The following is a 57,671-nucleotide window of genomic DNA, read 5'->3' as shown; positions in this document are numbered from 1 at the left end:
TCAACCGTTGCTTTCAGAGCCGAAAAGTCGGTCAGACCTTCTTCACTCATCCAGGCTTCGATGGGCGTACCGCCTACGCTGGCGTTGATGATGCCAACAGGTACGTTATACTTTTCGTGAATGCGTTTGGCGAAGAAATACGCCACCGCCGAAAATGGCCTGACGGCCTCGCCCACGGCGGCTTTCCACTGTCCGGCGGGCAACTCCTGCTGCGGCCCCTGAAGGCTCGTGAGCGTGGGTACCCAGAACTGGCGAATCTGTGGGTAATTGGCCGTACGGATCGCATCCGCGTAGGTAACATCGTGAATATCGAGCTGATGCACCATGTTACTCTGCCCACTACAGAACCAGACATCGCCCACCAGAATATCCTTGATGGCAACGTGAGAGCTGCCGGCAATGTCCATCACGAAAGGCCCCCCTGCCGGCATGGATGGCATTTTCGTCTGCCACTTACCAGCCTGATCGGTTATTGCCTTGTATGTTTTGCCGTTGAAACGAACGGTAATTTTCTCGCCCGGCTTGTCCCAACCCCATATAGTCAGGGCGGCATCGCGTTGCAGCACCATGCCATCGCTAATGAGTTTGGGTAAACGTACCTGAGCCTGTGCGGCAACGCCAGCCCACAGTAGCAAAACAACGAGAATGGTCCGTTTCATATGTAGTTGATTGGTTGACTGGGTAATTGGTGAATTAGTTGATTGGGTAATTGGTGGATTAAGTAATTGGGCGCTACGCCGCAAATCGACCAATCTACCAATTACCCAATCAACTAATCCACCAATTACCCAGTCAACCAATTATCCAATCAATAGCCGGGATTCTGCGGGAACTTCGGTCCATCAACCACCCGATCGATTTGCGTCTGCGGAATTGGCCGGAGCATGTGGTAATCTTTGATGTAAGGGGCTGCTTCGGGGTTCCAGGCCTGTACACGGCGTACCAGCGACCGGGTACGAACCAGGTCGTGCCACCGTTGCCATTCACCGAATAACTCGCGGCTACGCTCGTCGAGAATGAAGTCAACTGTTACGTCGGCGGGCGTAATAGTCATAGCCGTTGCGGCGGCAGTGTTCTGCGTAGCCGTGTTGGTTTTCTTAAAGGCTGCCCGCTGTCTTACCACATTAAGTAGAGCAGCCGCCCGTGTTGCATCGCCTGCCTTCAGGTACGCTTCGGCACCCGTCAGGTAGACATCCGCGAAACGGTATAGTACGACAGGACGGGTTGATGGGTCGTTGAAGTTAGTCCCCCGGCTGGGGTCCATGAATTTCTTCAGCGCCGGGAAAATTCCGTTGTTCCACAAACTTGGTGGCACTACGATTCCTTTAAAGGGTCTTGTTCCGACAAACTGTGGCGCACCGGCCACTTCAAAGTCGGGCAACCAAACGGCGGTATCTGCTCCTATTACGGTGGTGTAACCAATGCCCCGTTTGTTATTGGCTGCGGTAGCCGCGTTGGTAATCGAGGTATTAGCGATATAAACCGTGTAAAACGAATTGGCAAATCGCGTGTCTACAGTTCGATTGGTAAATGCCTGATCGAGAAAATAATTTTTGCCGACATTGGCACCCGTTTTCTGTTTGTCGCTGTTTGGGCGCATCCGGATGAAGGGACGACCATACTGGGAATCCCGGATCATACCCGATGTTCCGCTGTTTACCAGTGTTCCGGCGGTATTTGTGAATGAGTTTACACCACTAGTATTGGGGTAATTCCAGTTAGTAAACCAGGGAGTCAGGTTTTGTGCAGCGCCACCAGCAGCGGCACCGCCGACTGTATAATAACCAAACTTCGGGTCGTTGATGTGGTCACTCACAAACATTGTCTCTTTCCCGTAGTCATTGGCGGGCACGAACGCATCGCCATAATCGGCCCACAAATCCAGCCCGTATGTTCCTTTATTGGCAATAATATCAGCGCAGATCGTAGCCGCCTGCGTAAAGTCAGCAGCGGTGTTATTGAGCCAGCCACGGGTTAGGTACGCTTTGGCTAACAGTAATTGAGCTACGGGTTTAGTAGCCGCTTTACCAAGGAAAGGGGCAGTTGGTGTGTTCGGCAAATCAGCCGCCGCTTCGGTCAAATCCTTAATGATCTGCTCATACACCTGAGCGGCTGGCTGGCGTGACGCGGCCTGTGAAGGCACCGTAATGAACGTGGTGTTCAGCGGTACGTCGCCCCAGGTTTGTACCAGATAGAAATACCAGAACCCACGCAGAAATTTAGCCTGCGCCAGGTATTGCTTACGGGTAGCCTCTGGCAAATCGATGGTAGCCCCGTACTGCAACACGCCGTTGAGGGTGTTGATGTCCTGGAAGGCTACGCCCCATGCTGAGCCGAAGTTACTCCCGTTGAGCCCGTTGTAGGTGTAAGCAGGCCCGCCACCCGAACTGGCACCCTGCAAAAAATCGTCAGTGCCGGCCTGCATTTCAACAGTAAACCCTTCGGTGCCCCACTGCCCACGAATGTCGTTGTAGACACCGGCAATGCCGCCCAGTACGCCGGCGGGGCTATTAAAGTAAGAGGGAACAATCTGTGACTGTGGATTCTCTTCCAGTATGTTTTCGCAGCCTGACCCTAAAAAGGCTACGAGGCCAATGGTCAACCAAACTTTTATCGTCCTCATGTTTGTCTCGAAAATTAGAATTTAAGATTTACGCCGAATGTGAATTGCCGAACAGGTGGGTTGTTCAGGTTTACAGAAATTTGGCGTTCCGGAGTTGCCCGGTTTCCCGACTGGTCATTGAGTGTTGACTGACCAGTAGCATACCCGTTCCCCTCAGGATCGATAGCCAGCTTTTGGCTTACCAGCGGTGAGTATAAAATGAGCGGATTGGTAGCGTTGAAGTACACCCTGGCCGAACTGGCACCAACCTTTTTGAGCAACTGGCTGGAGAACGTGTAGCCCAGATTGATACTCCTTACTTTAATGAATGATCCGTCATAGTAACCCAGCGTTGAGCCAAACTGAGCCACAGCACCACCGGCATCGGGAGCCGGGAAGGCGTTGGTCGGATTGGTATCTGTCCAGTAATCTGTTTTTACCTGGTTTACCCGGCCCTGGTTGAAGAAGGCGAACCCGCCCGAACCTGTAGAGTTACCAGTCAGGTAGGGCACAACCACTTTCATCCCCATCCGGGCGTAGGTCACAATAGACGCATCGAAGTTTTTGAATGTAAACCGGTTGGTGAAACCACCTTCCCATTTAGGTTGGAACGTACCTATTATCTGACGATCGGCAGGGTCGATCTTACCATCGTTATTTACGTCCTGCACTCTGATTTGACCAGGAAATTGCACCGGCGATGTTTGTTTAGCCAGCGTACCATCGCCCTGGTCAGCTGTTTGCCAGATGCCAATCTTGTTGTAGTCATAGATGACCGAAAGAGGCTGTCCAACAAACCACCCGGCACCAATATTCGACTGTTCAGCGGGTGTGGTCAGCTGGGTGATTTTTTCCCGGTTGAAGAAATAGATCACATCGGCACTCCAGTTAAAGCCGCCGGGCTTTCTAAAAATATCAAACGTCAGCGAAGTTTCCAGCCCCCGTCCCTCGGTTGCACCCAGGTTCTTCAGCGTTGAACCAGCACCATTGCTGGGGGGCAGAGGGACAGACAACAGAATGTCTTTTGTTTGCTGGAGATACCAGTCAACGGTACCCGTAATCCGATTATTCAGGAAACCGAAGTCGACACCGATATCAACCTGCGACGTTGACTGCCAACCCAAATTACTGGCAGGCAGGCTGGTAACGGTATAGGCCAACTGCTGACCAACAGCACCAACGCCGAAGTTGTAATAGCCCGCCGACAAGGCACCCAATGTCGAATAGGCCCCTACGTTCCGGTTACCGGAGATACCCCAGCCACCTCTTACTTTCAAGTTCGAAATCGCAGGAATGCTTTTCATGAATGGCTCATCAATGACGTTCCAGCCAGCACCAACGGCGGGGTAGTTGAAGTAACGGTTCTGCGGCGACAGCGTAGACGAACCATCCCGGCGCAGTGTCAACGTCAGCAGATAGCGGTCATTGAAGCTATAGTTGACCCGTCCCATATAGGAAAGCAGACCAGTTTCTTGAAACGAGTTACCAAAATCCGAGTTAGCTACGGGTTGGCCAGATGCCAGCGAGAAGTTAGACGTCTTGATATAATCGGCCGGCACCCCTGTTACTGTGAAGCGGCTTCCCAGCGAGTGGTTTTGCGTGACTTCATACAGCCCGGTAAAACCTACCTTATGCTTTCCGGCCGTTTTTTCATAATACAGCAAGTGCTGGAGGTTGATATCCCAAAACTCAGTATTGCTGATTTCGGCATTGGACGACGACTGAACCGTGGCCTGGTTAAAATACGTGAGCGGACCGCCATAGCCATTGTAGTTCGACTGGCTGAAGTTCAGGCCGGCGTTGAACCGATACCGCAGGCCGGGCAGGATGTTCCACTCGCCATACAAACTGTTGAATGTCCGCAGCGCCCGGGTACGTCCCAGATAGGCGTCTTTTTTCGTAATGATCGTCAGCGGACTTATACCAGCCGCATCGATCGAGCCTTCTGAAGGAAATATATTCACCGAGCCATCTGCGTTATAGGGAGATGCCAGGGGAGTCAACCGAACCAAGCCACCCGGTACCCCGCCGCCACCAGGCGTATTAGTGTAGGTAAGGGTGTTGAGGGTGTTTAAACCAATCTTGATGCTTTTTCCAATGCGCTGATCAATGGTGGCGCGTACGGTGTACCGTTCGAAGCTTTGGCTGGGAATGATACCCGTTTCATTGAAATAACCAATACCCAGTGAGTATTGCGTATTTTCAACGCCACCCTGCAGGCCCAACTGATGATTGGTGTTGAAACCAGGCTTATAAATCAAACCCTGCCAGTCTGTGGAAACACCAGCGGCCAGCGCCTCCTGCTCCTTTGTCGTAAGCGGATAGGCGGTGGTTCCGGGAGCTGTGCGATTGTATTTGGCAGCCTCCTGCTTGAACTGAGCATACTCAGAACCATTCATGACGTTGTATTTACCCATGATGTTCGTCACGCCGTGGTAGCCGTCGTAACTGAGAACAGGTTTGCCAATTTTACCCCGTTTAGTCGTAACCAGAATAACGCCACCTGCACCACGAGAGCCATAAATGGCCGTTGCAGACGCATCTTTCAGGATTTCCAGGTTAGCGATATCGTCCGGGTTGATGTCATTCAGACCGCCATAAGGAATTCCATCAACCACGACCAGCGGACCATCGAGACCATCGCCGTTGTTGTTACCACTCGTTAATGTGCGGTTACCACGGATACGGATAGACCCCTGCGAACCTGGCGTGGACCCGTTGCTCACGATTGTTACCCCAGCGGCGCGACCTTTCAACTGGTTGATCAGGTTAGGGGCAGGTACTTCTTTCAGCGTGGCTTCCGTCACAGACACTACTGATCCCGTTACGTCCCGCTTACGCTGCACACCGTAGCCCACGACCACTACTTCATTCAACGACTTAATATCGGAAGCCAGCGTCACATCTACCGTTGAACGGCCATTAGTAGCTACCTCCTGCGACGTGTACCCAATGAATGAAAAAACAAGCGTTCCTCCACCGGCAGGTACGTTGAGCGAATACTGACCATTGGGATCAGTTACATTACCGATCTGCGTTCCTTTCAGAACCACTGACACACCGGGTAATCCGGCCCCATTTTCGTCAATCACCCGGCCTCGTACCGGCGTTGCTGACTGAGCCAGCCCCATCAGGTGGGTACCAATGCCAAGTAGCATGGTGATGAACAAGTGCCTAACCCACAGCAGAGACGATACAGGCATCCACTGATTGGGCTTGTTTTTGCATAAAGATGTTGCCATCATGTTTCAAGAGATAAAGTATATATGATCGAAATAGGCAGAATGCTGGATAAGAACTGATTCTCATTACAGAGAGAATGCAAATGTTTTATGAAAAAATTAAATTAACAACCGATTGCATAAATTATATTTCATTACAACGTCAATTAATCCATTTATATCACCTTATCCTAGGGTATTCCCTAGGTAAATTGTCTTTTTCTACCTTAATTATGTATAAAATAAATATTATACCCTAGTTTTGGGGGGATCACATCCGAAATAAGGCTTCATTACCCCCCCTACTAATCATGCAAGCGATTGCATGAAAGAGGCTGATCTGAGGTAAACGGATAGGTTCTGTCGCTTAGCTAATCAGTAGTATTCAATGAGTTAGTAATGGAGAAAGAAGTAACGATATACGACATCGCCAAGCGGTTGAACTATTCGCCGGCAACAGTCAGTCGGGCACTGAACGATCATCCGGCGATCAAACTGGATACAAAAGATCTGATTACCTCGATGGCCCGCGAAATGGGCTACCGGTCAAACACATTTGCCAGCAACCTGCGTCGGCAACGGACCAATACCATTGGCGTTATTGTGCCACGCCTAAACAGCAGCTTCGTTTCCAGCGTGTTGGCGGGGATGGAGAAAGTAGCCAATGAAGCGGGTTACAACCTGATTATCAGCCAGTCGCTTGAGTCGGTAACCAAAGAAAAGGCCAATACTCAGACCATGTTCAATAGCCGGGTCGATGGGTTATTGGTGTCGGTTGCCTACGATACGGAAGACATTGAGCACTTTACCGCCTTTACCAATAAGGGTATTCCCCTGCTCTTTTTCGATCGGGTCATCGGCAATGATCAGTTTACGAGCATCGTTATCGACAACGCAAAAGCAGGTTATGAAGCCACTGCCCACCTGCTGAAACTGGGCCGCCGACGTGTCATGCACATAACCGGCAATCTGAAACGCAACGTGTATGCCGACCGATTGAAAGGCTACAAGCAGGCACTGGCGGAGTATGGCATTCCATTCGATGAGCGGCTTGTTCAGGTTACCGACCTAAGCCAGGAAGTGGGCGTAGAGGTGGCCAGGCAAATCACCCGCATGCCCATTCGGCCTGATGGTCTATTCGTTACAAATGACCTGTGTGCCGTTAGCTGCATGACCACATTGAAGCAGACAGGCCTGTCGATCCCGGACGACGTTGCCGTGGTTGGCTTCAACAACGACCCTGTTTCACAGGTAGTTAACCCGGCGTTGACCACCATCCACTACCCAGGACGTGAAATGGGCGAGATTGCCGCAAAAAGCCTGATCAATCACCTGAACGGCCTTATGGATATTCAGGCTACCAACACGATCATCCTTCGCTCTGAACTGATTATCCGCGGGTCATCGCAAAAATAAATTGGTCAGTCAGGCGAATGAATTTTAGCCGTAAATCCTTGTGATACTACACACCGGAGGAAACGCAACCGATTGCAGATTAATACTCAGCTATGCTGGTAACCGCTGCTGAAAATAGCGCAGTTACCCGATTTACCCGGTTAGCCGAATAGCCAATCACGATTGAATCAACTTCGTTTTATCCTGTATTTCAGTAGGTATGATATTCTTTTAACCACTTATTGACCAGGTATTCCATTAACTACGTATTCTTCCCTAAGCAAACGATATAAAAGCCTTTTTTTGAGCAGATAAAGGCCTTTTCAGGGCTACCGCAACGGTATAGGGTTTACCCTAAATTTTGCATAAGTTGGGTTTTCACTATTCTGTTATGCTCTCGTTAAGTCCTAATTTTGCTAAACAAAGTTCAATTTATATAGTTACCGTGGCCGCAGAGACCGCTCGCTTGCAATTAATCTTATAAACGCATCATTCACCTACTACGTGGCCACAACAGCCAGCTTCGTTTGTACAATTAATTAGTGCCCGACTACTTCTCTTTTTTACTCCGAAACGCTCAACATACATGATACGGGTACTAATCGCAGACGACCACAACGTCTTCGTTGAAGGCATCGAATCACTCATCTCAGGTTCCTCTGAAATTGAAGTGACACAACGTTGCTACACAGTGGCATCTGTACTGGAATCGTTGAAGAAAAACCCAATAGATGTTGTCCTGCTCGACATCTCTTTCCCACTGATCGACGATGGCCTTGGCCTGTGCGAACAGATTGCCAGAACGTACCCGCAAACCAAAGTGGTAGCCCTGACCATGCACGACGATGCTAGCCTGATTAAACGGGTGGTGAAAAAAGGCGCGAAAGGGTACCTGCTTAAAAACACAACCAAAAGCGAACTCCTCCAGGCTATCCGAACGGTACATAGCGAAAAGCAATATTTTAACGAATCGATCATGCATATCCTGCTGAACGATGAACCCCGGGTCAGAAAATCGATGGCAGGGGTAGGCCTGAAACCCAATTTAACGCCTCGCGAGTCAGAGGTGTTGACGCTCATTTCGCACGGACTGACCACACAGCAGATGGCTAACCAGCTGTTTGTCAGTGCTAAAGCTGTTGAGTTTCATCGCAGCAGTTTGCTCATGAAGTTCGGCGTGCCCAACACGGCGCTGCTGATCAAAACCGCCATGGAAATGCAATGCATTGATTGATGAAATGTCATTAGCTACGCGTCATTGAGTAGTCAGTCGCAGCGCGTCATCAGATGGTCATTAGCTGCCGCCGGGTAGTTAGTATGACCGTTACGCCAGAAAAGTTGCAGCGTAAGGACGATAAATGACGTGCCGCAAATGCCCCCTAAATTGTGTTTCGATAGATGAAATTTTTTGCGCTTTTACTTCTGATTCTTGGATGTAGCGGTTTGTTCCAACAAGCCAGCGCGAAAGCAGACAGCCTGACAATTGACCGGGTCAAGAAGGAGATAAAGCAGTTACAGGCCGAAAAAAAATACGGTGAAACAGCAAAAGCCTACGATCAACTGGGGCAGCTTTATCATCAGCAATACGGGTACAATAAACACACCATGGAAGCGTATTTCAATAGCATGAAATATTACAATCTGGTGGGTGATTCATTAGGTTATTACAACGTGCACATTACGATTGGCAATTATTATACCCAGGATTATTTCATGCAATCGTACGCTGAGCAATACCTCAGGCGGGCAATGAGCTTTTTTGAGCGGACAAATAACAAACCGAAAGTAATTGAGTCTCGACTGGGGATTGCCAATATTGACGAAAAGAAAGAGCCAATCTCTAAAAATCTGGTCACGCAGTTACGGGAAACCGAAGCCATGTGTGTCAAGTATGAACAACCCTATTTTCAGACCTACGCGCTCAATCTCCTGGCCGACACGTACCTGCGACTGAAACGACCCGATTCGGCGCAGTACTTTGCCACCAGAAGCCTGGCAATGGCTAAAAACCTGAAAATCAACTGGCTTATTTCGCTAAACTACTTCTACCTGGGCATTGTTGAGCAGTTCAAAAATCGGCATGCCAAGGCTATCGACTTCTACCAGAAGAGTTATGCAATTGCCGAAGCGGAGAAAAGCATTTCTACCCTCCGCGAATTGTCGAAGCATACGGCTGATAGCTACTCGTATCTGAACGATTACAAAAACGCATACCGTTCTTCGTTGAAAACACTGGACTTCACCAATCAATTTTATTATTCACAACAAACAAAAAGTATTCGCTTACAGGAACTGGATAGTCAGATAAAAACACTGGCAGTTGAAAAGCAGCTGGCTGAAGAACAAAGTCGGCATCAACGTATTATTAATTCAACATTGATTTCCATTTTACTTATCAGTGTGTTAGGCTTTGTAGCGCTGGTTTTTCTTCGTCGGCAACAGAAATTAATTGCTCATCAGCAGTCGGTTATTGCGCAGCAACAAATTCGGCAACTCGAACTTAAATCACTTCAAGCCATGATTGAAGGACAGGAAGGTGAACGCAGTCGAATTGCCCGCGATTTGCACGATGGATTAGGCATTCAACTGTCGCGCATTAAACTATTTGTTGAAGCCCATCAGGAACAGCTACCGGTATCGGTGAAAGACCCGCTCAACCAGTTCCTGGACGAAGCCTGTACTGAAACCCGATTAATTTCCAATAACCTACGGCCTTATGCGCTCTCTACGTTTGGTCTGATTCCCGCGCTTGAAGATCTTATCCAAAAACTAAATCTGGTCAATGAGACGAAGCTGACCCTTGAACACTATGGCGACATTCCTGATCTCGTCGATGAAGCGTCTGTGATGCTGTATCGGGTCGTTCAGGAACTGCTGAACAACGCCCTGAAGCATGCCCAGGCCAACCTCATTACCATTCAGATCATGGCGAATGACGAATCACTTCTGGTCAGCGTCGACGACGATGGGCAGGGCGGTGAGTTTCCCGATGATCCGTCGCAGGGAAATGGAATCGCCAATATCAAATCCCGCATTGCCTACCTCGGTGGGCAGGTCATGTGGCAGAGTGCCGCCGGAAAAGGCACCTCGGTCATGATCTCCTTACCCATGACCAGACTGGTCAAATCAGCCTCGACAATACCCGTGTAAACTAACAAGACAAACACAGCCAGTCTTTGACACCCTTTTGCTCTTTCCGTTCGATAAATCATTCTTACAATCATTACTGTCACAATTAACTCCACTCTTATGATTAAACATGTGCTTTCAGGGGCCGTACTCTTGAGCAGCTGGCTAAGCGTCAGTGCTCAGGACAGAACGGCCGCAAGACCAGCCATCGATAAAAAAACGGTCGCGCTGGCATCTGTTAAAGGCGCGCAACGTGACCTTTCCGGCCCTTCTGATACGAAGGGGCTGATCAAAGGGACAATCTCTGACGAAAAAGGCAACGGCCTTCCGGGTGCCACTGTATCGGTAAAAGGCACGCAGTTGGGTACCACCACCGATGCCAACGGTGCGTTCTCGATCAACATGCCCGCAGGCGCTAAAATACTTGTTGTCTCGTTCATCGGCATGACCACGCAGGAAGTGGAAGTAGGCACGCGCACAACGCTGAACATTACATTACAGAATACTGGTCAGGCACTCGACGAAGTGGTTGTTATCGGTTATGGTACGCAGAAGCGGTCAGACGTAACATCATCGATCACCACGGTGAAAGCGTCGGATCTGAAAGACATTCCTGCCGCCGGTATCGACCAGTTGTTGCAGGGTAAAGCAGCCGGGGTAACGGTAACCAGCAATGGCGGTCAGCCGGGTGGTGGCGTGTCAGTGAAAGTACGGGGCGTAACGTCGATCAACAGCAATGATCCGCTGTTCGTGATCGACGGTGTGCCGTTCGTAGGCGGCAACACGTCATCAAACACAGGCTACGCTGGTCTGGGTGGCGGCGATGGACAAACCGGTAACTCGGTGATGGCTATGCTGAACCCAAACGACATCGAATCGATCGACGTGTTGAAAGATGCATCATCGCAGGCTATCTACGGATCGCAGGCGGCCAACGGCGTTATTCTGATCACGACCAAGAAGGGCAAGCAGGGCGAGGGCAAGATCAACTACGAGATGTACACCGGCGTGTCGGAAGTGGCCCGCCGTCTCGACCTGATGGATTTGCGCTCGTTTGCCAAATACCAGAACGCTGTGTTACCCATTATTGGTAACCCCGTTTCTGATGAGTTCAAGAATCCTGATCTGCTCGGTTCCGGTACCGATTGGCAGGAGGCGATGTTCCAGCACGGTAAGATCAACAACCATCAGTTGAGCTTCTCGGGCGGTCAGAACAAAACGACGTACTACCTCTCCTTGAATTACTTCGATAACACGGGTATTCTGCTTGGTTCTGATTTCAAACGCTACTCGTCGCGCTTTAGCCTCGATACGCAACTGAAAAGCTGGGCCAAAGTAGGCATCAGCGCCAACGTATCGCGCAGCATCCAGAACGTATCGCTGGCCGATGCCGCCGAAGGTACGATCTGGTGGGGTGCGTCGACCAGCCCACTGACGCCGATCAAGAACATCGACGGCACCTGGGGCGGTGGCCAAACGGTTGGTGGCGTGCAGTATTACGGCTCAAACCTGGTTGGTAACAGCCAGTTCCGGGGCAATACAAAAACGACCAACAACATTTTCGGAAGCCTCTATGCCGAACTGACACTGGCAAAAGGGCTGACCCTCCGTAATGACCTGTCGTACTCGCTGGGGCAGGATAATAACATTGCCTACCAGAAAGCCGGTAACGTGGGGAGCACATCGTTCCGTAGCAAGCTGATCGACGGCCGGTCTGACAGCTACTACTGGTCGCTGACCAACTACCTGAACTACAATCTGTATCAGGGTAAGCATGGTATTCAGGCCACATTGGGTCACCAGGCGCAGAACTCGTACTACCAGAGCATTTCGGGTACGAAAGTGGATCTGCAGGCCAACATTTTTGACCTCAGCACCGGTAGCGCCGACCAGACAACCTGGGGCCTGAATGGTGGCAAGGGGCAGTGGGCTATGGAATCGTACTTTGCCCGGGCCAACTATACCTTCGATGACAAGTACTCGCTGTCGGCCAGTATCCGGACAGATGGTTCGTCGAACTTCGGCCCGAACAACCGGTGGGGTGTATTCCCCGGTGTATCGGCTGGCTGGACGATCTCGAACGAGAAGTTCATGAAAGGATCGGTGGCCAATGTGCTGAGCTACACGAAACTGCGTGTTGGCTACGGGGTTGTGGGTAACCAGAACTTCCCCGGTGGCGCACCGAACCCGGCGTATGTGGGTGCGGTAACGTTCTTCTCAGGACCCGTTGGTTTTGGTTCATCGAACATGATCAACGGTATTCCAAACCCGAACCTGAAATGGGAAACGGTGAAAACTGCCAACGTAGGTGTTGACCTGGGCTTCCTCGGCGGCCGTGTTGATGCAACGATCGACGTGTACAAGAAAGTAACGTCCGACATGATCATCTTCCTGACAGGCCCGAACCTGATCGGTGTAGGCGACCAGTGGGACGATCTGAAAGCACCGCTGGGTAACGCCGGTCAGATGACCAACACGGGGGTTGATATCGGAATCACGACGACCAACATCAAGAAAGGCAATTTCAGCTGGAAGACGAACCTCGTGTTTACCCAATTTAACAATACCTACGACAAAGCCGCTTCGGCCGCCTCGGCACTGGATGGTAAGGTATACTACAACAACTACCTGATCACACACACCACGCCGGGCCGTCCTGTTGGTTCGTTCTGGGGTCTGCAGACCGACGGCCTGTTCCGCACGCAAGCCGACCTCGACGCCAGCCTGCCCCAGTTTGGCTATAAAGTGAATCAGACAGAAACGTGGCTGGGCGATATCCGCTTCAAGGATCAGAACGGCGATAAGAAGATCGATGCTAGTGACTACACATTTATTGGTAGCCCACTGCCCAAGTTCACTTATGGCTTCACCAACACGCTGAACTACGGCGATTTCGATTTCTCGGTATTTCTGCAAGGTAGCCAGGGTGCCAAGGCATTCAACTTCCTTCGCTGGCAGCTGGAAGGCATGAGCAACGCCTATACCAACCAGATGAACACGGTGAACGACCGCTACACGGCTGAAAACCCGAACGGATCATTACCCCGCTTTACGAACACCAACAAGAACAACACGGCCATGTCGGACCGGTACGTTGAGGATGCGTCGTACATGCGGATTCAGAACATCTCGATTGGCTACCGCCTGCCTAAGGCGCTGTTGAGCCGGGTTAAAATTCAGAACCTGCGTATTTACGGTACCGTACAGAACCTGAAGACGTTCACGAAATATTCGGGCTACGATCCTGAAATCGGCGCATTCAATAACAGCATCAAGCTGATGAACGTCGACACCGGCCACTACCCGAACCCACGTACGTTCACGATCGGCGCGAATCTGCAATTCTAGAAAAAATACCCCCAACCCCCTAAAGGGGGCTCTCCGTCGCGGAGCATTAGCCCCCTTTAGGGGGTTGGGGGTAAAACTCAAAAAGACATGAAACGTAACATCATATATGCAGCTATGCTGGCTCCGGCCCTGCTCCTGACCGGCTGCAAAGAAACCTTCATTGAACGGCCTTCGCTGTCGGGTACCACCACCGGTAACTACTACAACAACGCCGAGGAAGTGCGGGCCGCTACCAGTACGCTCTACAGCGGGCTGCCCTGGCGGAACTACGAAAGCCGTGCGCAGGACGCCATCGGTGACGTAATGGCCGGCAATATGTTCACCTACACCGACACCGAATACCTGAACTTCTCGGTATCGGCCGCTTCGGAACGTATCGGGGCATCGTGGGGTGCTTTTTACAAGATCATCGGCTATGCCAACGTGATGATCAAAACGTTTGAAGAGAAGAAAGCCGCTGGTGGTGATGCCTCGTATCTGGACCCCGCCATTGCCGAATGCCACTACATCCGGGGCATGCTGTACTTCTTTATTGCCCGTACCTGGGGAGCCGCGCCGATCATTACCGATCCGGGAGCAACGGCGCTGTCGGGCAACTTCAACATTCCACGTTACCTGCAAAAAGACGTACTCCGGTTTGCGCTGGAAGAGATGCAGATTGCCGAGAAAGCCCTGCCTGAGTCGGACGTACCTGGCCGGTTGACCAAGTATGTGGCGAAAGGCATGATGGCCAAGCTGTACCTGTATCAGAAAGATTATGCCAACGCCAAAGCCAAAGCCGAAGAGGTGATTAACTCAGGTAAGTACATGCTGGTGAGCGACTATCAGGGCATGTTCACCAAGGCGAGCATGAACAATAACCCCGAAACGCTCTTCTCGATTCAGCACCAGTTTGCGGCTGATCCCTGGGGAACGGGCAACATCAAAAATCCGGACCGTGGCGCAGGTGCCCTTCGTACATCGGAGGCCGACGCCTGGGAAATGTATGTGCCATCGGTAGATATCCTGAAAGAGTACGAATTTGGTGATCTGCGTCGCAAATGGTCGGTAATGGAACAAGGCTGGACCAACCCAAGCTGGAAACCACAGCGCGCCAATGCCCCTGCCTATAACGCCTTCATGGCCAACGGGTTCAAATACGATACCCTACAGCCCGTGAACGACGGTGGTAGCCTGGCACCAACACGCTCGAACATCGTAAAATACTTTGCGGGTCCGGGCAAAACGTTCGGTGGCGATCCGGTACTGGGTCAGGGTTCGGGCAACAACGTGGTGCTGCTGCGTTACGCCGACATTCTGCTGATCTACGCCGAAGCAATTCTGGGCGGTCAGGCTTCAACATCAGATGCGAAAGCACTGGACGCCCTGAACAAAGTGCGGAGCCGCGCTGGCCTGCCTGCTAAATCGGCAATCACGAACAAAGACATCCTGCACGAACGCCGGGTCGAGTTTGCCTTCGAAGGCGACTACTGGTATGACCTTCAGCGCCAGGGGTATGCCGCTGCCAAAGCGATTATCGACAAGCAGGATCGGGGTACCAAAGCTTATTCGAGCTTCATCACTAACTTCTCGGAAGACAAGATGTTCCTGCCTATCCCCGCTGGCGAGATCGTTCAGGACCCCGAGTTGGGCAAAGACCCCGTTCCATATTATAAATGATATCGGATGTGGGATTGCGGATTTGGGATTTGCTCTGCTTGGCACAATGCTGAACCTAAGCGAAGCAAATCCCAAATCCGCAATCCCAAATCCCAAATCCTAAAAAGCACATGAAATTCAACACCTTATATAGCGTAGCGGGCCTATCTGCACTGACTCTGGCAGCCGGGTTGGTCATCAGCTCATGCCAAAAGGATACCGACGGGCGTCCCCAAATTGGACCAGGTAATCCCGTCGCCACCAAGATTATGCCCGACTCAGCGGCGGGTGGTACGTTAGTAACCCTGACCGGAACCGGTTTGGGCGATATCCGGACGATCATGTTCGAGAAACAGAACGTACCTGCTGGTTTTCAGACGACACTGAATACCGATGGTGCTATTCTGTTCCGGGTACCCACCGAAGCCGCCGGTGGTAAGCAGAACATCATGCTCACCAACAGTGCCGGTCAAACACTGACCGTACCATTCAAGGTGCTGGCGTTCCCAACCGTGACCACGATCTCGATGCTGGATTTTACGAAAGGCACTAAAGTGACCATCACCGGCAATAACCTCGACGACGTAACATCAGTAGCCGTTGCTGACTCGCTGAAGGGTATTTCGGATGCGGCAACTATCGTATCGAAGTCGAAAAAAGAGCTGGTCATCACCATGCCGGCTTCATCGCTGAACCGGGGTACGTTGGCCATCACCAACAGCACGGGCCGGATTCGTACGAAGCAGGAATTCACTAACATCGACAAAGCGTTCCCAATCTTTACCGATGCGTACGGCGCTGGTTACCAGGACAATTCATGGGGTGACGCGGGTGCTGTATCAACCAAAGAAGCCGTATTCGGCACAGCGTCAGCCTCGAAAAACTACCAGAAAGGCAACTGGCACCTGATGGCCTTCGCTAACTGGGGTGGCGTGAAGTACGATGCGTCGTATACGTACCTGACAGGCTGGATCAAAGGCGGCTCGGTCGATTATCCGTTGTTCGTGACCACCGACGCCAGTAAAGCCGGATTCGGTAACTTCGTTGATGCCAACCAGATCAACGTGAAAGCGGGTGTCTGGAACTACTTCAAAATCAAAATCGCAGATATGGATTTCTGGGCTCCCGGAAAGACCATGCAGCAACTTGGCTTCCGTATCAAAGGCCCCGACAAGCAGGATGAAGTATTTTACTTCGACAACATCATGCTGGTGAAGTAACGGCTTTAGGTACGTTGCCGCTGGCAACTTAGCTACACGTGAAAAGAGCACCGGAGCAGTTCGGTGCTCTTTTTTTGAGTGGTATACACAGGTACGTTGCTTTGGCGAGTGATGCTTCGCGAGCCTGTCGAAGGGCACGACTCGCGAAGCAATACAGTGCGAAGCCAACACACGAGCAAAAAACAAAAAGCAACGTACCCAACCCCCTTCATCCACAAATCAACGCCTCTGAAAAACCTTTTATGAAGTATACTTTATCCAATACATATCAACAGATGCTGACTGGCAAGGGCAGATTCATCCTGCTTCTTTTCTTCCTGACTTGCGCCCTTCCCACTTTCGCCGCCGATCCGATTCGGGTCGAAGCGGAAACGGGCGTGCTGACGGGCGTTACCATTGCCACCGCCACGGCAGGCTATTCAGGCACCGGGTACGTTACCGGCCTCGACCTGGACACCGACAAAATCGTGATGACCTTCTCGGCAAAGGCGGGTTTGTATGAGCTGACCATCGGGTACTCGTCACCTTCCGGCAACAAAGGCATCGACTTTCAGGTGAACGACGAAAAGGGAAACGGCACGCTTATACAAACAGCAACCGGTTTCAGAACGGCAAGCCTGGGCAAATTCATGCTGAAAGAAGGTCAGAACACCATCACCGTTTTTCGGGGCTGGGGTTACTTCGACGTCGATTATTTACTACTAACCCCGACCACCGCCGTACTACCAACTAAACCACCCAAAACGCTGGTCGATGCACAGGCAACGGCCTCGACGAAAGGCCTCTTTTCGTATCTCGTCGATCAGTACGGCAGCAAAGTGATTTCGGCGCAGCAGGACGACGTGGAATACATTCTGGAGAAAACCGGCAAAGAACCTGCCATCGGCTCATTCGACCTGATCGACTACTCCCCTACCCGGGTGCAGAACAACGCGAAGCCTGTACGCACAGCTGAAGCCATTATCGACTGGGCAAAAAAGGGCGACGGTCGGGGCATCATCAGCCTGATGTGGCACTGGAACGCCCCCACCGACCTGATCAATCTGGCCCCCGACAAGCTCTGGTGGCGCGGTTTTTACGCCGATGCCACGACCTTCGACCTGGCGGCGGTGCTGGCCGATAAAAACGGCGCGAAATACAAATTGCTCTTAAGCGATATCGACGCCATTGCGCTGCAGCTTAAAAAACTTCAGACAGCTGATGTACCTGTACTCTGGCGCCCGCTGCACGAAGCCCCCGGTGGCTGGTTTTGGTGGGGTGCTAAAGGCGCCGGCTCGTTTAAGGAGCTTTGGAGTATTCTCTATGATCGCCTGACGAACTACCACAGCCTGCACAACCTGATCTGGGTCTATACCGCCACCGACACGTTCAGCGCCGACTGGTACCCCGGTGATCAATACGTGGATGTGGTTGGACTGGACGTGTACGCTGATGCCACGTCGAACATGAGCGGCAACTGGAGCAGTGCCCTGACGCCCCTGAATGGCAAAAAACTGGTCACGCTGTCGGAAACGGGTAACCTACCCAACGCCGATAAAATTCGCGGTTTCGGCACCTGGTGGTCGTGGTTCTCGGTCTGGACCGGCACTGATTACATCAAAAAACAACCCATCGATCAGCTAAAAACGATCTTCCTCGATGCCGATGTGATCACCCGCGACGAACTGCCCGACTGGCGGTCTGTTGCTCCGGTGATCACCGCCGTAGAGCCTCCGTTTCAACTGGTTGTGCTGGGCAACCCGGTTCGCGGAAACCTGGTCAACCTGGAGATCAAAGGAGCTAAATCTATGCCCCTTACCCTCCGCCTGACCGACACGCTGGGCCGGGACGTGGCCGATGAACGGATCATCCCCACATCGGCTACGTCCCGGCATCAGCTTACCGTAGGTTCACAACCGGGGATCTATTTCCTACAAGTCAGTAGTCAGGTCGGCGCGAAGACTTTGAGGGTTGTGACGTACTGACAAGGCCAGTTTACAGTTTGCTGTTTTCTGTTGCCTCGCGCTCTACTACAAAATGCTTGTTTTTTGTCATCCCGACGGAAGGAGGGATGACAAAAAAATAAAATCAAGTTCACTGACTTTCTCCTTATCCTAAAATTCTCCAAATGAAACTAGTAAAATTAGCCCTGTTAGCCACCCTGATAGCGGCAGCCGTAACTCCCACCCAGGCGCAGAAGCTCGGCCTCTTCGACGGGCATACCGACATTGGCAACGTAGCTAAAAAGGGGTCGGCGCAGTTCGACCCGAAAACGAATGAGTATAAGATGTCGGGCGCGGGCTACAACATCTGGTTCGATCATGACGAGTTTCACTTTATGTGGAAACGCATGAAAGGCGACTTCATCCTGACAACCCGTGCCTCGCTCATTGGCAAAGGGGTTGACCCGCACCGGAAAGTGGGCTGGATGGTCCGCAGCAGCCTGGACAGCAACTCGGCGCACATCAACGCAGCCGAACACGGCGACGGACTCACCTCGCTGCAATTCCGACGCACGAAGGGAGCTAAAACGGAAGAGGTACGTTCCAAAATGACCGGAGCCGACGTGATTCAACTCGAACGGCAGGGCAACAAATACATCATGTCGGTGGCCAAATTCGGCGATACCTTCGTGACTGAAGAAGTGACCGATCTGGATCTGGGCGACGAGGTCTACGTGGGTCTGTTCATTGGCTCGCACAACAAAGACGTGGTAGAACAAGGCGTTTTCCAGGACGTGCGCATGTATGTACCTGCCCCCGCCACGCTGGTTCCGTACAAACAATACCTCGGAAGCGACCTTGAATTATTAGACGTAGCTACTGGTCACCGCGAAAAACTGTATCACTCGCCCGTATCGATTCAGGCCCCGAACTGGACGCTCGACAACAAGGCACTGATCTACAACGGCGACGGAAAAATTTACCGCTTCGATCTGAAGAAGAAAACGCCGACCTTGCTCAATACCGGTGAGGTGACAAACAACAATAACGACCATGTGATTTCATTCGATGGCAAGATGCTGGGCCTCAGCAACAGCAACACACCCACGCCCGACGGTCCCAAGTCGATCATTTACACGGTGCCCATTACCGGCGGAACGCCCAAACGGATTACGCCCATTGGTCATTCGTACCTACACGGCTGGTCACCTGATGGAAAATGGCTGGTCTTCACGGCCCAGCGCGACGGCGACTACAATATTTACAAAGTACCATCAGAAGGCGGCCCGGAGGTTCAACTCACTACGGCGAAAGGCCTGGACGACGGCCCCGAGTATTCGCCCGACGGTAAGTACATTTATTTCAACTCGACCCGCAGCGGCCTGATGCAACTCTGGCGCATGAAGGCCGATGGCAGCGAGCAGGAGCAGATCACCAACGACGAGTTCAATAACTGGTTTCCGCACATCTCACCCGATGGCAAGCAGATGGTGTTCCTCTCGTTCGGCCAAGACGTAAAACCCGACGATCACCCGTTCTACAAGCGTGTCTACCTGCGCCACCTACCCCTCGAAAACGGCAATCCGGTCAAAACCAAACCCCGGGCAATCGCCTACCTGTACGGCGGTCAGGGCACCATCAACACCCCATCCTGGTCGCCCGACAGCAAGAAGGTAGCCTTCATCAGCAATTCGGGGCCGATTGAAGGGAAATAGTTTACTGTTTGCCGTTTACAGTTTACGGTTGCGCTGCCAGACCACATTCAGGTATATTGGCAGAGCAACCGTAAACTGTAAACGGCAAACAGTAAACTATAAAATCCCCCTATTGGGCCAGTGAATCAATCTTGAGTGCAGTTATAGGATAATTACCTACCAACCTTGCTTTACGTTGAAACGGCGGGCTGTTGGTGGCTATTTCCACAGCAGTCGGCCTGCAACATGCACTCCTTATGAGAAAAAGTCCCTTTCGCTTACTTCTTCTTGCCGCTGCCCTCGCGCTAACCACTGCACAGGCACAGACACTTCGGCCACCTGCCTATCCGCTCATTACCCACGATCCGTATTTCAGCATCTGGAGTACCACCGATCGCCTCACCGACAGCCCCACCCGCCACTGGACCGGCAAACCACAATCCCTCGAAGGCATTGTGCGGGTCGATGGCCGGACCTATCAGTTTCTGGGTGGATCGCCAACCGTGTACAATGCGCTGCTGCCCACGGGCGAGGCGAAGCCCTACACGGCTCAATACACGCTGACTGACCCCGGCGAGGGCTGGGAAAAACCAGATTACAATGCGCAGGGATGGAAAACCGGCCCCGGCCCGTTCGGCGATACGCCCGAATCGCGGACACCCTGGCTCAGCAGCCGCACCGACAAAAACGGCATCCACATTCGCCGCGAGTTCACCTACGATGGCAAAACGGATCCGTCGAAATTGCTGCTGGCCATCAGTCACGATGATGATGTGTCGGTCTATCTGAACGGCGTTTTACTGGTAAGCAAACCCTGTTGCGCGGGCGAATACATCTACCTGGCGCTCCCGATTGAAGGCCAGAAAGCACTGCGTAAAGGGCGTAATGTGCTGGCAGCGCATTGTGTGAGCCCGGTAGGCGGATCGTTCATCGATATGGGTTTGGTTAGTCCCGCCACCGCGCCAACGGTATCGCAGGCAATCCAGAATAGCGTCAATGTGACCGCTACGCAGACCGACTACACGTTTACGGCTGGCCCGGTCGATCTGCGCGTTAGTTTCCTGTCACCGCTGCTGCTCGATGAGTTGGAAATAGCTGCCCGTCCAGTTAGTTACGTCACCTTCGAGGCCAAGTCGATGGATGGAAAACCACATGCGGTGCAGGTCTATTTCGGTGAAGCCGCCACGGTAGCAACCAACACCGTGGGTCAGGATGTGGTCACGAAAGCCGGGCAGGGTGCCGGGCTGGCCTACGCATCGGTCGGCACAAAAGCGCAACCGGTGCTGGGCCGCAAAGGCGACAACGTCCGCATCGACTGGGGCTACGCCTATCTGGCGGTGCCACAGGGAACGGGCAACCGGGTTGTGGCTGGTCCGGCGGCGGCACTGAAACAGGCCTTCTCGAGCAAAGGCACGCTGGCAGCTAACGCCAAAAATGCGGCTGATGTAGCCAGTAACGTCACGCTGGCCACGGTGCTGAACCTGGGTAATGTCTCAAAAGAAGGTACGGCTAAACACCTGCTGCTGGGCTACGACGACCTGTATTCGGTGCAGTATTTTGGCAAAAACCTGCGTGGCTGGTGGCACCGCGACCCCAACATGACGATGGAGAAAACCCTGCAAGCCGCCGAAACCGACTATAACCGCATCCGCCAGAAAAGCACCGATTTCGACAAGCAGCTCTACGATGAAGCCCGCAAAGCCGGCGGTAAAGAATACGCCGACCTCTGCCAGCTAGCCTACCGTCAGGCCATTGCCGCCCACAAGATCGTGGCTGGCCCGAAGGGCGAAGTGTTCTTCCTGTCAAAAGAGAACTTCTCGAATGGCTCTATCGGCACGGTCGACGTAACGTACCCATCGGCCCCCATGTTCCTGCTGTATAACAACGAGCTGGCCAAAGGTTTGCTGCGGTTCATCTTCGATTACAGCGAGTCGGGCCAGTGGAAGAAAGATTTCCCCGCGCATGACATTGGCACGTACCCACTCGCCAACGGACAGACCTATGGCGAAGACATGCCTGTGGAAGAAGCCGGGAACATGATCATCCTGACGGCCGCGTCGGTGAAGATAGACGGTAACCCCAACTTCGCCCGCGAGCACTGGCCTACGCTAACCAAGTGGGTGGGCTTCCTGAAACGCGACGGCTTCGACCCCGGCAATCAACTGTGTACCGATGATTTTGCCGGTCACCTGGCCCGTAACGCTAACCTGTCGGCCAAGGCCATTATGGGCATTGCCGCCTACGGGCAGATGGCCGGGCAACTTGGCGACCAGAAAGTGGCTGATGAATACATGACGCTGGCCCGCGACATGGCCCGCCGCTGGATGGAGATGGACAAAGACGGCGACCATTACGCCCTGACCTTCGACAAAACGCCCGGCAGCTGGAGCCAGAAATACAACATCGTGTGGGATAAGCTGCTGGGCCTAGACGTGTTCCCCAAAGAAGTGGCGAAACAGGAGATCGATTTCTACCTGAAAAACCAGAAGCCCTACGGCCTGCCCCTCGACAGCCGCAAGACCTACACCAAGTCTGACTGGATCATCTGGACCGCCACGATGACCGACTCAGACCGGGATTTCAAAGCGTTTATTGATCCCATCTGGAAGTACGCCAACGAAACCCCATCGCGCGTACCCCTCTCTGACTGGCACGAAACCACCAACGCCAAGCAAGTCGGTTTCCAGGCCCGCTCTGTGGTAGGCGGCTATTTCATCAAAATGCTCGACGAACGCCTCAAACAGAAAAAATAACTGGCTACCAAATAAGTCAGGTACGTTCCTTCACCAAAAAGCCGCGCCAGTTGATACTGAGCGCGGCTTTTTGGTGAAGGAACGTACCTGACTTATAGCTTACGCTGAACGTCAAGCACAAAATCAACAGACACGTCATTAGCATCCGCAATGTCTTCGACAGTCAGCTTTCCTTGTAAAAGTAACTTTCTGATCGTGCCTCTCTTTACATCATCAATGCGTTGCTTTTCGGCCTTAACCGCTTCGGCGTTGGCCGCTGTAACGCGCGCAAAGTACGCCCGTTCTTCAGGGGTCATTTTACGCGTATCTAACTCTTCGATAGCCCGACGTAGCCATTCTTCGTTCCAGAAGGCCGGATACTGCGTCGGTTCTGTTGTGTGAAGCGTTTTCATGGTGTAAACAAGCTTTTCTAAATCAGTCTCTATCTCAGCCACTTGCTTGGTGAATTTAGCCAGTTCTACGGTTATAAACGACAGTTGACTGTCAATGATTTCACCTTCTTCGCTCCGGAGGTTAGCAATGGTGTGAAAATGCGTTGTTGGCAGGATATTCTTCGCCAGGATAGCAATGGCATAAATCTTAGGCAGATTGGCATAGTCGAAGTTACCCCTCTCTACAACGGTGTTAAACTTGTGCAGGGCATAAAACTTCATGCGCTGAACGAAATGAGGTGCCAGCCCCAACTGCATTTCAACAATGAATTGCGTACCGTTTTCGTCCGTACAGGCCAAATCAAAAATGCCACTCCGACTGTCAATTGTCAATGCTTCAAATGCGTTCTTATCAAAATGCACCTCTCGAATAGGCGTATCCGACTTGATAAGCGCTTGTAAAGCTGTACGCAGAAAAAGGCTGTCGGCTTCATTGCCAAACGTGGCTTTGAAACCGTAATCTGAAATAATTGGAATGTATACGCTTGTCTCCATGCCTCAAATGTATTAGAAAGACTGAATCAGGTTGGTTTCCAGGCTCCGTGGTAGGCGGCTACTTCATCAAGGTGCTCGACGAACGCCTCAAGCAGAAGAAGTGATAATCAGGCACGTTGCTTCGGATTTGTCTAAGCACGTCCGAAAGAAGTGAGACAAAACCGGCCAAGCCTACTGCTTTTGCTCCAGCACGCTTCGGAAACAAATAAGGCCGTTAGGTTAAATTTGTGGTCACATCAAAAAGCCGCGCCAATCTGTATTGAGCGCGGCTTTTTGATTGAACTCATGTACTCTACTTAAATTTGAACACCTGCTTACTGACTTTCCCCTTTGCGCCTACGGCGTAGCAGGTGCCTTTGGCGCAGGCGAGTGAATGAAACCCTTCGAAGTCGAGCTTGTTCCAGGTCTGGCCCTGATCGGCGGATAAACTCGTACCCGACGGGCCAACGGCCAGCAGGTAATCACCGGGGAGTATCGCGATGGCTTCTTTTAAGCCGGGCGGGTTGGTGGCGGCAACGAGTTGCCAGGTTTGCCCACCGTCGCGGGTAATGGTGGCATTAGCCCCCGGCAGGTTCTCCTGTTTATAGTTGCCGCCAACCGCCATACCATTTTTATCGCTGAAAAACTGCATACCGAACAGACCTGTCGCTTCGCCGGCGGGCAAGGGTGTGGCGGCAACAGCCCACGTCCGACCCCGATCGCTGGACCGGAATACGCGTCCGTTCGTAGCACCGCCTGACGCGATCCAGACGTTTTGCTTGCCCTGCACGACGAGGCTGGTGCCGCTGGCCGCAAACGCCGCTTCATTCGGCTGCATGGGCGGCAGTTGATCAGGCGGTACGGGTTGCCAGGTTTGGCCGCCATCGTCGGTTGTCAGGATGAACCACTTTCCGTTGACGGGATCACCGAAGACGATGCCGTGTTGTTTGTCCCAGAAGTCAATACCGTCGAGAAACACACCGGGTTGCTGTGTCTGGTAAAGCAGCGTCCAGGACTGGCCACCGTTGGTGGTTTTGTAGATGCGGGCCTGTCCTTTTTCCGCCAGTCCGGCGCTCATGAAATAAGCCGTCTGGTCATCAACGGCCTTTACATCGCGGAAGTCGCAGTCCTGGGCATCAGGAATGGTACCGGTCTGCCACGTTTTGCCGCCATCGGCCGTGTGAACGAATGTTCCTTTAGTACCACCGATCCAGACAACATTGGGGCTAGCTACGCTGACAGAGCGAAAACTGGCCGTGGTGTTGACAGACTGCGGCTGCCATTGCGCCAGAGCAGGCACCGTACTACACAGAAAGAAGAGACTTCTGATAATGTTTTTCATCGTTTACAGAGTTGACCGCAAAATGCCGATTTTCAAACGGGAAAACTAGCTTGCTGCATCTATGCAAAAGCAAGATGCCACTTTTTAAGCGTGTGTTTCGGTGAAGCGGGTTGGGTTGGTTTGATTTGCTTTTGCCAGGAGGCTTCGCGAGCTAGGTTGCTGACGCATGGCCCTTCGACTAGGCGTCAGCAACCTAGAGCGCAAAGCAATACATACCTCTATACGTACCCATTAGCCCAGTCGTTCGATGAAGTGGGCGGTGGTTTTGGCGCGTACCTCGTCGAGGGTAGTGCCGGGCATGAGTTCGATGAGCGTCAGCTTGCCACCGGGGAACGCGAAAACGGCCAGATCGGTGATGACCAGATCAACGGCGTTCAGGGCGGTGATGGGCAGCGTACAACTCGGCACCAGTTTCGATGACCCGTCGGGGTTCGTGTGGGTGAGCGTGATGATGAGCTTTTTCGCGCCCGAGGCAAGGTCCATCGCGCCGCCAACGCCCAGCAGCGGCTTGCCCGGCACGGCCCAGTTAGCCAGATTGGCAGCTTCGTCTACTTCCAGCCCGCCCATAATGGCCACGTCGATGTGTTTGCCGCGAATCATGCCAAACGAATCGGCACTATCGAAATAGCTACTGCCGGGAATGGCTGTTACCGGAATCTTACCCGCATTGACGGGGTAGTGCATGGCCCCGCCCCCATCGGTAGGCGCTGGGCCAACGCCCAGCATCCCATTTTCGGTATGGAGCATGATCCCGTGTTCGGGCGTGATCAGGTCGGCCACCAGGGTCGGAATGCCGATACCCAGATTGACCACGTTGCCGGGTTGCAGCTCGGCCAGGGCCCGTTTCGCCATGTTCATCCGGGCATCGTCGACCTTCTTGCCCGCCGACACCGACACCGACATGCCCAGGTCGTCGGGCGTGAGGGTGGCCTGCACCAGATAATCGACGTAGCAGCCGGGCGTGTGAATGTGTTCGGGGGCAATGGACCCAACGGGCACGATCTCTTCTACCTCAGCAATGACCAGATCGGCGGCGGTGGCCATGGCTTTGTTGAAATTCTGCTCGGTCATGCGGTAGGTCAGGTTGCCAGCGGTATCGGCCCGCCACGCCCGAATGAAGGCCACGTTGCCCCGAATGCCTTTCACAAATACCTGCTCTACCCCGTCGATCACTTTGGTTTCGTGCCCGTCGGCGATCAACGTACCTACGGCGGTTGGGGTATAAAAACCGCCAATGCCCGCGCCCCCCGCCCGGATAGCTTCGGCCAGTGTACCCTGGGGCAACAGTTCATACGCCACCGCCCCCGACTGTGCCGCCCTAACCGCGTCGGGGTTGCTGGTAAAGAACGAGCCGATCATCTTTTTAAGCTGCCCGTTTCGGAGCAGCCGCCCCCCACCCAGGCCCGGTTCGCCCGTATTGTTGCCTACGAACGTGAGGTTTTTCGTGCCCAGTTCGGCCAGGGCGTGCATCAGGTGTACGGGATTACCCGTCATGCCAAAACCGCCCTGCAACAGCGTATCACCGTCTTTTACAAAGGAAGCAGCCTCAGAGGCGGTCAGTTGGGGAACGTGTTTCATAGGAAAGGAGGAAAGGTTGGAAAGGAATAAAGGAGGAAGGGAATAAAGGAGAATAGGTTGGAATGGTGAAGTTTGCTCTCCCTTTTCTCCTTTCCAACCTTTCCTCCATTACTCCCTTTCCAGCACCACCGCATAGCCCTGACCAACGCCGACGCACATGGTGACCAGAGCATATTGTTTCTGCTGAAGCTGTAACTCCAGCGCGGCCGAATGGAGGATGCGAGCACCCGACATACCCAGCGGGTGGCCAAGGGCGATGGCACCGCCGTTGGGATTGATGCGCGGGTCATTATCGGCCAGACCGAGCAGGCGGGTGCAGGCCAGACTCTGGGCGGCAAAGGCTTCGTTGAGTTCGATCACGTCCATCTGATCCAGCGTTAGTCCGGCTTTGGCCAATGCCTGTTGCGAAGCGCCAACGGGGCCAATACCCATAATGCGCGGCTCTACTCCCACCACGGCCGAGCTGACGATGCGGGCCAATGGGGTCAGGCCATAGCGGGAAACGGCTGTTTCGGACGCCATCAGCACCGCCGCCGCGCCATCATTCAGGCCCGAGGCATTACCCGCCGTGACGGTTCCGCCTGCGTCTGCTTTTTTAAACGCCGTTTTGAGCTTGGCCAGGCCGTCGGGCGTTGTCGCTGGCTTGATAAACTCATCCGTGTCGAACAGAAGCGGGTCACCTTTTTTCTGTGGAATAGCTACGCCGACGATCTCCCTTGCGAACCGACCCGCCTGCCGGGCAGCGGCCGCTTTCTGCTGCGACCAGTAGGCAAACTGATCTTGATCGGCGCGGCTGATCTGGTATATCTCGGCTAGGTTTTCAGCCGTTACGCCCATCGCATCGACGCCGTACAGGTCGCGCATGCGGGGGTTGATGAACCGCCAGCCGAAACTGCTGTCGGCCATTTCGGCGTCGTTACCAAACGGTTTCGACGTTTTGGAGATGACCCAGGGGCCGCGCGTCATGTTTTCGACGCCCCCCGCAATCAACACCTCGCCGTCGCCCGCCTGAATAGCCCGCCCCGCCTGTACCACCGCCGACATACCCGACGCACAAAGCCGATTGACGGTTTCGCCAGGAACGGTATAAGGCAGTCCGGCCAGCAGTAGCGCCATGCGCGCCACGTTCCGGTTATCGTCGCCCGCCTGATTGGCGCAGCCCAGTATCACATCAGCGTAGGCGTCGGGGGGAATGGTGGGGTTTTTCTCGACAAGCGCTTTGATGACCATAGCGGCCATATCGTCGGCGCGGGTGGTAGCCAGCGATCCGCCGAAGTTGCCAATGGGCGTTCGTACGCCGTCAATGATATATGCGTTCATGGATGTCGGATATTGGATTTCGGATTGGGGATTTCGGATATCGGATTTGTGGGTCGCTAACCGATTGATGGTTTAGCCGAAATGACTTTCGGAGACTGTTGCTTCGCGTTGATTGGCTTCGTTCTGTAGGTTGCTTTCGCGTAGCCCTTCGACTCCGCTCAGGGTGACAGGAAACTCAAGAATGTGAATAACGAACTTGGGTGGGAGTGGGACGCCACCCCGGTGTCACCCTGAGCCTGTCGAAGAGCCTAGCTCGCGAAGCTGTACGGGCGAAAGCAATACGCTAACTGTCAATAATTAAAATCACCCTGCCTATAATAGCTTTTTCATATTCACCTGATTATCAATTTTTTAAAAATCCGAAATCCTATGTTCGAAATCCCTTTACGCCCATTGTCTGGGTAATGCTCAGGGCGTGGCGGAGCGACGTACCTGCGTTGCTCATCATGCGGGGCAGGTTGTCCCATTCCAGCATCCAGGCGGTGGCGTCGCGTTCATTACCATGCACCATACTTTGCAGTTGTATGGCTGCGAACTGCGCATTCTGGCGGGCCAGCATCACCAGCGCCTCACTCAGCACGGGGTTGTTTTTATGCGGCATCGCGCTGGATTTACCTCCGCCGTTCACGTTCTCCACCACTTCGCCTACTTCGGTCTGCCCCATCAGCAGGATATCCTGCCCCAGCTTGCCCAGCGTACCGGTCAGCAGCGCCAGCCAGTTGGTGAACTCCGCCAGCCCGTCGCGCTCCGTATGCCAGGGCGTGGCGTAATTCAGATTCAGTTCGGCAGCCAATGCACGGGCTACGGCCTCTCCTTTCTCACCAAACGCCGCCAGATTTCCGACGGCTCCACCCAACTGCACCACCAGCACACGCGGCTTCAATTGATCGAGCCGTTCCAGATGCCGGACAAGGGGATTTCGCCAGCTCAGTACTTTCTGGCCAAAGGTGATCGGCTGAGCCTGTTGGGTACGTGTCCGGCCCATCATGGGTACGTTCCCGTAGTGGAGGGTCAACTGGTTCAGACTCGCCAGTACCTCGTTGATCCGATCAGCCAGCACCGGCATCACCGACCTGATGGCCAGCACCTGCGCCGTATCCAGCACGTCCTGCGACGTCGCCCCCACATGCAACTCGCCCCTAACCGATTCAGGCAAAGCTTCGCGAACCTGTGCCAGCAAGGGTAGCGTTGGCACGCCGTTTTGCAGGGTTCCCGCCGTCAGCGATTCCGGCGTGATGGTCAGGCGGGTCACTGTGTCGGCAATGGTCGAGGCGGCGGCGGACGGAATGATGCCCAGTTGCCCCTGCACCGTTGCCAACGCGCCCTCAAACGCCAGCATGTTGCGAATGATCGCTTCCGGCCCGCAATGCCGGAGGATGTCGGGATCAGCCAGGTACGTTGAAAACATAGAGGGATTTCGGATGTGGGATTTCGGATTGGGGATTTGTGGGTTGCTTACCGATTGATGGTTTAGCCGAAATGGCTTTCGGAGAATGTTGCTTACGCTTAGTCGAAGGGACCGGCGTAAGCAACACACCAACACAAAACCTATAACGCAAAGCAAGCGCGCTCACCCAACTTCACAGATCGAAAAATACGGTTTCCTGATCGCCTTGTAAATGAATATCGAGGTGGTAACCCGGTCCGGCTGCTGATTGAACGGCGGTGGCGATCAAGGTAGTTCGTCGGTCAGTAGGAATCATGGCTAGTAACGAATCCTGTTCGTTGGCGGCGGCTTCGTCGGCGAAGTAGAGTCGGGTGTACAAGGCCCGCAGCGACCCACGCATAAACAGGGTGATGTTGATGTGCGGGGCAGCACCAGGCGTTACGGAACCCGACCGAACGCGGCCCGACCGAACGCGGCCCGACCGGACGCGGCCCGGCTTTATGGTGTCGAACCGGAATACGGCACCGGGTTGCGTGCCCGTTCCAAGGCGGCCAAAGCCAATAAACTCGTGGCTATCGTGATCGGCAGCGCTGATGGGTGCGGTTCGGTAGTTCCCTTCCGAATCGGCCTGCCAGATTTCGATAATGGCGTCGGGCACGGGGTTTCCCTGTCCGTCGAGGATGCGGCCGGTGATGAAGATCCGCTCGCCCGGCGTATCAGGACCAATGAGCGTGTGGTTGGCGATGCTGTCGTAGGCATAGCCGTACTGAACGGCGGTCAGGCTGTAGGCGAAGAAAGGACCGACCGTTTGCGAGGGCGTTTGACGGAGACGTTCCATTACTCAAAGGGGGTTTGGTAGCGGCCGTTCAGCACGATATTGAATTCATAGGCAAGGGCGAATTCCGGCTCGGTCCAGTCCATGCTGAACCGGGCAATCAGTAACTCGCGGGCGTGAACGGGCGTCGACTGGAAGATCGGGTCATAGGCAAACAGCGGATCGCCGGGGAAGTACATCTGCGTCACCAAGCGCTGATCGAACTGATGGCCCAGCACCGAAAAATGGATATGGTTGGGTCGCCAGGCGTTGTAATGGTTGCCCCAGGGATAGGCCCCCGGCTTGATAGTATAAAACGCATAGCGTCCTTCGCTGTCGGTCAGCACACGACCACTGCCCAGAAAATTCGGGTCGAGCGGGGCGTCGTGGATCTCGGCTTTGTGAATGTACCGGCCCGCCGAATTGGCCTGCCAGATTTCGACCAGCACATTAGATAACGGCCGACCGGTATCGTCCATCACACGTCCCGCCACTTTGATGCGCTCGCCGATGGGTTCCCCATTGACGCGGGCATTTTTGGTCAGGTCGTTATCGAATTTACCCAGTACGGATTCACCGAACACGGGCATACGAAGGTCTTGCAGATGCTCCCGAACGATCATCAGCGGCTTCGTCGGACTACGAAAGATCGTCGATTTGTACTCGGGCGATAAGTGCGGTGGATGTACGTCGAAATTGATAGAGTTCATAAGAGGATGTCGGATTGGGGATTTCGGATTGGGGATTTGGGATTGTTGCTGACGCCAGCGTAGGCTTCGCTTGGGTTTACGCTGGCGTCAGCAACAATCCCAAATCCCCAATCTTTTTATTTAAAAACGGCTTTGGCAATTTTCATGGCTCCGTTAGTGACGGGTACACCGGCGTAGATGGCTGTGTGGAGCAGGGTCTCTTTTACGTCGTCGGGGCTGGCTCCGGTATTTCGGGTGGCGCGGAGGTGCATCGCCAGTTCATCGTCGTGCCCCAGCGTGGCCAGGAGCGCAATGGTGATCAGGCTCCGTTCACGTTTGGTCAGGCCGGGGCGCGACCAGATGCTGCCCCAGGCCGTTTCAGTAATGTATTGTTGAAAATCGGCGTCGAAGTCTGTTTTGGCAGCTTCGGCCCGGTCGACGTGCGCATCGCCCAGTACTGCCCGGCGGGTTTTCATGCCCTGTTCATACAAGCTCTGTTCAGGCGTTTCATGAATAAACTGGAGAATCAACTGCGCCACCCTATCGGGCATCTGCACACAGGGAATGTGCCCGGCCCCGTCGATGAGTTCGTAGCGGGCGTCGGGAATGGCGCTGGCCATGGCCTGAACCAGATCGGGCGGCGTGGCCAGGTCATCGGTACCACCAAGGCACAGCGTAGGTACGTTGATCTTCGCAATCTGGCCCGTCAGGTCTTCGTCACGAACAGCGCCGCAGGCAGCAACGTACCCAGCCGGTGATGTCTGCTCAAGCATTCGTTTGTATGCGGCCACCTGAGTTGGGTTCGCCTCCCGAAAGGCGGTCGGAAACCACCGCTGCATCACCCCATCGGCAATGGCCGACAGCCCCTGCTGTTGAACCGTCTGAATACGGTCATTCCAGCTGTCAGCCGTACCGATTTTAGGTCCCGTGTTGCTCAATACCAGTTTCCCAATGCGGTCGGGGTATGTCAGGGCCAGCCGCTGGCCGATCACACCACCGATCGACAAGCCCACGAATATGCATTGACCGATCTGAAGCGCGTCGAGCAGGGCAATGACATCGGCCACGTAATCGCTGATCGTCAAGGGTGTTTGGGGCACTTCAGACAGGCCGTGCCCCGGTTTGTCGAACCGCAGCATAGAGCCGTGCGGCTTCAATAGTTCCACCACATCGTCCCAGATACGGAGATCGGTGCCGAGTGAGTTGGCGAACACAAACGTTCGGCTGCCCGCACCCTGCTGGTGCTGGTAATGCAGTGTATGACCGTTGACAGAAAGAAATGGCATAGCAGGTACGTGGTAAGTCAATCGCGGAAAATCGTGGTTAGCGCAGGCCGAGCATTTTGATAGCGTTCTCCTTCATAATCAATGGCTTCACTTCATCCTTAAACCCGGCCACTTCGAAATCGCTTAGCCATCGTTCAGGCGTGATCAGCGGGAAATCAGTGCCGAACAGGACGCGGTGTTTGAGCTGGGTGTTGGCGTATTGCACCAGTTGAGGTGGAAAATACTTTGGCGACCAGCCACTCAGATCAATGTACACGTTGGGCTTGTGCATGGCCACCGAGAGGGCTTCGTCCTGCCAGGGCCACGACGGGTGCGCAATGATGATGGGCGAATCGGGGTAGTCGATGGCCACGTCGTCGAGGTGCATGGGGTTCGAGTATTCCAGCCGCAGACCGCCACCGCCCCGCACGCCCGAGCCAAAGCCCGAATGACCCGAGTGGAACAGCATAGGCAGCTTGTACTCGGCAATGACGTCGTAGAGCGGATAGGCCATGCGGTCGTTGGGGTAAAATCCCTGCACGGTCGGGTGAAATTTAAAGCCCTTCACACCAAACTCCTCGATCAGCCGCCGGGCTTCGCGCGCACCCATCCGCCCTTTGTGCGGGTCGATGCTGGCGAACGCGATCATGACGTCGGGGTTCCTGGCGGCTCCTTCGGCCACCTCTTCGTTCGGAATGCGCCGACGGCCGGTCTGGTGTTCCGAATCCACGGTGAACATCACGAAGGCCATGTTTCGCTCACGGTAATAGTCGGCCGTCTCCTGAATGGTGGGGCGCTTGTCTGACTTGAAATACTTCGCGAAAGCGGCATCGAACTCCGGCCGATAGTCGTCGTGCGGTTGCTGGCAGGAAACCTCGGCGTGGGTGTGCACGTCGATGGCAACGATTTTCTGAATGTCGATCATAGTTTTCTTAGTCGATAAACCCGGCTTTGGCTTTCACGCCCGTTTTCACCCAGGAGCGCAGGGCGTCGAAAGCCTTTCCAGTTTGCTCCGGGCTGAACGCACAGTGTCCCTGCCCGCTGGTGTACTTCACCGTAAAGAGCGCGTCTTTCCCCTGCTGGTGCACCATGTTCTCGATATTGACAACGCCGTAGGTCGGCGGAATCAGCTGATCGTAAATCGTGTGTATGAGCACCACCGGCTTACTGATGTTGCCCGTGCGGTCATACTTCTTGAATAGCCCATCCGGACTAACCGTAGCCGCGAGTCGTTCCGCTTTCTGGTTAACGATCAGGTTGTCTGGAAATCCGCTGTAGACTGTGTTGGTATTATCGAAAGGGTTACCGTGGGCTTTCTGGGCGATATCGCGCAGGACGTTCTCGTTGAAAAACAGCGAGAACGGCAGGTCATCAAGTTTCAGATCAAACCGTTTGGCGAAGGCGACCGCCAGCACCGAGTCTTTGGTCAAAATCGCTCGTTTGATCTCCATGGCGCGGGCCACCATCTGGCGGGCATCCTGCGCCTGATACGGTTTCGACAGATCAAAAATATGGGCAAGGGACTTGGCAACGCCCGGAAACAGGCCATTGAAGGTGGCGTACATGTCAAACTCTTTGCGGCACTGCAAATACGGCCGGCTCGACAGCGGGCAGAGCGGCAGGCCTCCCTGGTAATTCGTCCCGAAATTTTCGAGGGTCGCCAGCGCAACGCCCCCACCCATCGAATGCCCCACCACGAACACGGAGTCGGGCTTACCATATTTGCCGACGACGTACCTGCGCAGGGCTTCGGTATCGTCGACACCCTGCGGCAAGGCAAACCCCTGATAGACGTAGTCGGAGGCGGCCACCGCAAAACCACGTTCAAGAAACGGCTTCATCCGGGTCAGAAACTCGGGGCTCTGGCTTTGCAGCGGACGTGCGCCCATAAACTCGTAGCCGTGGGCATACATCACCAGCTTCCGGTTCCAGTTGTCGGGAAACAGAACCCGGTAGCGTGCGCCCTGAATGGTACCGGAATCTATTTTCGCGATTCCGGATTGGGCGAACAGGCCCGCCGACACGAGGAACAGAATAAGCGTTAGACCGTATACTTTCATGCTTCTCCCCAGACTTTTATGGCCGTGTTGACCACCAGTTCCATCTTGCGCCACTGATCGTCTTCGGTGAGGTCATTGCCGTGGTGCGTGCTCGAAAACCCGCATTGTGGACTGACGCACATGTTATCGAGCGGCATATACCGGGCGGCTTCGTCGATCCGTTTGGCCAGGTCGTCTATGTTTTCCAACTCGCGCACTTTCGAGGAAATGATGCCCAGTACCACCATTTTATTGTCGGGCACGAAGCGTAGGGGCGCGAAATCACCGCTGCGTTCGTCATCGTATTCCAGGAAGTAGGCATCCACGTTGATGGAGTTGAACAGAATTTCGGCCACTGGCTCGTAGCCCCCTTCGGCGAACCAGGTGCTGCGGTAATTACCCCGGCATAGGTGGATACCAACCGTCAGATCGTCGGGCCGACCGTCGATGACCGAGTTGATCAGGGCGGCGTAGGTACGTGGCAGTTCGTTGGGATCTTCGCCCCGCTCAACGGCGGCAGCCCGCATTTTAGGGTCGCAGAGGTAAGCGAGGTTCGTATCGTCGAGCTGGAGGTAACGGAGTCCGGCCTTGTACAGGTGATCGATTTCCTGCCGGTACGCGCGGGCGAGGTCATGGAAGAACTCGTCCATGTCGGGGTACGAATTAATGTCGATGGCTTTGCGGCCACCCCGGAAATGCACCATCGTCGGCGACGGAATCGAAACTTTGGGCGTTTGCGTCACCACCGATTTCAGGAAGTTGAAGTCGGCCACCTGAATGTCGTGTTGGTGGCTGAGCTTACCCGTTACGCTGAGCTTGGGCGGGGTAAACCCGTCTTCGGCGGCTTTGGCGTTTGGGTTCGCTTCGATGCCGCCCGTGACGGTCACCCCGGCCAGTTCTTTCAGGAAATCGAGGTGAAAATAATCGCGCCGGAACTCACCGTCGGTGATGGATTTCATGCCGGTCGCTTCCAGTTTCTTAACGGTTTCGGCAATACCGGCGTCTTCGATAGCCCGAAGTTCGTCGGCGGTGATGTCGCCTTTTTTCCAGCGAAGGCGATTTTCTTTAACGGCTGGCGTCCGTAATAAACTACCAACGTGGTCGGCTCTGAAGGGAGGAGTCATAGGTGTTTTTAAGAGTGAAAGGGCGAATTAGTGAAAGAGTGGTTTATGACGGATTGCTTTCGCGCTGTAGGTTGCTGTCGCCTGGCCCTTCGACTAGGCGACAGCAACCCACAGCGCGAAAGCAATCCATTACTGATCAAGTAGTTACAAGCAACACTACCCATTATTTAGGTTCAATTATTTCTATTCAGCGAAGCACATTCTATTAGTAACATTTGAAAACGAGCCAGTTAACCAGTTAACTAATCAACCAATTAACCAGCCACCCAGCCAACCACTCACCCATACAACCGATCAACCAACCCCGCCCGGTGCTGGAGGACGGCCCGTTGGTTCAGCGAGCCTTTGTCAGTAATCTCGCCCAGATCGATGGAAGGCGGTTCGAGCGCGACGATGGCTTTGGCGACGCGGTTGGCACTACCCGTGGCGTGTTGGCCCAGCCGTTCGACCAACTGGTCGACATACTGCTGCACGGTCGGGTGCGTGAATGCGTCATGGTTAGGTACGTCGTCGGGCAGGTTAGCGAGCGTTCGGCAGGCGTATGGATTTAGAAAGAGAATGGCGCTCACAAACTCCTTGTCTAAACCCGCCAGTACAACGTCCTGCACAATGGGCGATCCTTCGCGCAGCACGGTCGCTTTCAGCACGCCCACATTGACCCAGGTGCCTGTCGACAGTTTGAAGTCTTCGGCAATCCGCCCATCGAAGACCAGGCCCCGGTTATGATCGGACTCGTCCAGAAACCGTACGGCATCGCCCGTTTTATAGTAGCCTTCTTCGTCAAACGCGTTGTGGGTAGCCTCGGGGTTACGCCAGTAGCCGGGGGTGACGTTGGGGGCTTTGAAGCGAATTTCCAGCTTAGTACCGTCGGGTACTAGTTTCACGTTCATGCCTGCTACGGGCAGGCCCAGCAGGCCTGAAAAACTACCCGGCCAGTTGGCAAACAAGGCCGATGGGCCCGATTCCGTACAGCCTAGCCCGGTGATAATGGGGATAACGCGCCCGGTTGTTTCCAGCGCCAGTGCTTCGAGCCGATTCCAGATCGGCTGGGCCAGACTAGCCCCGGCGTAAAAGAAAAATTGCAGGTTTTTGAAGAAAGTGGCCCGTAGCTCGGGTTCCTTTTCCAGGTAGGGCACCAGCATTTCGAAGCCCTTGGGTACGTTGAAATAGGCCGTTGGCGAAATCTCGCGGAGGTTCTGCGCGGTGGCTTCGATGCCGCTGGGCGTTGGTTTTCCCTCGTCGATATAGAGCGTGCCTCCGTTGTAGAGCGTCAGACCCATGTTGTGGTTTCCACCAAAGGTATGATTCCAGGGTAGCCAGTCCACAAACACAGGAGGAGTTACGGCCAGACCCGGAAACGCCTGCGTGATCTGTTGCAGGTTGGTACACCACATCCGCTGCGTGTTGATCACCCCTTTCGGCATACCCGTTGAGCCTGACGTGAACAGAATCTTAGCCACGCTGTCGGCCGTTATGCGAGCGTGAGCCTCGGCAACCACTTCGGTCGGCTGGGTGGCGAGTAGTTTGTCGAAATGAACATCAACCGGGTTCTCGACCGATACGATTCGGGCTTCGGGGAACAGTTCGCGCGCTACTGCCAGCGCACGGGCATACGGCTGGCCATTCTGGGCAAAAATGAGTTTCGGCGTCAGCACCCGCAACGTATGCCGGAGCTTCCCCATATCGTCGGACAACAGCGAATACGGGGGCGAAATGGGCGCGTAGGGAATGCCCACGTGCATAGCCGCCAGGGCCAGCAACGCATGCTCAAGGCTGTTTTCCGACAGAATAGCGATTGTTTCCCCCTCGCCGAACTGCTGGTCGAGCAGGTATTGAGCGATACCTTCCACAATCCGCAGCGTATCGGCGTAAGTGAGTGTTTGCCAGTCACCCGCTTGCGCAGGGTTCCGGCGCGCTATGAACAGCGCAACGGGCGTGTGTCTGGCCCAGTATGCCAGTTTTTCCGTTAGTTTCTCAGGGCAACATCCTAACGGTTGCTCGGCCTGTAGCAGAATAGCGCCATCCGGACGGACAGTTTTTCGGGTAGTGGCGGGGCCGAAGATGTTGGTCTGTACCATGCTCATTCCCCTACTTTTTTGGCTTTACCGGCCAGAAAATCCCGTAACCGCGCTTTGGCTTCGGGGGCATCCTGGGCAATGGCGGCCGTGAGTGACTCCATCAGTAGTCCCTGTTCCTGCGGGGCATCGACAATCCGGGGCAGAATGTGCATCAGCGCGTAGTTGGTCATGCCCGCGTTGCCTGCCACTTTCCCGGCCAGTTCCAGGGCTTTTTCCAGCCCCAGCCCCTCTTCGACCCGGTATTGCGCCAGTCCGATCCGTTCACCTTCTTCGGCCTGGTACACGCGCCCGGTCAGCATCATGTCGGTCATGCGGGCCAGTCCGATGAGTTTAGGTACCCGCACCGACGCGCCACCACCCACAAAGATGCCCCGCTGACCTTCGGGTAGGGCGTAGAAGGTGCTGTTTTCGGCTACGCGGATGTGGCAGGCAGCAGCCAGTTCGAGACCACCACCTACGCAGGCCCCATGCAGCACGGCGATGACCGGCACCGTTCCGAACTGAATACGGTCCAGGGCCCGGTGCCACATCCGCGAATGGTGCAGCCCCTGCACGGCATCGCGTTCAGTGAGCGCCGAAAGGTCGAGGCCAGCGCTGAAATGGGAACCTTCGCCGTAGATCACTGCACACCGAACACCATCGGGTATGGTCGAAAAAACGGCTTCCAGGCCCAGAATCAACTCATCGTTGAGGGCGTTGCGCTTATCGGGTCGGTTGAGTTTGACGAGCAGTATCGTATTCCGTTGTTCAACGTGTAAGAGAGGTGTCATAGAATTGGTTGCGTTGCGGGTGTGGTCTGCTGACTGAGGATAGCCTGTCTGTACGGTTTGAGAGCCAGGTACGTGAGTAGCATCGTGCACACCCCACCAATAGCGAACAGCAGCACCAGCGAGTACCGAATGGCCTGTTCGTCGTGAAAGATATAGTCGGTAAACAGGGCTACCGACGTGGGGCCCAGGCCAATACCGATGAGGTTCAGAATAAACAGGAAGATCGACGAGGCCAGCGCCCGCACCTGATTCGGCATGATCTCCTGAATAGCGGCTGTGGCAGCGCCAAACGGGGCAGCCAGCGCAAAGCTGGGTACGAAAACCGCCAGCAAGGCCCATTTGGCGCGGGGCAACAGCGGCAGGCCAGCCGCCACCAGGCAGCCAATGCCGCCCAGCAGACCCACCCGCAGGCGACCGTCGACCACGCCCCGTTTTACCAGCCGGTCAGCATACCATCCGCCGAACAGCACACCCGATACCGACGAGGCCACCAGCACCAGTCCGTAAAAGGCACCGGCGCGGGGCACTTCCCAGCCGTAGGTACGTGCCACGAAGGTGGGAATCCAGGCGTTACAGCCGTAATTGACCAACGCCCCAAAAGCCGTGGCAAAGCAGATGAGGAGGTACGCGGTCCGGTGTTTGAAAATGATAACCAGCGCCTCACGCAGCGACAGATCGACCACGGCACCCGCTTTTTGGAGGGTGTTGGTACGGGCCGGTTCGCGGATGGTAAACAGAAGACCCATGATCACCAGACCGGGCAAACCGATGTAGAGGAAGATCAGCTGCCAAGGAAAAATAGCGCCCAATACCGGTACCATCACCTTCCCCTCCGTTGGGAGTTTAGCTACAATGCCCGACCCGATGAGCATAGCCAGCCCCGACCCTAGAAACACCCCCAGCGAAAAAACGCTCAGCGCCGTAGCCAGCCGGTTTTTCGGGAAGTAATCGGCAATGATGGAATAGGCCGAGGGCGACAGGGTGGCCTCCCCCACACCCACGCCCATCCGGACCATAAAGAACTGGACATACGACCGAACCCCACCGCAGAGCGTCGTCATGAGGCTCCAGATGGTAATGCCAGCGATGATGATGTTCCGGCGGCTGTATTTGTCGGCCAGTCGCCCAATCAGCACGCCGAAGAGGGTGTAGAAAATGGCAAAGCTCAGGCCCATCAACAGGCTCATTTCGGTATCGCTGAGCAGCAGATCCCGTTTGATGGGCTTCACCAGGAGGCTCAAAATCTGCCGATCGATGAACGACGAGATGTTGGCCAGCGTCAGGATAAAGACAGCATACCAGCCGTAGCGGAGGGAGGTTGTAGGTTGCATGAGCGGACTAGCGTACTTTCCAGACTTGAATGATGACCCCGTCGGGCTTGCGGATGCCTTTCGAGACGAACAGGGATTTCGTCAACCACTCATACTTGCCGGGTGGCGTTTCAAAGGTGGGTATCGCCCGGAAATAATACTCCGATGGGCTGACCGATTCACCGCGGGCAATGCGGGCAGCAACTTCGGGCGTGGCAACCCGAACGCCTTTGTTATTGACATAAATCAGAGTGCCGTCGTCTGTCTGTAGCGTGTACAGGGCATTGAGTTCGGCGGTGCCGTCTTTACGAACTAGTTGCCAATCGGCCCCGCCATTAATGATTGTGCCTTTCAGGTTAGGTCCGCTAAACGTACCGCCCGTGATCGGGATAATCCGGCGGGTACCGTGCGGGGTCTCGCCGACAGTCAGTGCTGGTGCAATGTTCACGGTTAGTTCGCAGACAAATTCCAGCTCCGGGGCTGCGGGGGCATCCTGCGCCAGTAACCGGAGCGGAAGCAACAGCAACAGAACGATAAATGGCTTGAGTGAAAATCGGAGGAAGGATGTTGACATAAGTCCTGGCATTTAAGCGTAAAAAGACAAAACAGTAAGGCTGAAAGGCTGTACAAATACCTACTCGACCGGATTGTTCTACACGTCTTTTAGCCCCACATAATTTTCGGCAATCGTGGTTGCCATGGCCGTCGACCGACTGATGTAATCGAATTTGGCCTGCTGAAGCTGATTCTCGAACGAACCGTGTTTCGCCTGCTTATGAAACAGGTACGTCATGGTATTAGAGAAGTCCTGCACCCGCCAGATCCGGCGCAGACAATCGCTGGTGTAAGCCGCCAGCCGGGTCGTCTGTCCCGTTTCGTAGTAGTCTGTCAAGGCCCCGGCCATGATTTTTACGTCGGCAACGGCCAGGTTCAGGCCTTTTCCTCCCGTAGGCGGCACAATATGGGCGGCGTCGCCCGCCAGGAACAGGCGTCCGTACTGCATGCTGTCGATCATAAAGCTGCGCATGGGCGTAATTCCTTTTTCGAAGATCTCGCCCCGGTTCAGCCGGAACCCGTTATTGTCGCCCAGCCGGAGTTCGAGTTCATCCCAGATTTGCTCGTCGGTCCAGTTGTCGATATGGTCATCGTTGGCGACCTGAATATATAGCCGGCTGACTGTTTCGGAGCGGAGGCTGTGCAGGGCAAAACCACGTTCGTGGTAAGCATAGATCAGTTCGTTGGACGATGGTTTGGCATGGGCCAGAATACCGAGCCAGCTAAATGGGTATTCAATTCGAAACTCGTTATAACTCCCTTCGGGCAGGTGTTTGCGGGCAATGCCGTGGTAACCATCGCAACCCGCTACAAAATCACAGGTCAGCGTATGTGCTTCGCCATTTTGTTCGTAGTGAATCATGGGCGAATCGGTTTCCAGGCCGTCAATACGGGTGGCGGTCGCTTCAAAGTGGATGAGTGTTCCCTGATCGAGGTTAGCCCTGATCAGGTCTTTCACCACCTCCTGTTGCCCGTAGATGGTGATGCAACGCCCGCCGGTCAGTTCGGTAAAGGGAACCCGGTTACGCACTCCGTTAAAGCTCAGGTACACGCCATGGTGTTCGAGCCCCTCGCGGTCCAGCCGGTCGGCAACGCCCAGTTCCCGAAACAGATCGACAGTATTTTGCTCTAGCAGTCCCGCCCGAACGCGCGATTCGACATAGGGCCGATCCCGGTTTTCGAGAATGACCGAATCAATGCCCCGGCATTTAAGTAACAGCGCGAGGGTTAGTCCGGCAGGACCAGCCCCGATAATACCAACCTGCGTATTCTGAGCAGTCATTGTATGAGTTTACTTCGAAAAGGTGGATGCTTTTGAATAGTACTGCTTTGCGTGGGAAGTTGCTTTGGCTTAGGCCCACAGCAGGTTTATAGGGAACGTCTGATCAGCATGCTTAGATCGGAGCACCCATGGCACCGAGCGTTTTGCCCATCAGTGCACCCATGTTAGCTCCTTCGGGTAACTGGCCCTGCCACTCCAGCTGCTCCCATTCGCCCAGCGTATTCGAGGCATCGACCACCATCTTGCAGCGACTAAACCGACGATTCATGAAGTTCTCCAGGATGGTAGGCAATGGATCGCCCGACTGTACCAGTTCGCCCAGCACCACGGCGTCTTCAATAGCCAGTCCGGCTCCCTGCCCCAGTTGCGGGATGGTCGCATGAACGGCATCACCGATGAGCAATACCCGGTTGTTGTACCAGGGCGCGGGTAGCAACAGCGTTTCGAGCGGCCGGTAAATCACGCCTTTGGGATCGGTGATCTGATCGACAACGGCGCGTACCATGGGGGCTTCATAGTCGGCAACAAGAGCCTTCAAACGGGGCACCAGTTCTGCTTCGGGGATCTTTGGATCGTTGCCCTCGGCCGATACCACGAACATGTACATGCGGTCGGCGGTCATCGGGATCAGTCCCACTTTGGTTTTCTTTCCGAAAAAGATGTAGCCCGTGTCCAGATCAGCCGCCCGGGGAAAGGCATACCGCCAGACCGACTGCCCGGTGTAGCGGGGCTTGTAATCGCCCAGCACCAGACCACGTACCTGTGAATACACGCCATCGGAGCCGACAACGAGATTATATACTCCGGTGCTGCCATCGCTAAACGTTACTGTTGCCGCATCAGGGCCGTTATCGATTGCCGAGACGGTGACGTCCATCCGGATCTTCACCTGATTGGCTATCGCTCCTTCGTGCAGCACATCGTGCAAAATCCGGCGCGAGATGCCGTTATGAACGGGTAGTCGACCCATGGGTGGGGTGCCCGTCTCCGCAAATTTGAACCCATTGGCCGCGCACATTTTCACCGGACCATAGGGCGATCCGCGTTCCATGCAGCGGTCGGCCAAGCCAAGTGAATCAAGGGCACGTAGGGCATTAGATGGCTGGATGATGCCTACGCCGTACACATTAAAGGTGGGGTGAAGCTCGATCAGGTCAACCTCGACGCCCGCCTGTCGCAAGGCAACACCAGCCGATAAGCCGCCGATTCCGCCTCCCACAACGAGGGCTTTTTTAATAGAAGACATAGGATTGGGGATTTAGGATGTCTGATTTGGGATTGGGGATCTTGGATTGGGGATTTATTGCTTCGCGCTCTAGGCCCTTCGACAGGCTCAGGGTGACAATCCCACTCAAGTTGGTCATGCACATGCTGGATGTGTTGTGTCACCCTAAGCCTGTCGAAGGGCCTAGAGCGCGAAGCAATAAATCCCCAATCCGACCGCATCGGCGGACCGATCCTCAATCAAAAATGGCTACGGCACGGCACCAGCCGGCACTGCCGCCTTTGATCTTGGCCGGGAAACAGCTCACTTTAAAGCCGAAGGGTGGTAATTGATCAAGGTTCGCCAGCTTCTCGATCTGGCAGTATTCTTTCTCGCGACCGACGTAATGGGCAGCCCAGATCACGCCTGGGCGGGGGTTGCTGAAATAGTCTTCGGCTTGAATATGCAGCGGGATGTCCCAGCCCCAGCCATCTGTCCCCATCACCTTGATGCCCTGATCGATCAGCCAGTGCGTGGCTTCGGCCGAGGCACCGACGTGGATTTTCACGAAATCGTCATCGTGCAGGCGCTTGTCGGCGTCGCAGCGGATCAGGACAATATCGAAGGGTTTGAGCGTGTAGTTGATAGCGGCCAACCTCTCCTTCAGGTCGTCGGACGAGAAGCAGTAGCCGTCGGGTTTGTCGGTAAAATCGAGCACTACGCCGTCGTGGAAAAACCAGTCGAGCGGTAGTTCTTCGATGGTACGCGACGGTTTGCCTTCGCAGGTAGGAAAGTAATGCCAGGGAGCGTCGATGTGCGTACCGGCATGGCCCGTCAGGTACAGGAACTCACCGGCGGGGCCGTTGCCCTCGAGGAACACATCGGCCGACGCACCGCCGAAGAGCTTCGAGCCCATTTTCTTCGCGCCTTCCTTGTGGTCTTCGTAGTCTATTTTGGTCTGCAGCGGCTCCTTGATCTCCGGCGAGATCGTGACGGATAAGTCAATGATTTTCATTTGGTTTCGAAGTTTAGGTCAGGGGTGAAAAATGATCAACGACGGGTGGACTGGCGAAAAACGGCCCTATGATGGCGCGCCACTGCGTGAATAGTTCCGACTGCCGGAAGCTGACGGTATGGTCTTCCAGCGTTTGCCAATGAATCAGCAGCAGGTACGTTCCGGGCGACTCGATACCCCGGCGAAGCTGAAGGTCAACAAACCCATTGGCCTGGCTGATGATGGCTTTCGCTTTCGGAAACTCGGCTTCAAACTGGGCCTCCCGGCCGGCCTGAACGGTGATAAGGGCGTGTTCCAGAATCATACGACGGTGTTTGTCAACGTGCCAATTCCCTCGATTTCCAGTTCCACCACATCGCCCGGTTCGAGAGGGCGGTGAACGCTGAAGTTGTTTTCGATCAAGCTACCCCAACCCACTGTGCCAGAGCCCAATATGTCGCCGGGCATGAGGTTCACGCCGTTTTCCGAGGCCCGCTCGATCATCTGCTCGAAATTGTAGAAGGCCGTTTTGTAATTGCCTTCGCAGACCGTTACGCCGTTGATACGGGTTTGCATTGTCAGGTCTAGCCGGTCGGTGGGGCCGGGCGGGAAGCGTAGGGGGTCGGCGAAATCGGCTTCGGTGATGGTGTATCGGTAGGCGTCCATTTCGTCGGCTGTGACAATGCAGGGGCCAATGGCATTGGCAAAATCTTTGCCTTTGTGCGGCCCCAATGGCACTTCCATCTCACGCCGTTGAATGGCCCGCGCTGTCCAGTCGTTGAAAATGGTGTAGCCAAAAATGTAGGGACGGGCCTCCCCGGCTTTGATGTCGCTGCCCTTTTTGCCAATGATACAGGCTATTTCCAGCTCAATATCCAGCCTGGTTTCTTTGGCCGGTCGCTTTATATCGTCGCCGGGTCCGTAGATAGCCTGATGGTTGGTGAAATAGAAAATAGGCATTTCGTACCAGGCTGGTCCAATGGTATGCCCAAACGATCGCGACGCATTGAGCATGTGCATCTCAAACCCAATGTAATCGCGGAAGCTGCGCGGGTTGGGCAGCGGCGCCAGCAGCTTGATCTCGCTAGTCAGGTACGTTACCCTGGCCGTTTCCCAGTTGTTTTCCCGGATCAGCGCCCGGTAGCGTTCGTGGTCGTCGATGAATGACAGCATATCTGCCGGCAACTGCCCGCCACTGATCGCGTGCATGTCAACCACGCCGGGCGACGAATCGCCGTCGGCCGTCAGCCAGCCCGCGCGGGGTTGTTGGGTAGGAGTTAGAAAGGTTACAAGCTTCATAGGATTTCGGATTTGGGATTGCGGATTTGGGATTTGCTCTGCCTGGATTCGGAACTGTACTAAGCGCAGCAAATCCCAAATCCGATATCCCAAATCCCCAATCAGTTTAGTGTTCGTCCACCGTCTACTGGAATGATGCTGCCGGTGGTGAAGGTGAGCGTGGTGGTTAGTGCCAGAATTGCATTCGCTACATCATTGGGCGTGGCTAGTCGGCCAAGGGGCGTTGCGTTTACATGTTTCTCTAAATAGGATGGATCAAAACGGCTGGCGTAGTCGCCCATGACCCAGCCCGGCGATACCGAAACGACGCGGATCAGGGGGGCCAGCGACCGGGCCAGTGAGCGGGTCATGGAATCCATCGCTGCTTTGGAGGCGCAATAGGCCACATTACTACCGATGCCCGTTTGCCCCGCCACCGACGATATATTGACGATGAGTCCGTTCCCGCTAGCCAACAACAAGGGTTTACAGGCCCTGATCATCGCAAACGCACCCCGCCAGTTGGTCTGAAAAATCTGGTCGATCCACTCATCGCTGAGTCCGTCCAGATCGTCGTGCGGTACGGGCGTGGTGATCCCCGCATTGTTGACCAGGATATCCAGCCGACCGTAGGTATCGGTCAGGTACGTACCCAGCGCGGCTACCCGCTCCGGGTCATGTACCGGGGCATGAACGATGGCGTGTCCGTGGCCGGGAAGCGTTTCGACCAGCCGCCGGGCTTTTTCGGCGTCACTGTTATACGTAATCACAACCGATGCGCCCACTTCGGCTAATGCCCGGCAAATGGCCGAACCAATGCCGCCCGCCCCGCCCGTAACAAGCGCTATTTTGTTTTGTAGTGCGATCATTTCCGGCTTAAACGAACATCGATTGTTCCTGGCTATCGATTGTCGTGGTAACCGGGGCGGTTTCCTGCAACTTCATCACGAACAGCAGTCCCAAGACCGCCATGACCGACGACACCCAGAGAAAGGCAGACGGCGTAACGGTATCGGACAGGATGCCTGAGAGGGCGGGCACAAGCACACCGCCAACGATTTCAGCAATGGCCGTAATGAGCCCGATCGCCTTTGCTTTCAGGTGATTGGGTACCGATTCAGAAGGTACTACGGCCGCCATGATCGGGATGATGCCCATCGTGAAATAGGTAAGAAACATGGCTGGCAACTGAAGGGCCATTCCAGCCAGAAAGTGGACCGCGAACGGGTAGAAAACGCCGATCAGCATGAACCCAACCAGCACTTTTTTACGGCCGATCCGATCAGACAGGCCGGGCACGATTATAGACGAAACCAGACCCGAAACGCCTAGTAGCCCCATGGTCTTCCCCATATCGTCGGCCGACATGCCCTGGGTATTGACCAGGTAATTGGCCATAAATGGCAGCGTGGCGAACCACCACCCAAACACGCAGCAGGCCGCCGGAACACCCCATCGGATGTTATTATACTGCCATAGTTCCTTCAGGCTGATGGCCGATTTGTCGGAACTAATCACACTTTCGGCGGTCGATTTTCTGACTAGCCACCACGCCAGCAAACCCAGCACCAGGCCGGGAGCCCCCGCTACGAAAAAGGCATTTCGCCAGCCCATATGTTCGGCAATCTGCACCAGCACCACGGGGGCCAGGATAGACCCGAACAGCGCCGACCCGAAGGCCTGTAGAATACCGGCGTTCAGCCCCAGCCGATTCGGTGATGACTCGCGCTCCACAAAATTCTGCGCCAGCGGAATGACCGGCCCTTCGGCAAAGCCCATCACCAGCCGGGCCAGCAGCAGGGTAACGAACGAAACGGCCAGACCCGACCCGAACGAACAGACCGAGAACGTGAAAACAGCCACGATAAAAACGAGCTTCTTCCGGTTATTCACCTCGGCCCAGGCTGTCGAGAAAAAGCTCGAAAATGCCCATGCCAACGATAGCGCCCCGGCCAACAGGCCAATTTGCGTGTTGTTCAGCTGGATGTCTTTAGCCACATAGGGCATCAGAAAGTTGAGCGCCAGGCGGTCGAAAAACAGGCAACCGAACGTAAGCGCCATAAGCAGCACGATGCCATTTTCGTAGGTAAAGAGTCTTCTTTTCACGATTCAGGTGGGTAGGTAGTTGACTGGTTAATTGGTTGGCTGGTGGCCGTAGCGCTCCACCCGCAGATCGGCTTGGGCCTGGTGGCCCGCAAAGTTTTCGATGGCGCACAGCCGCGAGCAGTATTCACCAATCATCGCGCTGGCCTCGGCCGTTCTGATCTCCTGATAGGTGCAGGTCTTCAGGAACTTGCCGACCCATAGCCCACCGGTGTACCGGGCCGCTTCTCTGGTCGGCAGGGTGTGGTTGGTACCGATTACTTTGTCGCCATAGGCTACGTTGGTTCTTTCGCCGAGGAACAGGCCGCCGTAGTTGGTCATGCGCTCGAGGAACAGGCGCGGGTTTTCGGTCATCACCTGCACGTGTTCAGACGCGATGCGGTCGGCCTCCGAAATCAGTTCATCGACCGTATCGACCAGAATCACCTGTCCATAGTCGCGCCAGGCTACACCAGCCACATCGGCGGTCGGCAGTGTTTCGAGTTGGCGCTCAATTTCAGCCTGAATACCGTGGGCAATGGCCGGGCTGTTGGTGAGCAGCACAGCGGGCGAGGTCGGGCCGTGTTCGGCTTGCCCCAGCAAGTCGGTGGCGCACACTTCTACGTCGCTGGTATCGTCGGCAATAATTAGGGTTTCGGTGGGGCCGGCAAACAGGTCGATGCCTACTTTACCGTACAGCTGCCGTTTGGCTTCGGCTACGTAGGCATTGCCCGGCCCAACCAGCATGTCAACGCCCTGCACGGTTTCAGTGCCGAGGGCCATCATCGCCACCGCCTGAACGCCCCCGAGCAGGTAAATTTCGTCGGCACCAGCCATCTGCATGGCGGCTACGGTAGCGGCCGGAATCTCGCCTTTGATGGGCGGCGTACAGGCAATGACCCGCTTTACGCCAGCCACCTTGGCCGTCAGCACGCTCATGTGTGCCGACGCCACCATGGGGTAACGCCCGCCAGGTACGTAGCAGCCTACGCTGTTGACGGGGATGTTTTTATGACCCAGGAATACGCCCGGCAGGGTCTCAACCTCTACATCCTGAATGGAAGCCCGCTGAATCTGCGCAAAATTCCGGATCTGGGTCTGCGCAAACCGGATGTCGTCGATCACCTGCTGCGGTAGCATAGCAACAATGGCCTCGATCTGCTCCGGCGACAGCCGAAAGCTCTCTGGCGACCAGTCGTCCAGCCGTCGCGACAAGGCCCGAACGGCGGCATCGCCCCCATGCTTCACGTCGGCCAGCATCTGCTCAACGGTGGCACGTACCTGCGCATCGGCCTCGCCCGACTCAGCGTAGGTAATGCCTTTTTTGATCTGTCTTATCATTGGTTGATTGGTGGGCTGGTGTCTGGTTGAGTGGTTAATTGGTTGAGTGGTTAGCTGGTTAATTGGTTAATTGGTTGACTGGTGGGTTGGTTGATTTATGTAAAAAAATAGATTAACTACCTTAATAATCAACTAGTTAACTATTTATCCAATTAACCAGTTAACCAATTAACCAGCCCCCAACCAATTAATCAGCTAACTTCTCCCCTACCCAGTCATACATATTGAAGGTCTTGGTGAAATCGTCGACGGAGCAGTGCGCCGAACCGCTGGATTCTTTCGGCACAATTTCCATGACGTGTTCGCAGGTGAGGGCGGCGTTCACTTTGTAGGCGTTCTCTACAAAATTCTGGCGGTCGTCTTCTCCATGTAGGATGTAGGTCGGGCAGGTTATTTTCTCGGCTACCCCTTCGAGCGTAAAGTCCTTAAGCCGCTCACGGGCATCGGTCATGTTATCGGCGCCAACGATGTGCTGAACAATTTCGGCCAGTGGGTGCGTATCAGGACGATTTTTCCAGATGTCGTAATACGACCAAACGGCGCCGAAAATCATACACACTTTGAAGCGAGGTTCAAAGGCAGCACAGCGCGCGGCCATATAGCCCCCCATCGATACGGCACCGATGCCCACCCGCGACGTATCGACATGCTCGCCCAGGTTTTCGATGATGTAATCCAGTACCGCTGTACCCGGCACGTTATAGTCGTAGCGGGTATGCAGGTGGTTTAGCCGAAGGGCAGCCCCCTGCCCCGGCCCGTCAACGGCCATCATGGCAATGCCCCGTTCGTTAAGGTGCTGGGCAATGCCGAAGTAGAGCTCCTCGGCCAGGCTGTCCAGGCCACCAAACATGACCACCACAGGTGGATTTTTCACACCCGCCGGTTTGAACAGGTAGGCCGGCAGAAACGACCCCTCGAACGGAATATCGACGGTTACGGGCCGCTCGTCGAACAAGTCGATGGCTTTCAGGAAGGCGTCCCGGCACTTGAGGTAATAGGGTAGCTTCCGGTCGTCGTGCAGGGTCATGAAAAACTCGGCTGTACGCAGGTAGTTGAACGCGCGTAGGTACGTCCGCCGGGCCGACACCCGTTTGTTAGCTTTCGCGTAGTTTTCAGCCAGCTCATAGACGGTATCGCCCATATTGGCCCACGCTTTATTGAAACTTTCGCGGTCGAGCGGGTCGATCTGGCTCGCCACTTCCAGGATTTCGGCAAACTCCCCGCCGCCGTAGTGCGCCTGGGTTAACGCTCTGTTTATCTGATACGAGGGCATGTACTGCCCCGGAAAATAATGCCACATGGGATTTGGGATTGGGGATTTCGGATTGGGGATTTATTGCCGGGCCGCGTTCGGCTTACGCCGGAGTGCGATTGCACCAATCCCTAATCCCATATCATTTTTGTTTTACTGATTTGATCGATGCGACTATGATTGACAATAACTCATTTCCTTCTTTCCATAATGGGCCGATCAGGGTGCGTTTTGTTTCGTCGAGGCCGACCGTGAATTCCAGCCAAAACAAGGTTTCATCCAGCTCTTCTTCGACTATTTCCAACTTGTGCTTAAAGTCAGCCGTCGACTTTCCCCGGCAGGCAGCCCGGTAATTAGCAGCACTGGAAGGCCCACTCCGAACGATCTGATTCCGTACCGTTTTAAACCCTAGCGACTCAGGCAAACCTTCTGCAAATCGGACTATGTCAATGGCAAACACCTTAAGCCTATCCTGCAAGACTTTCTGATTCATAATGATATTGGAGGTGGAATTTCGGATTGAGGGTATGGGATTAGGGATTTATTCTGGCGTAAGCTGACGCGTCAGCAACAAATCCGAAATCCCACATCCGAAATCCCAAATCATACATCCATTGGTTTCACCACGCCATCCGTCAGGCCGAGTTTCTTGCCTTTGCCCATTTCGGCGAAGGGGTTGGCCGAGCCCCAGGCGTCGTTCGGGTTGTCTTTGAGGTAGTGAATGTCGGGACCGTGATCGGGGGCGAAAATGAGGCGGGCGCAGGCGTAAAACTCAAACAGAATGCCGCTGCCGGGTTCGATGATGTAGATAAAAAACCCTTCGTCGGCTTTGTGGCGGGTGGGCGCGCCCATCACGCTTTTGTAGCCTTTTTCGAGGAAGTAATCCAGGGCGATCAGCACCTCTTCGCGGCTGTCGAAATTCCAGGCGATGTGGTTGAACGTACCCGTGCCTGGCCCTTCGATGTTGGGGTCGGTGAATACCGCTATGTCGTGCGAGAGGTTGCCGATTGTCCACAGGCCACCGATGGGCGGAATCTCGTCGCTCATCCGTACTTCGTCGGGGTTTTTAAGGCCCATGCCCTTCCAGAATTCCTTTTCTTTCTGGTACTGGAATTTGGCGACCATATACGTGATGTGGTCGAACCGGCGGGGGTTAACACCAATCCGGCGGTTGCTGGCGTAGCGGTCGGCGTAGATGCTACCCCGCTCGCCGGTTTCGCGCAGCCAGACCACATCCCAGAACACCTCATGCACGTGTCCGTCGGGCGACTGAAACCGGTAGGCCCGGCCATGCCCCAGATCCCCGTCGACCCAACCCAGGCCAGCCCCGATCGATTCCAGGTAGACCACGCATTCCTCCAGCGCTTCGGGACTGTCGGCCCGCCAGCCGAGGTGGCCCAGGCCGTTGGTTTCGCGGTGCGTTACTTTCAGGGTATGATGGAAATAATCGCCCCAGGCCCGGAAGTAGACCGAGGTTTCGTCGCGGCCGGTTTCGTCGAGCCCGACCACGTCGCGCAGGAAGTGAACGGACTTTTCTACGTCGGGCGAATAAATCTCAATATGAGCAAGTTGCGATAGGTAATGCGGATTCTTAGCCATTGGATTTGGGATATAGGATGTCGGATTGGGGATATCGGATTTGGGATTTGTTGCTGACGCACGTCCCTTCGACAGGCTCAGGGTGACAACTCACTCAAGCAGGTGCATGACGACCTTGAGTGAGTTGTCACCCTGAGCCTGTCGAAGGCGGTCCGACGTTTCGGCCGCACGCGAAGCGATAAATCCACACTCATTTCTTTAGAAATCCAGTAAAACTGAGCCAGTCGCCGAAGCGGTCGATCCAGGTGTCGGTGGGGAGGTTTTGTTTGCGCATGCCGAAGCCGTGCCCGCCTTTCAGGTAGATGTGCAGTTCGGCTGATTTTTTAGCGGTCAGCCAGTCGGTATACAGTTTGGTGCTATGCGGAGCGAGGCCCAGCTGATCGTCGGAGGCAGCACAGACGAACAGGGGCGGCGCATCGGCGGGGACCACCTGTTTCGCAATGGCCATCTCGCCGAGGTACGGATAGATGGGGGCCAGAAAGTCGGGGCGGTTGGCGGCGGTGTAATCGAAGCCAACGCCCATCGTGACGGTGCCGCCCGCCGAAAAGCCCATCAGCCCGATGCGGTTAGGCGTAATCCCGAACTCTTTGGCGTGCTGCCTGACGTATTCGATGGCGCGTTTTCCGTCGGCAATGGCCAGCGGGATAACGGGCGCATTCTCTTCGTCAAGCTCCTTGAAATCCGCCATTTTCGGCATCAGCTCGGCCACAGGATCATTCGTCAGGCTATGCACGACGCGGTACTTCAGCACAAAGGCCGCCACCCCTTTTTCATTGAGCCATTTCGCCACCTCGATACCTTCCGAATCGATCGACAGCGTATGAAAGGCACCGCCGGGTGCAACGATCACGGCAGTACCGTTGGCGCGGTCGGGACTGGGCAGATAGGCCGTGATGGTAGGGCTCGATACGTTATAGACGACCCGTTTCTTGAACATATTGGTCGTATTCTCAGCCTCGCTCCAGGTCCAGCTTTCCGAGCCGGGGGCCTTTCCTTCATAGAGACGAATAACCTGTTGCGCCTGCACTAATTGCCCGACGAGCAGAAACAGCAGTATATAGTCGACACGTAGTCTCATGATTGTAAGCTGGTTATCGGGTTATGGATAAGAGTTGCACGGGGCCCAGCAGCCCTGAGGGAAGTAGTGGTGAATCGGCTTTGTAGAAGGGCATGGTAGTGAATGTTGTTGGGAGCGCCCCTGCCTGCGCATCGCCGATGAGCCGGTTCACCCAGAGGTTGGTCACGTTTACTTCCAGCTTGTTGGCCCCGGCTTTTAGCGCGTTGGTTACGTCAATGCGGAAGGGTTTCTTCCAGACGATGCCTACGTTTTTACCATTCACGCTCACCTCCGCCATGTTCTTCACATCGCCCAGGTCGAGCACATAGGTCTGCCCTTGATTCACCGCAGGTACGTTCACGGTTTGGGTGTAAGCCGCCGTACCGGAGAAATAGGTAATGCTTTTGTCGGCGTTGTTCGTCCAGGAATCCAGTCGGCTCAGGGTAACCGTATTGGATGCACCACGCCCAGCCTGAAAAGCCACGTTCCAGGGACTCGAAACGGTCAGGATTGGCTTTTCAACGGCTTTGGGACTGGTATAGGCTGTAATTGTCGCTTTTTCCCGGAACACAATGAAGCAGGCATCCCAGGGGGCGAAGGTGAGCGGGATGATTGTCCGCCCGTTTTCGATCCGGTACGATACCTTTTCCGTTTTCCCCGTCTCAGGGTTCCAGCGCTCCGGCACTTTCCCCGTTACCCGGAAGCTTACGTCGGCCGCGTTCGAGTTTTCACTCCGGCTGTTGAGCCAGTAAATATCCAGTTCGGATTGGGGATTGGGCCGGGGCGACGTTTCGCTATCAGATTTGCGGTGAACGTAAAGCACAGGCGCACTGCTATTCTTCACGAGTACATCTTCAGGTACGTCCATCGCTTTCAGTACCTCGGCCACAGGTTTCGTCGATACCGTTGGCTGGCTCCAGATCTGGTTGGCCAGGGTAGCGAAGGTGGTGGCATCATCGCTCAGGCTGGGTGACCGCAGGGGTTTCGGCCCTACGACGTGAATACCCGCGCTGGCCAGTTCGCCAATCTTTTTCAGTACCGGCATCGTCATGTTCCGGGCCGACGAATCGAGTACGAGCAGGCGGTAGGTCATGCCGCTGGGCGTAACCAGTCGTCCGTTTTTAGCCTGAATGGCTTCGCGGAGTACCGTGGCATTGGCGAAGTCGAATTCGTAGCCGGTTGGTAGGGTCGGTAGCTTCTCGGCACAGATTTGAGTGATGTTGTTGTTCTCGCCGTAGTAATACAGGATATCGACCACGGGGTTGCCCTGCTGCAACAGGTACGAACTGCGACTCAGGTAATCGACCCAGGCTTTAGCAGGTTCGGCCCAGGTCTCCTGCCGGGTGAAATACTGCCCGAATGGCCCCAGCGAGAAACCGGGCTTTTTATTGTCCAGCGGCTGGTGTACCGACGTATGAATCACGAAGCGGTTCAAACCCGATGCCAGCTCCATATCGGCGGTTCGCTTCAGCTTTTCGGGGTGCCAGCTGAACGCATTGCCGATGGAGGTCATCGACTCAGCCGCGACCAGGTTCTGCCCGTAAATGTGGGCTACGGAAGCGGCTTCGCGGATGTCGGCCTTGCTGCGGTTCTCTTCATCGGCACCACCCGCCAGGCTACCCGGCGTCCACATGGCGGCCATCGGAATGTCGGCCCGGCGTTTGACGTCCATGCCATCGGCCAGGTAGATCCGTCCGTTTTCGTGCGATTCGGTATAGCGTTTCATACCCCGCTTGTGTAGCGCTTCGCCGATAGCTTCGTAATGATTCTCGACGATCAGTTCGCCAATGGTTTTGCGGTAATCCCAGAGGAACTTCTCGCTGGCTTCGGCGCTTTGAATCACCCGCCCGGCCAGCACCGGAAGCCACGGACGCAGGTCATACCCCCGCCGACGCGAAAACTCACCTGGCAGGTCTTTTGTCCAGGTCATATGACCCGCTTCGTAGCTGTCGAGCACCATGTACTGCAACCCCTGCGCGCCCATCTGACCGCCGGTGGCATCTTTGTACATATCCAGGTACGTTTCGATATAGCGCGATACGGCTGCTTTATCGAGCTTGTCGACTTCAAGCCCGGTTGCCTCGGGCGAAGCGGGGTGATTTTGCCGACCCGTAAGCGTGTAGCCCAGTCGCATGATGACCCAATTTCCGGCCGGAGCATCCCAGTTCAGTTTGCCATCATCCGTCATTTTGCCGGTCAAATCCACCACATCACTGGTCGGGATAGCGTCGGCGGGTACCTCGTTGATCAGCGAGTGCGTGCTTTCTTTCCAGGGGCTGAAGCCCGCTTTCTGCTCAAACAGGTCGACCCGGTCAGTGTTGTACAGCACCAGTTCGGCCACGTTCACACCTTCGGGTTTAGGCGCTTCGGCTTTCACACCGGCCATCTCTATGAATGGGTTAAAAGCGGGCGGCAGCGTGGTAAACGTGACGCGGAAGAATCGGGCGGTGGTGGGAATCAGCCGCATGGTGCTTTGCGGAACGGTGCTGCCCCGGATGGGAACCACCGTGCGGAAGGTCACGCCATCGTCGCTGACCTGTAAGGCTCGGTTTTCGGGAGCACCGTTAAATTCTTCGAGGGGTGTATGGCTGGCTCCCACGATGCTGAACGCTTTTACAGTTTGCGGTTGGTCGAACTCATACTGAATCCACATATCCTTACCCACCTCAACGGGCGGCAGAAACTGGGTCGTCGCCAGATCGCCATCGGTCAGACCAGCCAGCGTGAACGTACCCCCGCTCGACGTGATTTTCGGGTTCAGGGCCGTCAGTGACTGCTCAGTGGTGGGGAGCCGGTAAGCCACAACGGCCGCATCAGCATAGTAGGTGGGCAATGCCTTTCCCGTTTCGCTACTCATCATGCTGGCTCCCATTGCCACATTCTGGAACGTACCTGTGGTGGTTGGCGGTGGGGGCAACGTACCTGCGAAAGCTTTTCCGCCCGTCACCTGCGTTTCTGACCAGACGTATTTTTTCATACCATCGCCCGACTGCACCCAGGGGCCGCCCGTCACGCTCCAGCCCGGCGAACCGGCAATGGCCATTTCGAGGCTCAGTTTACTGGCCAGATCCGTTGTGAACTTGAACGCGTCTTTCCACTCGGGCGTCATGAACACCAGCTTCTTCGGCACCATCACCGGCGTAAACAGGCTGGCGTCGAAATTCTGAAAGCCACCGATGCCCACACGCTTCATCCACTCAAGGTCTTTCTGAATGCCTTCCTTCGTGATGTTGCCGTTCATCCAGTGCCACCAAACACGGGGACGGGCAGTGTTGGGTGGGCTTTGAAACTCCTGCTGTAGCGATGATTGCGCCTGCCCATTGGCTACACCGATGGCAATCAGCGCCAAGCAGATGAGTGAGATACGTACGTGAACGTTCATGAACTACGGAGCAGAAGCAGGCTTAGATCAAGCAAAAATACTTGCCCCGTAAGTGCAATTTTTTATCAGAATCAGGCTACCGCCAATCAGTATCAATCCATCAGTCGATACTCGGTGGGTGTTTTGCCCGTTTTAGCCCGAAAGAAGCGAGCAAAATTCCCCGGAACCTCGATACCAAACCGGTACGCAATCTCACTGATGCTTAAATCAGTGCGGGCCAGCAACACTTTTACTTCAAGTAGCAGGATATCGTCCAGCAGATTCCGGGCCGATTTGCCCGTTGCTTTTTTGACGCATTTATTCAGATGATTGGGCGATATATGCAGTAACTCGGCGTATTCGGCAACGCTCTGCTTCTCGTGAATCTGCTGGGTAAGGGCCTTCTTATACAATTGAGTAATACGAAGGGCGGCATTGTCCAGCCGGCCCGGAGGTATGTTTTCGGGTAAGCTCGTTTTTCCGTCAGACGCTAATTGCAGACTGGCTTTAAGCTCGGTGAACAGGGTCAACAGATACAGCCGGAAGAGGTCTGTCGATTCGGCGCGGCTTTTCCGAAACTCAACTTCAAGACGCTTTACCAGGGGTAATACATTAGCAAACACTTCATTATCAACCGTCACGAGTGGATTACCCAGAAATTTGAGAAACGGAAAATCCTGTTCAAGGTCCTGCTTTTGCCAGTACTTGGTAAGCAGGCTGATGTCGAAATGGCAGTAATAGCCCCGGATATCGTCGCTCATCCATTCGTCGAGGCTGATCTGATGGGCGGCCAGAAAGACGAACGTGTTGGCTGGTACTTCGTACCGATCCAGGCCCAGCCGACGAATCATGCTGCCGTGGGTGACCAGGATGAAATCGATAACCGTTTTCCGGTGCGGGGCAGTTGGGAATTTCAGCGCCTCGCGAACATCCTCAAGCCGATTGATATGGAAATTGTTGACAGCTATATTCTGGATCGACTGCCAGCCCGTTGTTTTAAATATATGGTCGCCTAGCGTGTTGGGCGTTAAGGTGGGGACGGAATCAACTTTCATGACTTCAGCACTATTTGTGGGTAAAATAGTATAAAATCTTTCTTAATTCTCGACTAATCACCAATCAAAAGCAGGCCATCAAAAATCATAATCAATCCATTCAAACGGGTTAACAAGGCGATGGTGTACTTTTATACCTATCCGTAGTAATCCATTGGCTCTATCTGATCCTGTTGCTATACATACCCGACTAATAACATCACTCTCTTCTTCTCTATGCGCAAGCTATTTATACCGGCTTTTCTCATCAGCACGCTGGCGGCTCCGTTGAGTCAGGCACAGAACTGGTCCGAATCGAAAAACGGCACTATCGTGACCGTCACCAACAAAGGTGGCCAGACACTGGGCTACGCCACCACCTCCGGCGTGAAGCTGATCATTGACAAGGGGCTGGCGTTTAAAGACCTGAACAAGAACGGCAAACTTGATGCCTACGAAGACTGGCGCTTGCCGGTTGCTGTTCGAGCCAAAGACCTCGCGTCGCAGATGAGCGTCGAGCAGATTGCCGGTCTGATGTTGTACAGCAAACACCAGCCCATTCCGTCGGCACCGGCAGGGCCGTTTGCCGGTACGTATGGCGGGAAGGTATTTGCCGAAAGCGGTGCCAAACCAACCGACCTGTCTGATCAGCAAAAGGAATTTCTAACCAAAGACAACGTGCGGCACGTGCTGGTGACGTCGGTGCAAAGTCCGGCGGTGGCGGCGGGCTGGAACAACAACGCGCAGGCGCTGGTAGAAGGGCTCGGCCTGGGAATTCCGGCCAACAACAGCTCGGATCCACGCCACGGTACCCGCGCGGATGCCGAATACAACGCCGGAGCAGGTGGCACCATTTCCATGTGGCCCGGCTCGCTGGGATTAGCTGCGACCTTCAACCCCGATGTGGTGAAGCAGTTCGGGCATATTGCCGCTACGGAATACCGCGCCCTGGGCATCGCCACGGCCCTGTCGCCCCAGATCGACCTGGCTACCGACCCACGCTGGTACCGGTTCAGCGGCACCTTTGGCGAAGACCCAAAACTGACCACCGACCTCGCCCGCGCATACATCGACGGGTTCCAGACCTCT

Annotated in this window: 42 protein-coding genes (2 of these 42 running past the window's edge); 10 read left to right on the top strand and 32 right to left on the bottom strand. The window is 54.7% G+C overall.

Going from position 1 to position 57,671, the window contains the following annotated elements:
* From J2I46_RS25435 to J2I46_RS25425, 3 genes are all read right to left on the bottom strand, one after another.
* Positions 1-659: the start of a sialate O-acetylesterase gene (locus J2I46_RS25435; RefSeq protein ID WP_207331901.1), read on the bottom strand. 1,267 nt of this gene lie to the left of the window's left edge; 659 of the gene's 1,926 nt are visible here — the first part of the coding sequence; it begins with the start codon at positions 657-659; its stop codon lies beyond the left edge, outside the window.
* A 149-nt stretch (positions 660-808) separates the two neighbouring features.
* The gene (locus J2I46_RS25430; RefSeq protein WP_207331900.1) at positions 809-2,623 is read right to left on the bottom strand and encodes a RagB/SusD family nutrient uptake outer membrane protein; all 1,815 of its coding nucleotides are present in this window, start codon (positions 2,621-2,623) and stop codon (positions 809-811) included.
* A 14-nt stretch (positions 2,624-2,637) separates the two neighbouring features.
* The gene (locus J2I46_RS25425; protein ID WP_229379946.1) at positions 2,638-5,844 is read right to left on the bottom strand and encodes a SusC/RagA family TonB-linked outer membrane protein; all 3,207 of its coding nucleotides are present in this window, start codon (positions 5,842-5,844) and stop codon (positions 2,638-2,640) included.
* Positions 5,845-6,222: 378 nt separating this feature from the next.
* Here J2I46_RS25425 and J2I46_RS25420 point away from each other — a divergent pair, with 378 nt between their 5' ends.
* The 9 genes from J2I46_RS25420 (at position 6,223) to J2I46_RS25380 (ending at position 22,922) form a co-directional block, all read left to right on the top strand.
* Positions 6,223-7,239, top strand: coding sequence for a LacI family DNA-binding transcriptional regulator (locus J2I46_RS25420; protein ID WP_207331899.1), 1,017 nt, complete (start codon positions 6,223-6,225; stop codon positions 7,237-7,239).
* Positions 7,240-7,804: 565 nt separating this feature from the next.
* Complete coding sequence (locus J2I46_RS25415) at positions 7,805-8,452, top strand: response regulator transcription factor (RefSeq protein ID WP_207331898.1); 648 nt, start codon at positions 7,805-7,807, stop codon at positions 8,450-8,452.
* 209 nt (positions 8,453-8,661) lie between these two features.
* Entirely contained in the window at positions 8,662-10,368 is a 1,707-nt protein-coding gene (locus tag J2I46_RS25410; protein WP_229379945.1) for an ATP-binding protein, read from the top strand.
* 99 nt (positions 10,369-10,467) lie between these two features.
* On the top strand, positions 10,468-13,695 hold the full coding sequence (locus J2I46_RS25405; RefSeq protein WP_207331896.1) for a SusC/RagA family TonB-linked outer membrane protein: 3,228 nt from the start codon (positions 10,468-10,470) through the stop codon (positions 13,693-13,695).
* An 87-nt stretch (positions 13,696-13,782) separates the two neighbouring features.
* Positions 13,783-15,354 (top strand): RagB/SusD family nutrient uptake outer membrane protein, encoded by a 1,572-nt coding sequence (locus J2I46_RS25400; protein ID WP_207331895.1) that lies wholly within the window; start codon positions 13,783-13,785, stop codon positions 15,352-15,354.
* A 110-nt stretch (positions 15,355-15,464) separates the two neighbouring features.
* Positions 15,465-16,553 (top strand): IPT/TIG domain-containing protein, encoded by a 1,089-nt coding sequence (locus tag J2I46_RS25395; protein ID WP_207331894.1) that lies wholly within the window; start codon positions 15,465-15,467, stop codon positions 16,551-16,553.
* A 242-nt stretch (positions 16,554-16,795) separates the two neighbouring features.
* Positions 16,796-18,517 (top strand): glycosyl hydrolase, encoded by a 1,722-nt coding sequence (locus J2I46_RS25390; RefSeq protein WP_229379944.1) that lies wholly within the window; start codon positions 16,796-16,798, stop codon positions 18,515-18,517.
* A 143-nt stretch (positions 18,518-18,660) separates the two neighbouring features.
* Positions 18,661-20,190 carry a TolB family protein gene (locus J2I46_RS25385; RefSeq protein WP_207331893.1) on the top strand — a complete coding sequence of 510 codons (1,530 nt, stop codon included), beginning with the start codon at positions 18,661-18,663 and terminating at the stop codon, positions 20,188-20,190.
* 236 nt (positions 20,191-20,426) lie between these two features.
* Positions 20,427-22,922, top strand: coding sequence for a glutaminase family protein (locus J2I46_RS25380; RefSeq protein ID WP_207331892.1), 2,496 nt, complete (start codon positions 20,427-20,429; stop codon positions 22,920-22,922).
* 92 nt (positions 22,923-23,014) lie between these two features.
* Here J2I46_RS25380 and J2I46_RS25375 read toward each other — a convergent pair whose 3' ends face one another.
* The 29 genes from J2I46_RS25375 to J2I46_RS25235 all read right to left on the bottom strand — a co-directional run bounded on the left by J2I46_RS25375 (position 23,015) and on the right by J2I46_RS25235 (position 56,603).
* Positions 23,015-23,848, bottom strand: a complete 834-nt coding sequence (locus J2I46_RS25375; RefSeq protein ID WP_207331891.1) for an Rpn family recombination-promoting nuclease/putative transposase — start codon at positions 23,846-23,848, stop codon at positions 23,015-23,017.
* A gap of 292 nt (positions 23,849-24,140) precedes the next feature.
* Complete coding sequence (locus J2I46_RS25370; protein WP_207331890.1) at positions 24,141-25,169, bottom strand: WD40/YVTN/BNR-like repeat-containing protein; 1,029 nt, start codon at positions 25,167-25,169, stop codon at positions 24,141-24,143.
* 231 nt (positions 25,170-25,400) lie between these two features.
* Complete coding sequence (locus J2I46_RS25365; protein WP_207331889.1) at positions 25,401-26,747, bottom strand: 3-oxoacid CoA-transferase; 1,347 nt, start codon at positions 26,745-26,747, stop codon at positions 25,401-25,403.
* A gap of 108 nt (positions 26,748-26,855) precedes the next feature.
* The gene (gene pcaF / locus J2I46_RS25360) at positions 26,856-28,067 is read right to left on the bottom strand and encodes a 3-oxoadipyl-CoA thiolase (RefSeq protein WP_207331888.1); all 1,212 of its coding nucleotides are present in this window, start codon (positions 28,065-28,067) and stop codon (positions 26,856-26,858) included.
* Positions 28,068-28,434: 367 nt separating this feature from the next.
* A complete protein-coding gene (locus J2I46_RS25355; protein ID WP_207331887.1) occupies positions 28,435-29,475 on the bottom strand; it encodes a lyase family protein in 1,041 nt (346 codons plus the stop codon).
* A 172-nt stretch (positions 29,476-29,647) separates the two neighbouring features.
* Positions 29,648-30,292, bottom strand: a complete 645-nt coding sequence (gene pcaG, locus J2I46_RS25350) for a protocatechuate 3,4-dioxygenase subunit alpha (RefSeq protein WP_207331886.1) — start codon at positions 30,290-30,292, stop codon at positions 29,648-29,650.
* Positions 30,292-30,978: a protocatechuate 3,4-dioxygenase subunit beta gene (gene pcaH / locus J2I46_RS25345; RefSeq protein ID WP_207331885.1), complete on the bottom strand. Its 687-nt coding sequence runs from the start codon at positions 30,976-30,978 to the stop codon at positions 30,292-30,294. Before pcaH ends, pcaG begins: the two co-directional genes overlap by 1 nt.
* Positions 30,979-31,094: 116 nt before the next feature.
* Positions 31,095-32,243 (bottom strand): bifunctional 3-oxoadipate enol-lactonase/4-carboxymuconolactone decarboxylase PcaDC, encoded by a 1,149-nt coding sequence (gene pcaDC, locus J2I46_RS25340; protein ID WP_207331884.1) that lies wholly within the window; start codon positions 32,241-32,243, stop codon positions 31,095-31,097.
* Positions 32,244-32,280: 37 nt separating this feature from the next.
* Positions 32,281-33,147 carry an amidohydrolase family protein gene (locus tag J2I46_RS25335; protein ID WP_207331883.1) on the bottom strand — a complete coding sequence of 289 codons (867 nt, stop codon included), beginning with the start codon at positions 33,145-33,147 and terminating at the stop codon, positions 32,281-32,283.
* A 7-nt stretch (positions 33,148-33,154) separates the two neighbouring features.
* Positions 33,155-34,282 (bottom strand): alpha/beta hydrolase family protein, encoded by a 1,128-nt coding sequence (locus J2I46_RS25330; RefSeq protein WP_207331882.1) that lies wholly within the window; start codon positions 34,280-34,282, stop codon positions 33,155-33,157.
* On the bottom strand, positions 34,279-35,385 hold the full coding sequence (locus J2I46_RS25325) for a 5-methyltetrahydropteroyltriglutamate--homocysteine S-methyltransferase (RefSeq protein ID WP_207331881.1): 1,107 nt from the start codon (positions 35,383-35,385) through the stop codon (positions 34,279-34,281). The genes J2I46_RS25330 and J2I46_RS25325 overlap by 4 nt, the downstream gene beginning before the upstream one ends.
* Positions 35,386-35,663: 278 nt before the next feature.
* A complete protein-coding gene (locus J2I46_RS25320) occupies positions 35,664-37,469 on the bottom strand; it encodes a feruloyl-CoA synthase (protein WP_229379943.1) in 1,806 nt (601 codons plus the stop codon).
* On the bottom strand, positions 37,466-38,233 hold the full coding sequence (locus tag J2I46_RS25315; RefSeq protein ID WP_207331880.1) for a crotonase/enoyl-CoA hydratase family protein: 768 nt from the start codon (positions 38,231-38,233) through the stop codon (positions 37,466-37,468). Before J2I46_RS25315 ends, J2I46_RS25320 begins: the two co-directional genes overlap by 4 nt.
* Complete coding sequence (locus tag J2I46_RS25310; protein WP_207331879.1) at positions 38,230-39,564, bottom strand: spinster family MFS transporter; 1,335 nt, start codon at positions 39,562-39,564, stop codon at positions 38,230-38,232. The genes J2I46_RS25315 and J2I46_RS25310 overlap by 4 nt, the downstream gene beginning before the upstream one ends.
* 7 nt (positions 39,565-39,571) lie before the next feature.
* A complete protein-coding gene (locus tag J2I46_RS25305; protein WP_207331878.1) occupies positions 39,572-40,117 on the bottom strand; it encodes a DUF3237 domain-containing protein in 546 nt (181 codons plus the stop codon).
* 78 nt (positions 40,118-40,195) lie between these two features.
* Positions 40,196-41,380, bottom strand: coding sequence for a 4-hydroxybenzoate 3-monooxygenase (locus J2I46_RS25300; protein ID WP_207331877.1), 1,185 nt, complete (start codon positions 41,378-41,380; stop codon positions 40,196-40,198).
* 112 nt (positions 41,381-41,492) lie between these two features.
* Positions 41,493-42,626, bottom strand: a complete 1,134-nt coding sequence (locus tag J2I46_RS25295) for an FAD-dependent monooxygenase (protein ID WP_207331876.1) — start codon at positions 42,624-42,626, stop codon at positions 41,493-41,495.
* 214 nt (positions 42,627-42,840) lie between these two features.
* Positions 42,841-43,599: a cyclase family protein gene (locus J2I46_RS25290; RefSeq protein ID WP_207331875.1), complete on the bottom strand. Its 759-nt coding sequence runs from the start codon at positions 43,597-43,599 to the stop codon at positions 42,841-42,843.
* A gap of 13 nt (positions 43,600-43,612) precedes the next feature.
* Positions 43,613-43,903 (bottom strand): antibiotic biosynthesis monooxygenase family protein, encoded by a 291-nt coding sequence (locus tag J2I46_RS25285; protein WP_207331874.1) that lies wholly within the window; start codon positions 43,901-43,903, stop codon positions 43,613-43,615.
* A complete protein-coding gene (locus tag J2I46_RS25280) occupies positions 43,900-44,877 on the bottom strand; it encodes a fumarylacetoacetate hydrolase family protein (protein WP_207331873.1) in 978 nt (325 codons plus the stop codon). Before J2I46_RS25280 ends, J2I46_RS25285 begins: the two co-directional genes overlap by 4 nt.
* Before the next feature lie 101 nt (positions 44,878-44,978).
* Positions 44,979-45,725 carry an SDR family NAD(P)-dependent oxidoreductase gene (locus J2I46_RS25275; protein ID WP_207331872.1) on the bottom strand — a complete coding sequence of 249 codons (747 nt, stop codon included), beginning with the start codon at positions 45,723-45,725 and terminating at the stop codon, positions 44,979-44,981.
* Between the two features lie 7 nt (positions 45,726-45,732).
* Positions 45,733-46,962: an MFS transporter gene (locus J2I46_RS25270; protein ID WP_207331871.1), complete on the bottom strand. Its 1,230-nt coding sequence runs from the start codon at positions 46,960-46,962 to the stop codon at positions 45,733-45,735.
* Positions 46,963-46,989: 27 nt separating this feature from the next.
* Positions 46,990-48,279: a histidinol dehydrogenase gene (gene hisD / locus J2I46_RS25265; protein ID WP_207331870.1), complete on the bottom strand. Its 1,290-nt coding sequence runs from the start codon at positions 48,277-48,279 to the stop codon at positions 46,990-46,992.
* Between the two features lie 187 nt (positions 48,280-48,466).
* Complete coding sequence (locus J2I46_RS25260) at positions 48,467-49,579, bottom strand: alpha/beta hydrolase family protein (protein WP_207331869.1); 1,113 nt, start codon at positions 49,577-49,579, stop codon at positions 48,467-48,469.
* 94 nt (positions 49,580-49,673) lie between these two features.
* Complete coding sequence (locus J2I46_RS25255; protein WP_207331868.1) at positions 49,674-50,024, bottom strand: four helix bundle protein; 351 nt, start codon at positions 50,022-50,024, stop codon at positions 49,674-49,676.
* A 110-nt stretch (positions 50,025-50,134) separates the two neighbouring features.
* On the bottom strand, positions 50,135-51,130 hold the full coding sequence (locus tag J2I46_RS25250; RefSeq protein WP_207331867.1) for a VOC family protein: 996 nt from the start codon (positions 51,128-51,130) through the stop codon (positions 50,135-50,137).
* A 190-nt stretch (positions 51,131-51,320) separates the two neighbouring features.
* The gene (locus J2I46_RS25245) at positions 51,321-52,208 is read right to left on the bottom strand and encodes an alpha/beta hydrolase (protein ID WP_207331866.1); all 888 of its coding nucleotides are present in this window, start codon (positions 52,206-52,208) and stop codon (positions 51,321-51,323) included.
* Positions 52,209-52,221: 13 nt separating this feature from the next.
* Positions 52,222-55,569: a glycosyl hydrolase gene (locus J2I46_RS25240; protein ID WP_207331865.1), complete on the bottom strand. Its 3,348-nt coding sequence runs from the start codon at positions 55,567-55,569 to the stop codon at positions 52,222-52,224.
* A 92-nt stretch (positions 55,570-55,661) separates the two neighbouring features.
* Entirely contained in the window at positions 55,662-56,603 is a 942-nt protein-coding gene (locus tag J2I46_RS25235; protein ID WP_207331864.1) for a helix-turn-helix domain-containing protein, read from the bottom strand.
* A 216-nt stretch (positions 56,604-56,819) separates the two neighbouring features.
* Between J2I46_RS25235 and J2I46_RS25230 the strand changes: the two genes are divergently transcribed.
* Positions 56,820-57,671, top strand: partial view of a glycoside hydrolase family 3 protein gene (locus J2I46_RS25230; RefSeq protein WP_207331863.1) — the beginning only. It continues 1,500 nt past the right edge of the window; 852 of the gene's 2,352 nt are visible here — the first part of the coding sequence; it begins with the start codon at positions 56,820-56,822; its stop codon lies off the right edge, out of view.

The organism is Fibrella forsythiae (assembly GCF_017353175.1).
GTDB lineage: Bacteria > Bacteroidota > Bacteroidia > Cytophagales > Spirosomataceae > Fibrella > Fibrella forsythiae.
Note: the sequence above shows the minus strand (reverse complement) of the source record. Positions and strands in the feature narration are given on the sequence as shown.

Excerpts from the sequence above, each read along its gene's own strand:
- pcaF (WP_207331888.1), bottom strand. The coding sequence starts at position 28,067 with ATGAACGCATATATCATTGACGGCGTACGAACGCCCATTGGCAACTTC.
- J2I46_RS25430 (WP_207331900.1), bottom strand. The coding sequence starts at position 2,623 with ATGAGGACGATAAAAGTTTGGTTGACCATTGGCCTCGTAGCCTTTTTA.
- J2I46_RS25400 (WP_207331895.1), top strand. The coding sequence starts at position 13,783 with ATGAAACGTAACATCATATATGCAGCTATGCTGGCTCCGGCCCTGCTC.
- J2I46_RS25305 (WP_207331878.1), bottom strand. The coding sequence starts at position 40,117 with ATGTCAACATCCTTCCTCCGATTTTCACTCAAGCCATTTATCGTTCTG.
- J2I46_RS25255 (WP_207331868.1), bottom strand. The coding sequence starts at position 50,024 with ATGAATCAGAAAGTCTTGCAGGATAGGCTTAAGGTGTTTGCCATTGAC.
- hisD (WP_207331870.1), bottom strand. The coding sequence starts at position 48,279 with ATGATAAGACAGATCAAAAAAGGCATTACCTACGCTGAGTCGGGCGAG.
- J2I46_RS25355 (WP_207331887.1), bottom strand. The coding sequence starts at position 29,475 with ATGTTTTCAACGTACCTGGCTGATCCCGACATCCTCCGGCATTGCGGG.
- J2I46_RS25235 (WP_207331864.1), bottom strand. The coding sequence starts at position 56,603 with ATGAAAGTTGATTCCGTCCCCACCTTAACGCCCAACACGCTAGGCGAC.
- J2I46_RS25325 (WP_207331881.1), bottom strand. The coding sequence starts at position 35,385 with ATGACTCCTCCCTTCAGAGCCGACCACGTTGGTAGTTTATTACGGACG.
- J2I46_RS25370 (WP_207331890.1), bottom strand. The coding sequence starts at position 25,169 with ATGAAAAACATTATCAGAAGTCTCTTCTTTCTGTGTAGTACGGTGCCT.
- J2I46_RS25375 (WP_207331891.1), bottom strand. The coding sequence starts at position 23,848 with ATGGAGACAAGCGTATACATTCCAATTATTTCAGATTACGGTTTCAAA.
- J2I46_RS25335 (WP_207331883.1), bottom strand. The coding sequence starts at position 33,147 with ATGATCGACATTCAGAAAATCGTTGCCATCGACGTGCACACCCACGCC.
- J2I46_RS25260 (WP_207331869.1), bottom strand. The coding sequence starts at position 49,579 with ATGTGGCATTATTTTCCGGGGCAGTACATGCCCTCGTATCAGATAAAC.
- J2I46_RS25240 (WP_207331865.1), bottom strand. The coding sequence starts at position 55,569 with ATGAACGTTCACGTACGTATCTCACTCATCTGCTTGGCGCTGATTGCC.
- J2I46_RS25425 (WP_229379946.1), bottom strand. The coding sequence starts at position 5,844 with ATGGCAACATCTTTATGCAAAAACAAGCCCAATCAGTGGATGCCTGTA.
- J2I46_RS25415 (WP_207331898.1), top strand. The coding sequence starts at position 7,805 with ATGATACGGGTACTAATCGCAGACGACCACAACGTCTTCGTTGAAGGC.
- pcaG (WP_207331886.1), bottom strand. The coding sequence starts at position 30,292 with ATGGAACGTCTCCGTCAAACGCCCTCGCAAACGGTCGGTCCTTTCTTC.
- J2I46_RS25330 (WP_207331882.1), bottom strand. The coding sequence starts at position 34,282 with ATGAAAGTATACGGTCTAACGCTTATTCTGTTCCTCGTGTCGGCGGGC.
- J2I46_RS25250 (WP_207331867.1), bottom strand. The coding sequence starts at position 51,130 with ATGGCTAAGAATCCGCATTACCTATCGCAACTTGCTCATATTGAGATT.
- J2I46_RS25295 (WP_207331876.1), bottom strand. The coding sequence starts at position 42,626 with ATGTCTTCTATTAAAAAAGCCCTCGTTGTGGGAGGCGGAATCGGCGGC.
- J2I46_RS25395 (WP_207331894.1), top strand. The coding sequence starts at position 15,465 with ATGAAATTCAACACCTTATATAGCGTAGCGGGCCTATCTGCACTGACT.
- J2I46_RS25420 (WP_207331899.1), top strand. The coding sequence starts at position 6,223 with ATGGAGAAAGAAGTAACGATATACGACATCGCCAAGCGGTTGAACTAT.
- pcaH (WP_207331885.1), bottom strand. The coding sequence starts at position 30,978 with ATGAACTCTATCAATTTCGACGTACATCCACCGCACTTATCGCCCGAG.
- J2I46_RS25275 (WP_207331872.1), bottom strand. The coding sequence starts at position 45,725 with ATGATCGCACTACAAAACAAAATAGCGCTTGTTACGGGCGGGGCGGGC.
- J2I46_RS25390 (WP_229379944.1), top strand. The coding sequence starts at position 16,796 with ATGAAGTATACTTTATCCAATACATATCAACAGATGCTGACTGGCAAG.
- J2I46_RS25380 (WP_207331892.1), top strand. The coding sequence starts at position 20,427 with ATGAGAAAAAGTCCCTTTCGCTTACTTCTTCTTGCCGCTGCCCTCGCG.
- J2I46_RS25385 (WP_207331893.1), top strand. The coding sequence starts at position 18,661 with ATGAAACTAGTAAAATTAGCCCTGTTAGCCACCCTGATAGCGGCAGCC.
- J2I46_RS25310 (WP_207331879.1), bottom strand. The coding sequence starts at position 39,564 with ATGCAACCTACAACCTCCCTCCGCTACGGCTGGTATGCTGTCTTTATC.
- J2I46_RS25245 (WP_207331866.1), bottom strand. The coding sequence starts at position 52,208 with ATGAGACTACGTGTCGACTATATACTGCTGTTTCTGCTCGTCGGGCAA.
- J2I46_RS25300 (WP_207331877.1), bottom strand. The coding sequence starts at position 41,380 with ATGACTGCTCAGAATACGCAGGTTGGTATTATCGGGGCTGGTCCTGCC.
- J2I46_RS25365 (WP_207331889.1), bottom strand. The coding sequence starts at position 26,747 with ATGAAACACGTTCCCCAACTGACCGCCTCTGAGGCTGCTTCCTTTGTA.
- J2I46_RS25405 (WP_207331896.1), top strand. The coding sequence starts at position 10,468 with ATGATTAAACATGTGCTTTCAGGGGCCGTACTCTTGAGCAGCTGGCTA.
- J2I46_RS25285 (WP_207331874.1), bottom strand. The coding sequence starts at position 43,903 with ATGATTCTGGAACACGCCCTTATCACCGTTCAGGCCGGCCGGGAGGCC.
- J2I46_RS25320 (WP_229379943.1), bottom strand. The coding sequence starts at position 37,469 with ATGAGCATGGTACAGACCAACATCTTCGGCCCCGCCACTACCCGAAAA.
- pcaDC (WP_207331884.1), bottom strand. The coding sequence starts at position 32,243 with ATGCCATTTCTTTCTGTCAACGGTCATACACTGCATTACCAGCACCAG.
- J2I46_RS25315 (WP_207331880.1), bottom strand. The coding sequence starts at position 38,233 with ATGACACCTCTCTTACACGTTGAACAACGGAATACGATACTGCTCGTC.
- J2I46_RS25290 (WP_207331875.1), bottom strand. The coding sequence starts at position 43,599 with ATGAAAATCATTGACTTATCCGTCACGATCTCGCCGGAGATCAAGGAG.
- J2I46_RS25280 (WP_207331873.1), bottom strand. The coding sequence starts at position 44,877 with ATGAAGCTTGTAACCTTTCTAACTCCTACCCAACAACCCCGCGCGGGC.